Consider the following 47,966-nt stretch of genomic DNA (forward strand, 5'->3'; position numbering starts at 1 on the left):
TCAACCGTGTTGCCATCACAAAGTTATTTTAAAACAGGCTGGCCGCGACAGAAACCGCTCTACTATTTGTGGTCGATTAGTCGACGATAATTTGGTGCTGTTGCAACAGCTGTTGCAGCGCTTGAGTTTGTTGTTCATAGCGCTTCCATCGACCGATTGAACGGCTGTTGATGGGTTGCCGCACTTGTACCGCGCTGGCTGTCGAAACGGGGGATTCATTGAGGTGAAAGTCAATACATTGCGGCTCAAATTCCAACTCACAATGCGCTAATATTCGGCGGATTTCTGTTTCAGGGTTTGCTACCAGCGATTCATAGTGAACGCGTAGCAAACGATCGCCTAGCTGTTGTTGCCAAAAGTTCATCAGGCGGCGGAATTGCAGATAGAAGCGGCCGGTATCGAGTAAGTCGTAGGAGTAATTGTAGTAGCTGAAATTCAACGCAAATAGCTGGCGGAAATTACTGACGCAGGTGTCCATCGGGTTGCGGTCCAACCAAATCAACTTGGCACTCGGTAGCGCGCGAGCAATTAAACCAAGGTAGAAGAAATTCAATGGCATTTTGTCGGTAAAGTGTGGCGTTTGACCGGTTTGAGGCCGGGTACTTTGCAGATAGCGTTCGCCAATCAATGCCGGATCGAGTGAGCTCGCTTGGGCGATAGTTTGAGGATCTAATACTCGGTTCGATGGCGTTGCGCTGGCACGTTTTAACTCAATGCCAAAATTCTGTAATTCGCCTGCTGTCATCACCTTGGAGTGACTGGAAATAATGCGATCAACCAGAGTGGTGCCAGAGCGAGGCATGCCCGTAATGAAAATCGGCTCCGCCGTGTTGTAGCCTTGTGCCACTGCTTCTTGTTGTTGCTCAAAAGCCGCGATGACGGCGTCGAATAAAGCCTGATCATCTTGGCTTTGATAATTCAGCTGTTGTTTTTTCTGCTGGTTGCCCTGAGTGAGGGCGTCAAATGCCGCAGGGTATTGGCCAAGCGCCTCGTATTCTTTTAGTAGGGCGTGCCCCAAATGGACCTGGCCATCAACTGATTGACAGGCCGCCCGTGTTTTTAGCAGCCGTTCAATATGATTTTGCTGTTCGCTAAGGTCGCCAAGATCGCTCAGTGATGAATGGGCCGCATAGTGATGAGGCTGAAGCGCAATGACTTTTTCATAGGCATGACGCGCTTGCTCAAAGTTGCCGTTAAAGCGGGCGGAGGCGGCTAGATTAAACCAGTAACTAGCTTGATTGGGGCGCAGCTGACAGACCTTTTCGAACAGGTCAGCAGCCTGTCGATGTTGACCTAAGCGGCTGTAGACTACACCGATTGTATCTAGGGTTACAGCGTCACTTGCTGACACCAGTTGCTGCGCTTTTTCGGCACTAGCGGTAGCCTCCGACGGGTGATTTAGCAGGGCGAGTATTTTCGCATGCTGAGCTTGATATTCGGCATTATTCGACACCAAGGCCAATGCTTGTTCAACCAATTGCAACGACTTATTCATTTGACCCATTGCTGCGGCAATCATACCGAGCAAAAAATAGCTGTCAGCATGCTGGGGCTGCTGTTGCAAGATCTGCAAGCAATATTGATGGGCGGCTTTGAAGTTTTGTTGGTTCAGCGCTTGTTGCGCAGCTTTGTGGAGTTGTTCTACCGAGGGCATTGAGGTCACGGGGTTACCAGACAACCAGAAAATCTGAAGGAATTGTGGCATAACAGCAGGGGGCTTGATACCCCCTGCTGTTAAGTGGTTAGTTGGCGAAGTTGTATTTCACACGCAAACCAACAGTGCGTGGTGTGTTGACGTATTTACCGTAGCGGCGTAAGTCAAAACCGTTCACGTCACGAATACTGGCGTAATCGGTACGCACTGACGTTGCTGCATATTTGTCGGTAAAGTTATCTGCGTACAGAGTGAAATCCCACTCTTCGTAACTTAATCGAGCGGATAGGTTATGAATGGTATAACCGCCAAGCGCCTCGCCGTTGTTACGCTTGCCAACCTTGGTGTATATATTCCCCATAGATTGCAGGTTGTAGCCAAGTTCTAGTGGCATTCCTCCAATTTCTGCCGAGTAACTGGTACCGAAAGACGCTTGGTGTTCAGGCGAACCTGGTAGTCGGTCACCACTAAATGCATCAGCACCTTCAACCAGCCCTGGCGCATCTTCGGTCAGCTCGGCATTGGTGTAGGCATAGGTACCAAATAGCATCCAGTTTTCGCTTAGCAAGTAGCGGCTCGATAATTCAACACCTTTACTTTCTGCTTTTGGTCCATTGGTAGTAATGGTCACGGAACCGTTTTCGGTAATCGTTGGTACTTGCGGCTTATCCCACTTGATGAAGTACAAGGCTGCGTTTAACTCTAAGGTGTTATCGAGCAAGGTACTATGAGTGCCTAGCTCGAAGTTCAATGTTTCATCTGGCTCGTAAAACAGCTCGTCTGCTGTAGCACAAACATTCTGCTGTAGCTCAAGATCTTCATCGCACGGTGCCACGGCGTTACCACCACCAATACGATACCCTTCGCTTACCGTGAAGTACGTTAGGATGTCTTCAGCGGCTTGATATGACGCATTGAACTTAAACAGCGTGCCGTCATCTTCTGCAGAGCCATCCGACATATTAAACAGAATATCAACGGGCTCGCCATCAAGCAGAGGCAGTGCAAAGCCTTGTTCAACATCATCTTCGTAGTCATAGGCACGCGCGCCCAATGTGATGGTTAAATCGTCAGTCACCTCGTAGCTCAACTCACCGAATACGGCTTTCTCCTTGATGGTTTCTTCAAGAATTGACATGTATTCGAGGTTGTCAGGGCGGTCAATATCCCAGAATTCAGGAATGCCCGGAGTGAACTCTTCAGATGACGAATCAACTTCGAGCTTGTTATAGAAAGCACCAACAATCCACGACAATTTACTGTCGGCTTGAGAAACAAGGCGGACTTCGCCGGTAAAGGTATCTTCGTCAGCAATTTCGCGGGTGAAAGCCGCAAACGACGGGAAACCTTCATAGCCGTATTCAAAGTTCAACAGTAAGTCGGTTTGGTCACGCTGTCCTAACTCTTCGTAATCCGTTTTACCGAGTGCAACCACCAAGCTGGCAAAGTCTAAGTCGGCTTCCACTTCCAGACTTATCACCTTGTTGGTCATTTTATTTGGCTCTTCAAAGCGATAGCCGCTTTCGTATTTGCCGGTACCGAATGATTCGGTATGGACCATGGTGCGGCCTTCCGGCTCATCTTTTTGGTAGAAGTATGTCAGGTTGACATCAACGCTTTCGAGCGGTGCCCAACGCAGACCAAAACGACCAAATAAGGTTTCGTTACCGTTGGCGTCTTCTTTTGATGTTAGGTTAGCTGCGACATCGGCTGGATCGCTAAAGTCTGGCTGTGGATTGGAAACACCAGCTTCTTGTACCAAGTAGTTGTAATCAATAAAGCCGGCGGTTTTGTCGTAACCAACGGATGCCCGCAGAGCAAAGGTGTCTGAAATTGGCACATTAATGATGGTGGTGGCTTCATAGTTTGGATCATCACTTTCTTTCGTTTGTGATAATCCCGCCGACGCCGTAATTTCAAAACCATCGAATGATGGTTTGTTTGGCAAGTATCGAATTGCGCCGGCTAAGGTGCCTGCGCCATATAACGTACCCTGAGGGCCAATCAGCACTTCGACTCGATTCATGTCATACATGTGTAAGTCGACATAGACGGGAACCTCACCTAAGTAAGTGCCCACGGTGCCACCACCGCTGTTTTCACCCGTTGGACCAAGGTCGCCGGTATTTAAACCGCGAACGATGATTGGTGATGGCGCACGGCCACCCTGATCAACCACCGTCATGCCCGGAACCCACTTGGAAATTTCAACCAGATCAGTAATGCGGTTGTCTTCCAATAAGTCGCCGTTTAGGGCAGTAATGTTGACTGGAATATCTTGAACTGTATTGACTCGGCGTGTTGCCGAAACCGTGATGCGCTCTAAGCCTTTAAATACTTCAGCATCGTCTTCGGCCTGAATTGGTGCGCTGAAAGCGCTACTTACGGCGGCAAATAATGCGGTATATTTTAAATTTTTCAGTGACATGCAATACTTCTCTAGTTGTTTGACTGAATCAATCGGTACTTCTTGAGCGGCTTAAAAAGCGCATTAGAAGGTCAATGCTTGTTGTTTTGATGCAGTTGACGGCAAGGTTTTAACGTTGCTGATACATCGGTGTAACAACTTGTTCAGCAAATATTGTTCCAGCCGTGTATTTAGAGCGATTGCTTGGTAATTGAACTGAGTTGCACTACCTTGGCGCTGGCCGCTGCCTCAATTAGGAGCATCTTACTTTTTTGGTGCAAGATGCTGAGGGGATGTTTTTTCAGAGCACAAAAAAACCGGCATAGCGCCGGTTTTTTGGATTACTGGGCCGTTAGGCTGCGGTGTCACCACTCTCAGCTGCACCCATGTAACGATTACGCTTTTTCTTCTTAAGCTTCTCGATATCAACTAACACTAAACCGTCAACACAGTCGGCAAAGTCTGGATCCACGCCAAAGTCTAAGAAGCGCACGCCGTCTGGCTCTGCCACTTCTGTGTATTGCTTATACAAAGTTGGAACCGATACGCCCATATTGGCCAGAAGGTGTTTGAGTTGGGTAAAGTCTTCTTTGTAATTGTCACCAGAAAACGTGCCTTTGAGCGTTTGCATGGTGTCATCCGCAATGCCATACGGTTGTCTTGAGTGAGCAATGGGTTCTTTGCTCGAAAAGTACAATTTATAGAAGAATACCAATAGGTCGCGAGCTGGCTTCGGGAAGCTGTTACTGATGCTAACGGGGCCAAACAAGTATCTATAACCCGGGTACTTCACCAAAAATGCACCGATCCCGTACCACAGATAATCGAGAGATCGCTTGCCCCAATAGCGTGGCTGGACAAATGAGCGGCCCAGTTCAACGCCTTTCGGTAGGTATTTGTCCATTTCTTTATCGAAATTAAACAGCGAATGGGTGTACAGGCCAGTTAAGCCCTTTTCTTCAATCACACGCTGGGTGTCGGCTAGCCGGTAGGCGCCGACAATTTCTAAATCTTGTTGGTCCCACAGCACCAAATGCAAATAATGAGCATCGTAGCAATCCATATCGCGGCGCTCACCCGTGCCTTCTCCAACAGCGCGAAACGATACTTCCCGTAGGCGTCCTATTTCCCGCATGATCGGCGAGCTTTCGGTAAATCGGTACAGGTAAATCTGTTTGCCATCGGCGGTTTCACCTAAGCGCTCACATTGCTCAATGGCATGTTTTAGCTCGGCACGTGATTCAGGGTGAGCAATGGCTGAAAAGGTTTTAAACAAGCCTTTCCGCCCTTTACCAATGCGGTACAAATGACGCTTGAAAAGCTTGATGCGTTCACGATTTGGCATGGTCAAGCTGGTGTAGCTTTCATAAGGGATAGGCTCGCCCACCCGCACCGTCATGTTTTTATTGCGTTGACGGAACATTTCTTTGACCAGCAGCACCGTTGATAACGGCTTATAAATCATTGACGCACTGTAAAATAACGCCGAATTACGGCCATTAACAAACATAGGTACGATTGGCGATTGGGTCTGAGTGGCCATTTTCAAAAAACCAGATCGCCAACGCGAATCTTTTACACCCGTCGGGTGCAAGCGGGATACTTCGCCAGCGGGGAAGATGATTAATGCGCCGTCGTCACGCAGATGCTGTTCGATATTCTGCAGACATTCTTTGGCCGTGTTGCCGGTCATGTTGTTCACGGGCAATAGCATTGGTGTGAGTGGTTTGACATTCATGAGCAGTTCATTGACCACCGCTTTCACATCGCTTCTGATCTCTGCCACCATTTTTAGCAGGGCCAAACCATCGAGCGAGCCAATCGGGTGATTAGCGATAATGACCACCCGGCCGGTGGCAGGAATACGAGCTTTATCGCGGTCGCTAATGGAATAGCTAAAGCTGAAGTAATCCAGCACTTTTTCAACAAAATCCAGACCGTTGAGATGCGGGTAGGTTTCTGCAAAATTATTGATGTCTCGTTCATGTAACAAACGACGGAGCACGCCTTTTAGGGGCTTGGCCAGCCAAGGTTTTTGCTCAATGGCTGGGTAGTTGTCACGAATGACTTGATCAACAGTAAACATAGAAACGAACCTCAGTATCAACTAACCGCAGCCACGATATGAAGTTTGTGTGACGGAAATATCGCGGCAGGATTTCAGATTTATGAAGGTTTGTTCGGGCGGCTATTTTTGTGATCAACTTTGGCTATTGAGCCGGTATAAGGCGTTTTTATTGCGTTGACTTGAACCATTGCACAGTCACCTACCGTTAAAACTTCTATAGTTTTGAAACAAAATTGTTAGAACGGCTGTCTTAATTAATAGAGCAAACGGTTAGGCCTTTATTACAAGGTGAAGATGTGGGGGCGTAGTGATGTTTCGAGATTCAAGCCTCATGGATGATTTAAAATTAAACCTGTTGCGGTTGCCGCTAATGATAGGAGTTCTGGCGCTACTGATATTTTTAAGTGACTTTAACGGTTATGGGCCGGTATTCGGCCAAAATGGCCTTACTGCAGGCGTAGTGGTGGCCATGTTGATATTAACCCGAGTCACTTTTCCTGCTTATACACAACTGGCAAAACGATTGTCATTTCAACGCCGAGAGCATTGCTAGGCTGCTATTAAGCTAAGTAATCGGCCTTAAGCTGACTCGGCTTTAGACCCGTCCAGCGTTTGAATGCTCGGCGGAAATTATTGATGTCGGAAATGTCAAAGTAGTCGGCCATCTGGCCATTACTCCAGCCGAGATCGCGGGCCAACTGTAAGGCTCGATAGCGATTATTGTCATCTTGCATCTTACTGTAGCTCGCGCCTTCTTCCTTCAATTTGCGCTTAAAAGTGCTCGCACTCATGGCAAACCAATTCGCGACCTGCTCCAACGAATCTTGTGGTTGTTGCTGTAAGTACAAATACACAGCATGGACCAAGGTGATGCCCCGAGGCACTTGAACACTCAGCTGACTGCAGTGGCGCCTCATGTTTTGTGCTGGGCGGTGAGTATTCGATTGCAGGGCCCGTTGCACACTCGGCTGTGACAAGCTGATTCGGACATCTTGTCGACCATAGTGAACTGCTAAACCGAGGTGGCGCTGCCACAAGCGATGTTCTGCTCGATAGTGATTCGGCAAATACCAGCTTACCTCGATGCCATGGTGACGGCTCCACAACGCTACGCCTCCGCACACCACTTTCTCGAAAAATTGTTGCACTTCGGCTGATGCAGGAAGCCGTCGCAAATCTAAATGCCGCTGGTTGTTGTCGTTAAGTTGGCAATATTGCAATGGCAAGTGCCAATTAGCGTAATAGCTGTGAATGGCTCGCAATACCTGACTAGGATTGACCGTGCTCATCAATAGCTGTGCCAATGGCTCTTGGCTTTGCATGAGTTGCTGGCCGACCAAAAATGGCAGTTCTGGATCGGGGCAACGCCTAGCATTGTGAATGAGTTGATAGAGTTGCTGGGGCGAAATTAATCGGTTGTCATCGTACAAATCGGCTTCAAACAGTTTGGTGCCCGCTAAATACATGCAGGCATCATCGGTGCGCATTTGCAACAATCGATAGAGCGTTCTGGTAATCGCCGGACGCATAAATTTGTGATGGGTACTTAGTAGCGGAATATGTTGAAGCTTGTGCAATACGGCGTTCGATGGCGCTGCGTGCAGTTGGCCGGTGAACGAGTGAGCCTGATGAGACGTTAACATAAGCCTGAATCTCGACTTGTATAGCCGTTTGGCTGACAAGATTGCACGCGCTGTTGTAGTTCTTGTTCAGTATTGGCAATAAATTCAGCGGCAGGTTGAGCGCCGCTCCAACTTCGCTGCACGCGGCAAATGTTTGCGGGTAGGCGGGCCTGGACAGTTTCAATGATGCGCTGGAACTGAACATTAGCCTGACAACTTGTGACGTTGGTAAGAAGCAGCGCAAAACGTTGCCCGCCGCACCGACACAACACATCTTCGGTGTGAATCATCGCCAGCATTAACTCGGCAAACTGACCGAGCAGCTGTTGCTGACACACTATATCGTGATTTGGCGATGGCGTGTCGCCGCCGAACACCTGTAATTCAAACATGATGAGTTCACAGTGTTCGGGCTGCTTTCGCTGTGCGATTCCCTGCAACTGCTGAACCAAATAGGCTTCGCCATACAACTGGGTTAAAGGATCAAGCAGCTGATAATCGCGATGCACCAATTCACGCTGTTTAAGTTGTCGATTAATTAATTTCTGTTCTTTCAACCACTCCCAAAGGCCGAGCGTCACCAGCAACATGGCGGTTGGAATTGCTAATGATTCAAGATCAGCAAAGAGTCGGAAATTCATCGGGTAGTGGATGAATTCATCCATCAGATCGAGTAAGCAAGCGAACCAATAGAGTAGTGCGCCGCTATACAACAGGTTTGTGATCTTGCCCGGCGGCCGCGCGCACAATAGTAAGAGTAGCCAGCTTAATGCCAGCAATGCAGCAGCGCCTTCGCCAGCGACATCCAGCCAGCGGATCACGGTTTTAAATGATCCCACCTGAATCGTTGCTGCAGCCAATATCAACGCGCCAACCAATGCCGCCATCAATCGTTGACTGTGGTAGCGGGTTAAAAATCGTTGGTATTGAATGAATTGATAAAAAATCATCCGGCCAAACTAATCAACTTGCATGACAGTTTAGTGACTAGAGGCCGTCGTCAGCCAAAGGCGTTGAGCCGATTTGACCCCAGTCAATTGAGCTCAATTCGATAACGTTTGCCATTGTAAGTGGTCACTATCGTTTTTGGGGCTTAAACGTCAGCGTTATAGGCCGATTATTGATGGTTTAAAATCTCATAAGCAGTTTGGGTGCTGTCACTTGCAACATCTTTGTCATCTAACCGCTCTACCTTCTGCAGCCATAACAACACACCGCTTAATACCTAACTTAAAAACACTTTTTGAGACATGTTATGACTGTAAACAAGGTAAACACGACATTGATGCCAGCTTTCGCTAAGCCACTTACGCCGATCGCCTTAGCTTGTATCACCGCGCTGGCAATGCCGGCAGTGGCAGAAGAAACGACTCGCCCAGCTCCGGAAGACGAAAAGGTTGAGCACATCTACGTGATTGGCCAAGTAGCCGCCTCTGCGCGTTCGTTACAAGCACAGCGCGATGCTGATAATTTCATTACCGTTGCCACCGCCGATGCGATAGGTGACTTTCCCGATGCCAACGCGAGTGAGTCTTTGCAACGTATGGTCGGTTTGTCCATTGAACGTGACCAAGGTGAAGGTCGCTTTGTTCGGATCCGTGGTTTGGCGCCGGATTACAATGCGGTGACCATTAACGGTAGCCGTATTCCATCGCCGGAAGCCGGGCGTCGAGCGGTTGCGCTTGATGTCGTGCCATCAGATTTGATTCAAACCTTGGTGGTCACAAAATCACTTACGCCAGATATGGATGCTGATTCCCTGGGTGGTGCGGTTGATATTCAAAGTGCTTCAGCCTTTGACCGCGATGATCAGTTTTTTAAATTGAATATCGAAGGTGGCTATAACGATCAGCAAGAAGAGTACAGCCCTAAAATCACCGGTGCGTACTCCACTAAATTTGCAGATAACACCATGGGCTTAGCGCTGGCAGGCAGCTGGCTGAAGCGTAAATTTGGCTCGGACAACGTCGAAACCGGCAATGGTTGGGACTTCGATGAGTCCCCTGCGTTGTTGGAAGAGCTAGAGCAGCGCGACTATAAAATCACTCGTGAACGTATTGGTTTGGTGGCAAATTTCGACTGGCACCCAACCGACACAGACCGTTGGTTTTTACGTACCCTTTACAGTGAATTTGCCGATGACGAGCAACGTAACGGTATTGTGACTGAGTGGGAAGATGGCCATACCACGGACGGAGAAATGGTTGATGCCGAAGTCGCCCGCGAACTAAAAGATCGTGAAGAAACGCAAACCATTACATCGATCGTTGTTGGCGGCCAGCATGAATTCAACAATTGGATTGTTGATTATCAAGCGGGCTGGAGTGAGTCAGATGAAGACAACCCAGACTACATCACCTCTGCATTTGAACTCGATGATGCTGTACCGCTAACGGTAAACGGGACTCGTAAACCACGCGTTGGCGCGCCTGCTGCCTATTTCGATTATGACGCCTATGAGCTAGATTCTATCGAAGTCTCAGATAGCTACACAGACGATACAGAATACAACGGTAAAGTTGACCTAACCTACCTGACGCAATGGTCCGGCCGAGATGTTGAGCTCAAGTTTGGTGGCAAAATGAGCCGCCGAGACAAAGACAATCGGGAAGATGTTTGGGTATTGGAAGACCTTGATGAAGCGGGTGTTAGTGATGCCGACTTGCTGATGAGTGGCCACCTTGGCGGAGTCGTTGACTATGATCTTGGCAATTTTGGACATGCCATTTCAGCCAACAGCATTCACAACTTAGTCGACGAAGTTGGTCTTGATGGTTATGAAGATGAAGTTGAATCGCGTATCAATAACTTCTCGATGAGCGAAGATGTTGATGCGGCTTACCTGATGGCAACAGTGATCTTTGACGAAATGACCCTCATTGGCGGTGTTCGTTTTGAGTCTACTGACTTTGAAGCCAACGGCTGGCAGTACAACGACATCGATGAGAGCTTCACCGAACGTAATGTGAGCAATGATTACGATCACTGGCTGCCATCACTGCAATTGCGCTGGGATATTGAAGAAAATCTCGTGTTCCGTGCCGCTTGGACAAACTCTATTGTTCGGCCAACGTTCGAGCAACTCGCGCCTGGTTTTGTGTTGGAAGAAGATGACGGCGATTTAGAAGCTGAATTCGGCAACCCGAACCTCGAAGCGTTAGAGTCCATGAACTTCGATGTGGCCATTGAATACTACATGGGCGAAGCGGGCATTGCGTCTGCGGGCGTATTCTATAAAGACATCGAAAACTTTATTTATGGCTCTGACATCGCAGGCAGTGCTGGCTATGAAAGTTTTGCCAAGGCTGAAACCTATACCAATGGTGACTCCGCCGATATTCTAGGTTTGGAGCTGAACTGGGTGAAGCAGTTCAACGAGCTACCTGCACCTTGGAATGGTTTGTTAATGAGCATGAATGCCACCATTACTGATTCCGATGCTGACATCAGCTACTACGACGATGGCGCTAAGCAAACCCGTTCGGTGCCATTCCCTAGTCAATCGGATGAAACTGCGAACTTTGCTGTGGGTTATGAAGATGAGCAAATGAGCCTGCGTCTATCCGCGGCCTATAAGTCTGAGTACTTGTTGGAAGTTGATAGTGTTGATGATGACAACTACGACGTGTATGAAGATAGTCACTTGCAGCTCGACTTTATTGCCAAAGCGTATGTGCAAAAGGACATTCAGGTTTATTTCAACGCCCTTAACCTAACTGACGAGACGTATTACACCTATTCCAATGCCAACCGCTACAACGTTCAATATGAAGAATATGGTCGCAGTTACCAAGTTGGCGTGACCATTACAGGCTTTTAAGGAGCTGCAATCTTGTTTTCCATTTCTCGTATATTTGTAACATCGGCTGAGGCGCTTGCGCCTCAGCAGTGGTCAACGTCTAAGCGGGTGGTTCAACTTACGCGTTGGTTATCGTTCTCTGCCGTTGCTGGCGCTGCGTTGCTAACGGGCTGCGGCGCCGAACAATCGCAGACGCTAGAGCTTAACAAACAATCTGAATCGGCTTGGTTTAACGTGTCATCTCGCTTGGTGGCAACGCGCAACTTGGCTGAAATCAACTGGCAAGTGAGTTTGATCAACGATGGTCGCGCCATGCAAATTGTTAGTCAGTCAGGCGACAGCACGAGTACCACGCGTACCGTGCCATTTAGCGATATGTTGGCAGATGACTTTTGTTTGTATCTTAGCCCGCAAAGCCAAAACCTATATGCCTTTGTGCAAGATGGGCGCGCGCGTAGTGAACAGTGGTTGCTGGCAGAGCAAGGCCGCACGTTAGCCGATCCTGTTAAAGTGCGTCAGCTGCCGGTGGGTTACGATACCAGCCGCTGTGCAGCAAATGATGCTACCGGCGAGCTGTTTATTGCGGAAGAGGGCGTTGGCGTGTGGCGTTATCAGGCCGAACCTGAAGCCATGACCGACCGCCAGCCTGTTGCCATGAACCAGCCTTGGGGGAATTTAACCGATGCGGTTGAAGATCTCGCGGTACTGGCCGATGGTCGACTGGCACTGTTATTGCCAACAGAGCTGCACCTGTTGACACCAACGAAGCAGGGTTTCGGTTTGTCTCAGCACTGGCCGTTAACGACTGACAGTGAGCAAGAATTTGAACTCCTAGGTACCCGTTTGCAAGCCGATCAGCAACACATTGAATTGGCCTTTGGCCATGAAGATGAGTCAGCCAGTTGGCATGTGCAATTACCGTTTGATGCCGAAGCTCACGCTACTCATCTTACCAAAGCAATGCCGTTGATCTCCGAGGTCAAAGCTAGTTATCAAACACCTCCGGCTAAACAAACCGGTGACGCCATGGATGATCCAGCCATTTGGTTGAATCCACTTCGTCCTGCGATGTCGTTGGTATTGGGCACGCACAAAAAACACGGTTTGTATGTTTATGATTTGCAGGGGCGCAAGCTCCAAGTACTTGCCGATGGCATGCTGAACAATGTGGATGTGCGCAGTTTCGCTGAGCCTATTGGTGATTATTATGGTCTCGCTGTTGCGTCTCGTCGCGATGACAACACGGTACTGCTATATGGCATTAATGCTGAGCGTCAAGTGACCCAATTGGCGCGCTTCGACACGCCACTCAATAAGATCTACGGGATCTGCATGGGCCAGCTTGATGATCAGTTGGTTATGTTCCCCAATGATAAAGATGGCCGCGTTCTGCACTACCAGCTCAATGCCAATGATGATGGCCAGCAATGGCAAGCGTCATTGGTGCAAACGCTCACTCTCGATTCGCAGCCAGAAGGTTGTGTAGTTGATGACGTGCGCCAACAACTCTTTGTTGGAGAAGAAGATGTTGGCATTTGGATGGCACAACTCAACGAATCAAATCCACAATGGCAGGCCATTGCCACCATTGATGAGCACCTACATGCGGATGTTGAAGGCATCGCTATTGCCCGCGGCGAGCCCGATATCTTAGTGGCATCGAGCCAAGGCAATGATAGCTACGTGCTATTCCAAGCCGTATTTCCTTACCAGTACTTAGGACGCTTTCGAGTGGGACTAAATGCAGCTAAAGGATTGGATGGTAGTTCCGAAACCGATGGCTTGGATGTATTAACGACACCGCTTAACACCGACTTCCCTGCAGGGCTGTTGGTGGTGCAAGATGGTCGTAACTTAATGCCTGATCAAGCGCAGAACTTTAAGTTAGTCAGTTGGACTGAGGTGTTAACGTCCTTACAGCCGGTGCCGGAGTAACGGACTAGTTTTGCTCTAAGATGTAAAAGCCTGCTTATTGAAGCAGGCTTTTTTTATCGCTAATCGCGGCGTTGCTAGCGCGTTGCGTTGGATGCTAAATCAATTTTCTTGTTGGGCTTGTTTCGGCGCAGACCAAAGTAACTCGTTACCAGGCTCCGGCTTGGCTGGGATGCAATAAGCCAGTATCAGTGATCCAATGGCAAAACCAACACCAATCATAAACACAGCGGCATGTGAGTAAATCCAAACTATTCCCAATAGGGCCGGGATCACCACGGCAGCAATATGATTGATGGTAAAGCTAACACTCGCAGAGGCGGCTATGTCGCGTGGATCGGCAATCTTCTGGAAATAGGTGTTAATAGCAATGGCAAAGGCAAAAAACAGATGATCGATGATGTAGAGCGCAGCCGCCATATTGGCGTTATCAACCAGCGCATAGCCACCAAACACCATAATTAAGCCAACATACTCAATCAGCAGCGCTTTACGCTCACCAATCCGGCCTATAAAGGCTCCAATTTTCTTGGCAAATAAAAAGTTAAATACATAGTTTGCGATGAATAACGTACTGATTTGGCTAACGCTATAACCAAACTGTTCCACCATCATAAAGCCGGCAAACACCACAAAGATCTGTCGCCGAGCACCACTTAAAAAAACTAAGGCGTAATACAGCCAGTAGCGTTGACGTAAAATGAGCTTCTTATGTTGTGTGGCATGCTGATCAAAATGTTTAAAGTAAGTCGCCACGATGAGCGTGGCAAATACGCCTAAACCGCCAACTAACGCATACAGCCAGACATAATCGACCCCGAACTGCCCCATAACAACCCAAATCAGACCATAGGCGAGCAGCGATGCAATTGCTTTAACTGACAACGCTTGGCCCATGAATTCGGGCGCGTCCTTTTTGTCGAGCCATTGCAAGGTCAGTGATTTGTTGATGGTTTCAAAGTAGTGAAAACCTACCGACATGATGACGGTGGTGAAATACAAACCGGTTGCGTTGGGGAAAAAACCAGTTAACAAGATGCCAATGAACATGGTGGCAAGCGCGAGTAAAGCAAACGATTGTTCGCGGATCAGCAACAGTACAAACACGGCGGTAAAGGCCAAAAATCCGGGGATCTCGCGCACACTTTGTAAAATGCCAATCTCAACGCCGGTAAACTGAGCGCGCTCAACCACAAAGTTGTTGAGCAAAACCATCCAAGTGGCGAAACCAAAGGACATCAAAAACATCATGCACAAGAGCAGCTGTTGCGGTGTGCGAGCAATACGAATCATCACGATGAGCTATTAATGAAATTAAAACGACATGTTAGCACGCTGTTTATGGATTACTGGCTGATAATTTTTGCAGCAGCATTGTCAACTCGCTCATAGGCGGCGCATCGGACGCGAACAAGGTCATTGACGCGTCGTAGATCCTCCGATTGATGACTGTTTGATTGTTCTATTTTTTGCAACAGTCGTTCCCAAAGTGACTTATATATCCGTGGCTGATGGCTGGTTAAAGTACTGCTCGTCATTACATAAGAACAAATTGGATGAGGTTACCGTCATGAAATTTAGAAACATTATATATTCGAGCTTGGTGGTTGTGTGTTCTGGGCTCTCGGTGGCCCACGCGGCAACCATTACCCTGAATGATGGCCGAAGTATTGAAGCGGATATCACCGGACGTGATGGAGATAACCTGATCCTTGACGTCAATGGCCTCGAAGTGAGGGTTGATAGCAGCCAGATCGCCTCCGTTGACATGACAACGAATTCTGCAGCGCCAGATGCCACGCCGGTTAATCAAGATGCGGCGGCAAACAGTAGCAATCAACAACAAGTCGCCACGGCACCACCGCCAGCTGCTGAGCCGGCCGTGGTGCCGGAAGGTACGGCGCTTACCGTTCGTATGAACGATTCAATCAACACGCGCTCTGGTGGTGTTGGGCAACGTTTTACGGCGATATTAGAAGCCAACTTAATGGCCGGCGATGTGGTGGTAGCAGAGCGAGGCACAACCGTTTATGGTCGTATTATCGACTTGAAAAAAGCGGGTCGAGTAGCCGGGGGCGCATCGATGTCAATAGAACTCACGGAGCTGCTCATTGAGAACCAAATGGTACCGATTGTGACCCAACCTCTCAGTGCACAAGGTCAGAATACAGCCGCAACCTCAGCAGGTAGAACGGCGAGAAGCGCAGCCATTGGAGGGCTTGCCAATGGTAGCTCAGGGGCTAAAACCGGTGCAAAAGTTGGATTGGGTGCGTCGCTTCTCACTCAAGGCAATGACATTGAGCTGCCCAAAGGAACCCTGGTTGACTTTAACTTACGCGCGCCATTGCAATCGTAATTGACTAGAGGCGCTTACTGCAGCCGTTAATCTATTGAAAAAGCCACCGTTATGGTGGCTTTTTGGTTTGTTGGTTATGTCGATAAATGATTTCGAAAGAACGCGATAACTTAATGATTAAGAGCGTAAAGATATGTAAAAGCGATTTATATGGCGGTGATGTGATTGGTAACATGATTGCTCCATACATTGTGATTGGTTGGTATGAAAAAATATCTTTGGCTTAGCGCAGCCGCAGCTGCTGTGATTATCGGTTATGTGTCATTTTCTGGTTCGGGAAGCGAAGGGGCGGTCGGAAAATCGGCAGGAAGCTACCGTACTGAAGCCATTAGCCGTGGTGATATTCGCAATACCGTGAGTGCGACGGGCACCTTAGCGGCGGTTGACGATGTGGTGGTTGGCGCCCAGTTGTCTGGCCAAATTACTGAAGTGCATGTCGACTTTAATGACTCGGTAGCCGCTGGCCAATTATTGGCATTAATCGATCCTCGTACCTTTGCGGCTCAAGTGGCACAAGCGCAAGCGCTGCTCGACAAAACGTCCGCCGACATTGAGCTCCAGAAAATTGCCATTAAGCAAGCCCAGGTGAACTACGAGCAAGCGGTTCGTAACCTTCGCCGAGTCGAAGGACTCGTGGCTGCCAACCATATTTCTGAAGACGAGCTTGATAGTTATCAAACGGCCGTTGAAGTCCAACAACTTGCTTGGCAGCAAGCCAAAGCGCAATTGAATATTCTGCATGCCACCGAAGCGAGCAACGCCGCAAGCCTAGAGCAGGCGACCATTGAATTAGAGCGAACCGAGATCCGCTCACCAATTGACGGTTTTGTGATTGACCGAACCATTGAAGCGGGCCAAACCGTTGCATCAAGCTACAACACGCCAGAGTTGTTCACCTTAGCCCGAGATTTATCGGAAATGGAAATTGAAGCCTATATCGACGAATCAGATATTGGCCGAGTGATGCTTGAGCAACGCGTTGCGTTTAACGTTGATGCATTCCCTGACCGCGAGTTTCGTGGTGAAGTCAGTCAAATCCAAAAAGCACCGCAGTCCGATTCTGGTGTTGTTAGTTATACCGTGGTGATCAATGCTAAAAATCGCAATGGTATGTTGTTGCCAGGTATGACTGCGAACTTAGAAATTGCCATTGATAGCTTACCTAATGTGCAGCGGGTGCCGAACGCCGCGCTGCGTGCAGCACAGCGATTTGGTGATGCGAATGACAGCGAAAAGCGTCGTGGCCCGATGAGTATGCTCGAGCAGCTAAATCTCAGCAATGAACAACGGGAAATTTTACGAGAGCGTCTGCCTAAACCCGGCTCAGGTTTTGGTCGTGGTGTTGCCCAACAACAGCGTCAGCGAATGGAGCAAGTGTTGGATGAAGTGCTGACCCCGCAACAGCAAGAATTGCGAGCCAAACTTCGCAATGGCCAGCTTCGCGTTGGGCATCTACTGGTCGTTCGTGGCGGTGGTGTTGAAAAGATCGAAGTGAAATTAGGTATTAGTGATGATTCCCATACCGCAGTGCTGGAGCCCGATTTAACCGGTGAGCAGGTGGTCACACAAATTCGGGCTACTAAGTCATGAACGAGTTGAGTTCATCAGCATCAACGCCAACCATTCAGTGCGAGCAGTTGAGTCATAGCTTTCCGATGGCAGGGGAGCGCTTCCAAGTGCTCAAAGGCATTGATTTGACGGTGATGCCCGGAGAGATGGTGGCCATTATTGGCCCGTCGGGCTCTGGTAAATCAACTCTGATGAACCTGATCGGTTGCTTAATGACGCCCGAGCAGGGCGAGCTTAAGATCCTTGGCAAATCAACAAGCGGTTTAACTAAGGCTCAATTGGCCGATGTACGTCGTGACCACATTGGCTTTGTATTTCAGCAATTTAATTTGCTCGCTAGAACCTCGGCATTAGACAACGTCAAAATGCCGCTGATGTACCATGACGAGCCAATTAAAGATGCCGATGAGCGAGCTCGAGCTTGCTTAGAGTCGGTCGGCTTAGGTGATCGCCTGCATAACCACCCCAGCCAATTATCTGGTGGTCAGCAACAGCGGGTTGCCATTGCTCGGGCGCTTATCAATCGGCCCGATATTCTTTTGGCTGATGAGCCAACTGGCGCCTTAGATACCCACACCAGTGGTGAAATTATGGCGCTATTTCGCAAACTCAATAACGCTGGTCACACGGTGGTATTGGTGACCCATGAAATGGAAGTTGCTGAACAAGCAGACCGAATCGTTATGGTGCGTGACGGCTGTTTGTTACAAGATTCGAGTCAGCATTTGGAGGGCGCCAAATGAGTCAATTATTCACTGCGCTAATTTCTTTGCGCCGCAATATGATGCGCTCAATTCTTACGACCTTGGGTATCATCATCGGCATTAGTGCTGTCATCATCATGTTTGCGCTGGGTGAGGGCGCCCAACGCGAAGTTGAAGAAAAAATCAAAAGTCTTGGAACCAACCTGTTAATGGTGCGCGCTGAGGCGATTAACACCGCAGGCGCGCGCGGCGCATCCGGTAACGTCAATCGGTTGAACATTTCAGATGCCGACGCCATCAAGCGAGATCTCTCAGAAGTTGTTGCTGTTGGTGCTTACAACCGCGGTCAGGCGCAGGTGGTTTATGGCAACCAAAACTGGAATACCGGTATTCAAGGCGCCAATGTTGATCTGCTTACGGCAAGTAACTGGCAGGTGACCGATGGTCGTGCCTATAGCGAAAGTGAAGTGCGAAGTGGTGCCAAGGTGGTGCTGATTGGCGAAACGGTTGCCAAAGAACTATTTGATGATCCGGCCTTCGCCGTTGGTGAAACGGTGCGGGTGAATAAAATTCCATTGAAGATTATTGGTTTGCTTGGCGCTAAAGGCGAGGACATGAGGGGCTTTGATCAGGATGATATTTTGATCATGCCGTTAACCACCGCTAACCGCCGAGTGATTGGTAAATCAGGTCGCGATATCAACCGCGTTAGCCGGATGGTGGTTGCTGTAGACGAAGAAAACAACATGACCTACGTCAGCGAAGAGATGGAGCGTTTGCTCAATCAGCGTCATCGCGTTGCCGCAGGGCAAACCGCGTTTTCTGTTCGCAACTTATCGGCCATGTTATCGACCCGAGCCGAAGCGAATAAAGTCTTTTCCTCGCTGTTGGCAGGCGTTGCTGGAGTGTCGCTGTTAGTGGGTGGCATCGGTGTCATGAACATCATGCTGGTGAGTGTCACTGAGCGGACTCGGGAAATTGGGTTACGTATGGCCGTTGGCGCTAAGCCGCGTGCGATCTTGGCGCAGTTCCTGATTGAAAGTGTGGTGCTGTGTTTAGTTGGCGCCATGCTGGGCCTGCTCATCTCCTTGCTTGCCGTTGGTTTGATGCAATTTGGGATGGGCTGGAGCATGGCGTTGTCGCCGGTGATCATGCTGATTAGTGTGGTGGGAACTGCGCTTATTGGGGTTGGTTTTGGCTTTTATCCGGCCTATAAAGCGTCCAATTTAGATCCCATTGAAGCGCTGCGGTTTGAATAAATCACTGGGTTTAACACCCAAGCCTTGCGGTTAAATACCGCAAGGCCTGTTCACAAAGGTACAGGCTAAGCCGCACGACCGGTTATAACGGTGAGCTCTGGCGGTAAATGGTCAATTTGCTTTTGGGTATCACTCCAGTGCAACAACTCAATTTCGCCTGATGTACGTTCAACTGCCGCCGTGCAACTTTCCACCCAATCGCCGTCATTCAAATACAAAATGCCATCTTCATATCGCATATTGGCACAATGAATGTGACCACAGACGATGCCATCAACACTGCGTCGGCTGGCCTCTCTGATCGCAGCATCTTCAAATCGTTTAATCGCGGCTTCTGCTTTTTTGACTCGCTTTTTAAGATAAGCCGCAGCAGACCAATAGGAAAAGCCGAACCATGATCGAGCACGGTTTACCCAACGGTTAATAAACAGCAATAAATCATAACCTTTGTCGCCAACCCACGAGTGTAGTCGCCCAATTTTGACGGCCGCGTCAAACTCGTCGCCATGCAGCATCAGCAGCTTGCCGTAGGCTAGTGACTCGTATTCATACTCGCGGTGACATTCAATGCCTTGAAACACACTGCCGCTATAGTCGCGCATGGTTTCGTCATGGTTGCCGGGTACATAGATTACTTGGCAGCCTTGTTGGGCTTTTTCCAGCAAGGCGTTGAGGACTTGTTGATGCGAGGCTGGCCAAAACACTTGCCGTTTCATGGCCCATAGATCAACTACGTCACCAACCAAAAATAAATGGTCGCAGGTGGTTTTGCTGAGGAAGTCGAGGAGGTATTCGGCTTTACAATCACGGTAGCCGAGGTGGATGTCTGACAGCCAAATTGCGCGATAATGTTGTGTCCCTTGCATGGGCAAACCCTCTCTATGGTTTGCCGCCAAGTTATGGTGTTCGTTTTACGTTCAGGTGACACCCATTTGATTGTTTTGTGACAGGCATATGGATGCAATATGACGGCTGATTAGCCAGGTTTCTGAGTGATTATCAGAATTTCATTCATATCTGGTTATCGCGGGTTGGTAAGAAAGCGAGCCGGGTGACAGAAGTCCGGCTCGCAGATTGATAGTGGATCGCAGGGATAAAACTCGCCGTTAGCGGCTGATTTTTATTTCACCCTTAATGGTTGAGGCGCGCACCATGCCGCTGCCATCACCCAGTGAAAAATCAAGACGCTGAAATCCGGTATAGCGCTCTTCGGTGACTTTATCGTCAGTCAGCTTGTTGACGATATCGCCCTGATGGCCATCAATGCTGAATTTAGCTTGTGGCTCTTCTAAGAAGGTCAGACGAATGTCTCCGCCGACAGATGAGGCGCTAATACGGCCAGCCGGCGCGAGTTTAATGGAAGCTTTTACATCGCCATTGACTGAACTAACGTTCAAGTTGCTAACCGTATTACCTTCGAGCTTGATGTCGCCATTAACGGTATTTGCACTAAACGAATCAATATCGCCATCAATGCGAATATCGCCATTGACCGTCTCCAGCTCAATGCTATCGCCTTGTAGGTTCTGAACCGTAACGTCACCGTTGACGGTATTGAGTTTTAGGTTACCGGTAATGTCCTTTGAGTCGACATCACCATTAATCACTTCTACGCGGACTTTGCCGGTAATGCGCGACAGGCTCATGTCGCCGTTGATGGTATCGACTTCAACATCACCTGTAAGCAAATCTAAATTTAGCTCGCCATTGGTGGAGTCGTAACTGATATTAGAATGTTGGGGCACATGGATGACGAGATTGTCACCGTCATCATCGTCATACCAGCTACCATCATCTTCCTTGACGCTGATCTCGATGGTGCTGCCACGGCGCTCGAATACAAACTCTTTTGCTCGGTCAGACAATTCGCCAACCACTTTGACTTCGTTTTTATCCCAACCCTGTAATCGAATAGTGCCATTGATGTGGGACACTTCGACTCGTTCGCCTGAGTTGGCCGCGAGGGTTTTATCAACGGATTCGCCAGCATGCGCCATTGAAAACGAGAGTAGGCCGAGAGCGATGATTCCGGCGCCTGCAGTAAATTTGTTCATGGTGTTACTCCTGCTTTGATAATGACCTCAACAGGATTGAGGCCGTCTAAATAGGTGAATGCAATAACGCGTTAGATTTGTGCTAACCGCGGTACGTGTACACGTTCAATAAGCTGCAATTGTTGCTGGTAAATACTCTTCAACATTTTCAACAACGTGGGGTTACGTGGATCATGCTGCAGCGCTTCGTGAATGGCCTTGGCGGCATCTTCTAGCTCTTGCAGTTGATCTTGCCAATTGTCAGTAAATGCTGGTTTGCCTTTGAATTGCACGAGCAACATGTCTTTCTGACTCAAGTAGTTGTCGCTGAGCGTTGCAATAAACTGTTCGCTTTCAATACGCATTTGGTAGTGGCTATATTGTTGACCGCCAAACCAAGCCAACATGGCGACCATCACAATTGAAGCTGCGCTGGCGAGCCAAACTTTTGATTGGAGCGGCCGAGACGATTTGGATGTAATATTGCTTGGTAACACGTTAGCGTTCGCCTGCTCACCATCCGACAATTCTGCGCGGTGATCTAAAGCGTGCTCAATGCCTTGCCACAAGTCGCGTTGCGGTTGTTGCTCTTGCGGTAATGCTTGGAGTTGCTGCTCTAGGTTTTGTTCAAAGTTTGGTTTAGTCATGACTCATCCACTCCCTTAACAGTTTCTTGGCGCGATGAAATTGAGCTTTACTGGATCCCACTGCCATAGAGGTCATTTGCGAAATCTCCTCATGGCGATAGCCTTCAACGGCATGCAATACAAACACTAACCGGGCACGCTCTGGCAGCCGCTGTATGTATTGGTCCAGTTCATTGGTGGCGCTTACGTTAGTGGCAACCAAGTCGGCTTCATTGGCGCTCTCCAGACCAAAGGTTCGCTGTAGCCAATTCTTTTGCCGACGCATATACGAAACGGTGACGTTGGCCGTGACACGATGTAGCCAAGTGGAAAACTTGGAATCACCGGAAAAACGGTGCAACGATTGCCACAGTTGGATGAACACTTCCTGCGTCGCATCTTCGGCAAAGCTGTTGTTGCCGGTTAGCCGCAACGCCAAGGCAAAAACTTGACCAAGATAACGCTCGTATAGTTGCCGATAAGCGCCACGGTCACCCTGCTGAGCGGCTATGATCAACGCCTGCTCTTGTTGTTGCTCAACCTGTTGTTGAAGTTCGACAACAGTTCCTTGGTTCATGTGACAAATTTCCTATCGGGTTATTTGATTGGTTGTTATTGAGTTAGTCGCAATAACCCCAAAAAAGGTTTAAATGGGAATAAAAGTTTTTGGTGTGAAAAATATATAGACGATTAAGAGAAGAATTAGTTTTATTTAATATATAGAATAATTGCTTTATAAATAAACGGTTATAATTTAACCGTTATTGCAATTGAGAATAACAATGAAAAAAACTACCGAAATTATCTAATTTAGCGATGAAATGGTTGATTTCGGGTGTATGCTTAAAGGGACGCTAGGACGGCCCAACCATACAGCGCACATCAGTTCATCTTTATTGAGTAAAGGAGAAACTCTATGGATCTGCAGCAAATGAAACAGAATGCGGGCCGCGCTATTCCGCTACTAAAAGCATTATCAAATGAGAACCGTTTATTTATTCTTTGCCATTTACATAGTGGTGAGTTAAGCGTAACTGCATTAACCGAGCGGGTCGGATTAAGTCAGTCTGCGTTGTCTCAGCATTTAGCGATTTTACGTAATCAAGGTTATGTGAAAACGCGTAAAGAAGCTCAAACGGTGTATTACTCGTTTGCGAGTTCGGAAGTCGAGGCAATGATGGGGCTACTGCATGATCTTTATTGTCAGCCAGAGTAGTTGACGAAAAGTTCATGAGGTGAAAATTCAGATATAAAAAAACCGGCAGAAGCCGGTTTTTTTATATCTGAAGCAAAAACTTAAAGCGCTTTAATCTGAGTATTCAGACGCGACTTATGACGCGCGGCTTTGTTTTTGTGGATCAGGCCTTTAGTGGCAAAACGATCCAAGATAGTAACTGCGTTTTGGTATTCAGCAGTTGCTGCTTCTTTGTTGCCTGCGTCAATCGCTGCGTAAACCTTTTTCAGGTATGTACGCATCATGGAGCGACGGCTGGCGTTATGCTTGCGGCGCTTCTCTGATTGGACCGCACGCTTTTTCGCTGACTTGATGTTAGCCAAGGTCGGACTCCCAATTCGTCGGTTGATGGAATTATTAAGGCGGCGCATTCTGCACCGAACCAATCCCAAAGTCAATGAGTTTAGTGGTCTTACTAACGCTTTTTTGCTGACCATTGGCGAAAAGCCGGCGGCCTAGTAAGATGAGCGCGGATTCTAGCAGCACGGATTGTGGATTGCCAGCCGCTTTCAGCACATTTATTTGCATATTTATCACTGCCAGCTCGTTGTTTTTCGTTGACTGGCGCTTAAAGGATTAAAGCTTGAGCAAGCAACTTGTAAAGTCCGGTGCCATCGTCAGTGCCATGACATTGATTTCTCGCGTATTAGGGTTGGTGCGCGATGTCGTAATCGCCAACCTCATGGGGGCAGGAGCGGCCGCCGATGTTTTCTTCTTCGCCAATAAAATTCCCAATTTTTTACGTCGATTATTTGCTGAAGGCGCATTTGCACAAGCGTTTGTTCCGGTGCTTTCTGAAACCAAAGAAAACGGTGATATTGATGACGTCCGAGAGCTAATTGCTCGGGTGTCGGGCACGTTGGGTAGTTTGGTTCTGGTTGCAACCCTGATTGGCGTTATTGGCTCTCCGGTATTGGCGGCGATATTCGGCACCGGCTGGTTTGTTGAGTGGCTAAACGACGGCCCAGAGGGCGATAAATATGTCACCGCCGCCTTTATGCTTAAAATCACCTTCCCATATTTGTTTTTTATCGCGTTAACCGCGTTATCGGGCTCAATTCTTAATACCTATGGTCGGTTTGCCGTCGCGGCATTTACCCCAGTGTTTCTGAATGTCGCCATCATCAGCTGCGCATTGTGGCTGAGCCCTGAGCTAGATGAGCCGGCAGTTGGCCTAGCGTGGGGCGTGTTTATTGGTGGTGTGATCCAGTTTTTGTTCCAGCTACCATTTCTAAAGCGAGCCGGCTTTTTACTGAAACCCAAGTGGGGGTGGCATCATCCGGGTGTGGTCAAGATCCGCACGCTGATGATCCCAGCCTTGTTTGGCGTGTCCGTCAGCCAACTCAATCTATTGTTTGATACCTTCATTGCCAGCTTCCTTAAAACTGGCTCGATTAGCTGGTTATATTACTCCGATCGCTTATTGGAATTTCCATTGGGGTTATTTGGCATTGCCATTGCGACAGTGATTTTGCCCAGCCTTAGTGGCAAAGCAGCGGCGCAAAATGACCAAGCATTTCGCCATACCATGGATTGGGGGGTGCGAGCGGTGAGCTTGCTGGGTATTCCTGCTGCCCTTGGGTTGATGGTGTTGGCGCAGCCCATTCTGATGTTATTGTTTATGCGCGGTGCGTTTACCGCTGAAGATGTGCAAGCAGCAAGTTTAAGTTTATGGGCCTATGCTGCCGGTTTGCTGTTCTTTATGTTTATTAAAGTCCTAGCTCCGGGCTATTTTGCTCGCCAAGATACCAAAACACCGGTCAAATTCGGAATTTATGCGATGGTGGCAAACATGGTGTTCAACCTGATTTTAGCAAGCTGGATGGGCTATATCGGGTTGGCTGCGGCCACTTCGTTATCTGCGTTATTGAATGCAGGGCTGCTTTATTGGGGCTTGCACCGTGGTGATGTCTATCGCCTCTCGGGGCAGACAGTTAGTTTACTCATTCGTATGCTGATTAGTGCGGCGTTGATGGCCAGTGCAACTTATTATTTCAGCCCGAACTTTAGCCAATGGTTGCAGTTTGATTTGTTAACAGCGGCGTTGTGGGTGACCGGTTTAATTGCTGTGGCAGGTGCTGTGTATTTGACGAGCCTGATGGTGCTAGGCGTTCGGCCTAGACATCTGTTGCGCTGATACCCAATTATTGCGCTGATAACTAATGCACCACTACGATTGCTGCGGCCGTTAGCCTTTTTGATCACAAGCGTTGCCGCTTTTGTATTGCCGAACCCAGCGAGCTCGGGCAATAACGAAGCGATAACCAGCCAGCGTCCAGCCTTCATCATTATTGGTAAATTTCATTTGCCTGACCTCATATCGCGTGTTGATGTTCAATGGGGCTATTTTTGGCTAAATAGTAGGCTGTGGCTGTGTGGAGGTTGGCAGTGTTTGTGTGTTGTTGAACTCGCAATGTGTGTCACAGAAAAATAGCCCCAATAGTTGGCGTCTGGCGGGGCCCTTAACAACATCATGCAGTTTCCCACAGCTTTATTACCCGCGCGTGTTCACCTATGTTCCTTTGCTCTGGTATAATCCGCGCTTTTATAAGCCAGACCGGCCCTCATGGAACTCATTCGCGGCATACATAATTTGCGAGATCGGCACCGTCAGTGTGTGCTGACCATCGGCAACTTTGATGGTGTACACCTTGGCCATCAAGCGGTACTGCGGCAATTGGTTGCTAAAGCCAAGGTCTACGGCGTACCGTCGATGGTGATGGTTTTTGAACCTCAACCTCAGGAAGTTTTTGCCGGAGACAAAGCGCCGGCTCGACTGAGCTTACTGCGTGATAAGGTGCGTTTATTGTCGCAGATGGGCATTGACCGCTTGCTATGCGTGCAATTTAACCATCGTTTTGCCGCAATCAGCGCCAGTCGTTTTATTAGTCATTTACTGGTTGAGAAATTAGCCATCCGCTATTTGGTGGTGGGGGATGATTTTTGTTTCGGTAAAGGGCGCCAAGGTCAGTATCAGGATTTAGTTACCGCAGGTAACGACCATGGCTTTGATGTGAATAATACGCACAGCTTTATGCTGCAGCAGGTTCGCGTCAGCAGTACCAAAATTAGAGCCGCCTTGGCTGATAATCACTTGGACATCGCGGAGTCTTTGCTAGGGCACCGCTATGCCTTAACCGGCCGGGTGGTGCATGGTGATGCGCTGGGGCGTACCATTGGCTTCCCAACAGCCAATGTGTTGATGAAACGGCAAGTGATTCCCGTGCAAGGCGTGTATGCGGTTGAAACCGAGCTTGCCGATGGTACACAAGTGCTCGGCATGGCTAATATTGGTCGGCGGCCGACAGTAAAAGGCACTCGACCACAGTTGGAAGTACATCTTTTTGACTTTGATGGCGACTTATATGGTCAGCGCATCAAGGTTGAGCTGGTTGCTAAATTGCGTGAGGAGCAACGATTTGCTTCGGTTGATGCGCTAAAGCAACAGCTTGAATTAGACAAAATAACGGCGCGGCAGCAGCTAGTTAGCGATACTGCTAGCGCGCAACAGACTATTTAATACGACATGATCATCAGGATCTGCCATTCATGAGCCAATACAAAGACACATTAAACCTGCCCGAAACTGAGTTCCCAATGCGTGGAAACCTGGCCCAGCGCGAGCCAGCCATGCTTAAAGATTGGTTGGATGCCGACCTTTATGGAGAGATTCGTAAAGCGCGTCAGGGGCGCCCATCGTTCATTCTGCACGATGGTCCTCCGTATGCGAATGGCAACATTCACCTTGGCCATGCCGTTAACAAGATCCTCAAAGATGTCATCATCAAATCGAAGACGCTCAGTGGTTTTGATGCGCCGTATGTGCCTGGTTGGGACTGTCATGGTTTGCCGATTGAGCTGCAAGTTGAAAAGAAATTTGGCAAGCCCGGCAAAAAGCTGACGGCAGCAGAGTTTCGTGTGAAGTGTCGTGAATACGCGGCCAAACAGGTTGATGGACAGCGCGAAGATTTCAAACGACTTGGCGTACTGGGCGAGTGGGATAAACCTTACCTGACGATGAACTTTGATTTCGAAGCGAATCAAATTCGTGCGCTAGGCAAAATTGTTGAAAATGGTCATTTGCACAAAGGCTTTAAGCCGGTGCACTGGTGTACCGATTGTGGCTCTGCTTTGGCTGAAGCTGAAGTTGAATACCAAGACAAGACATCGCCAGCCATTGACGTAGCCTTTAATGTGGTTGATGCCGAAGCACTATTAGCCAAGTGCGAACATCCTCATGATCACACCGGCGAAGGCCCAGTTGCTGTTGTTATTTGGACAACAACACCGTGGACGCTGCCTGCTAACCGTGCCGTAGCCGTTCACCCAGAACTCGAATACGTTGTGGTGCAATGTTCGACAGAGCAAGGCCCACGTCGCTTAGTGTTAGCCAACGATCTGATGCTCGATGCTGTCGACCGTTATGGCATCACCGATTATCACGTGATTGCAACGTGCCGTGGGGTTGATTTAGAACACGTCGCTTTGCAACACCCGCTTTATGACATGCAAGTGCCAGTGATCCTCGGCATGCACGTAACCACCGAATCGGGTACGGGCTGTGTTCACACCGCCCCTGGTCATGGTCAGGACGACTTTATCGTTGGTCAACACTATGACTTGGAAGTTGCCAACCCAGTGATGGACCATGGTGTGTTTAAAGAAGACACGCCGCTGGTTGGTGGTCAACATGTCAAGAAAGCCAATGGCGTCATCATCGAAGCTATGCAGGAAAATGGCAGCTTGATGTGCCATATCAATTACCAGCACAGCTACCCACATTGCTGGCGCCACAAAACGCCAATTATTTTCCGTGCCACACCACAATGGTTTGTCAGCATGGAGCAAGCAGGGTTGCGCGATGCCGCGCTACAAGAAATTAAGAAAACTGAATGGCTGCCAGAGTGGGGCGAAACACGTATTCAAGGCATGATTGACGGCCGTCCAGATTGGTGTATTTCACGTCAGCGTACTTGGGGCGTTCCGATTGCGCTAATCGTTGATAAAGAAACTGGCGAACCGCATCCAAAAGCCCTTGAATTACTGGAAAAAGTGGCCCAGCGGGTCGAGCAAGAAGGCATTCAAGCTTGGTTCGACTTAGAGCTCAAAGAGCTGCTGAGCGACGAAGAATGTAAGCAATACACTAAGGTTCAAGATACGCTGGATGTCTGGTTTGACTCCGGTGTGACCCATTCATGTGTTGTTGATGCGCGCGCTGAAACATTTGGCGGCAACCCTATTGATTTGTACCTAGAAGGTTCGGATCAACACCGCGGTTGGTTCCAGTCATCGTTACTGACGTCTATAGCAATCAACGGCCATGCTCCATACAAAGCGGCTTTGACCCATGGTTTTACCGTCGATAAAGATGGTCGCAAGATGTCTAAGTCGCTAGGTAATGTGATTGCGCCGCAACAAGTCATTGGCAAGTTAGGCGCCGATATTCTGCGCTTATGGGTTGCTTCAACTGATTACACGCAGGAAATGACGGTTTCCGATGAAGTGTTCAAACGTAGTGCTGACGCCTATCGTCGAATCCGCAATACGTCTCGCTTCTTGCTGGCTAACCTCAATGGTTTTGACCCCGTCAAGGACGCAGTGCCTTTTGATGAAATGGTGGCATTAGATCAGTGGGCCGTTGCTCGTGCGCTGCAAACACAGCAATCGATCATTGAAGCTTATGATCAATACAATCTGCACCAGGTCAATCAGGCGCTGATGATGTTCTGCTCGATTGATATGGGTAGCTTCTACCTCGACATCATTAAAGATCGCCAATACACAGCCAAAGACACAGGCCTTGCCCGTCGTTCTTGTCAAACCGCGCTATATCATATTGCCGAAGCGTTAGTTCGTTGGATGGCACCCGTTATGAGCTTTACTGCACAAGAAATTTGGCAAGCGCTGCCAGGCGAACGTGACCACTACGTATTCACCGCTGAGTGGTATCAGGGCTTAGCTGATTTACCGGTCGATGCGCCTTTGAGCAGCGCCGATTGGCAGCAAGTGCTAGCGGTACGTACCGAAGTGAACAAGCTACTTGAAGCCGCGCGTCGTGAAAAACAAATTGGTGGCACGCTGGAAGCGAACGTTGCTTTATATGCTGATGGTGCAGTGGCTGAAGTATTGGCTAAATTGGGTGACGAGTTACGCTTTGTCATGCTGACATCTGAAGCAAGCGTATTGCCGCTAGCCGATGCAGGCGATGCAATCAGCACTGAAATTGCAGAATTGAAAGTCGTGGTGACCACGGCAGAAGGTGCTAAGTGTGAGCGCTGCTGGCATCACCGGGAAGATGTGGGTAGTCACACCGAGCATGAAACCTTGTGTGGCCGTTGTGTCACGAACGTTTACGGTGACGGCGAGGTTCGTTCATATGCTTAAGGTGTTTAACAGCAACGAAACGTCAGGCGTGAAGTGGATTTGGATAGCCGTACTCACCTTTGTTCTCGACCAAGCCAGTAAATTATGGGTGGTCGGCGCCTTCGAACTTTATGAACGTGTCGCAATCACGCCGTTCTTCAACCTGACCTATGTACGTAACTATGGCGCGGCATTTAGCTTTTTGAGTGACGCGGGTGGTTGGCAACGTTGGTTTTTTACCGTAATTGCTTTTGCCGTGAGTGTGATGTTGCTGTACTGGCTGCGTAAAAATGATGCCGAACAGCGTGCTCAAAACATTGGTTTTTCACTGATTTTAGGTGGCGCTTTAGGCAATGTGATCGACCGTTTATACCATGGGTTTGTGGTTGATTTTCTGGACGTTTACGTAGGTAACTTTCATTGGCCGGCATTTAATATTGCCGATTCGGCCATTTGTGTTGGCGCCGTACTACTTGTGTGGGACGCTATTAGCCAATCCAGAAAGTCCAAAGCACAAGCGAAGGCGGAGTAGCTCAGATGGTCGATGCAATCAGTCAAGGCTCAGCGGTCACCATGCACTTTGCCATTAAATTAACCGACGGCTCAGTGGCTGACAGCACCAAGGTCAACAACAAGCCTGCTCGCTTTGTCATGGGCGATGGCAACCTGACCGAAAGCTTTGAACAATGCTTATTGGGCTTAAAAGCAGGGGATGCCAAAAGTTTTGAGTTGGCACCAGAGCAGGCATTTGGCCAGCCGAATCCAGATAACATCCATCATTTAGACCGAATGAAATTTAATGCCGAAGTTCCTGCGGAAGTAGGAACAGTGGTTGCCTTTGCTCAGCCGGACGGTACCGAAATCCCTGGCATTGTGCGCGAAGTGGCTGGTGATTCCGTCACCGTTGATTTCAATCATCCGTTAGCAGGCCAAACCGTTATCTTTGACGTCGAGATCATCACAGTGGGAGCGGAATAAATATGGATATCCTTTTGGCAAACCCACGTGGCTTTTGTGCTGGTGTCGATCGAGCGATTAGCATCGTCGAACGCGCCCTCGAACTGTTTCAGCCACCGATCTATGTGCGCCATGAAGTGGTGCACAACCGTTATGTGGTTGAAGGTTTACGTGATCGAGGCGCCATTTTTGTTGATGAACTCGATGAAGTGCCCGATGACTGTATTGTTATTTTCTCGGCTCATGGTGTCTCTAAAGCGGTGCGCGACAATGCTAAATCGCGTGGCCTAAAAGTGTTTGACGCGACTTGCCCGTTGGTGACTAAAGTCCATATGGAAGTAACCCGTGCAAGCCGTCGAGGTAATGAGTGTGTGCTGATTGGCCACGCTGGTCACCCAGAAGTTGAAGGCACCATGGGGCAGTATGACTCTGATTCCGGTGGAATTTACTTGGTCGAATCTCCGGCAGATGTCAAAACATTGCCAGTAAAAGATCCCGAAAATCTATGCTACGTTACTCAAACGACCTTGTCGGTTGATGACACCGCAGACGTGATTGATGCACTTCGTGAGACCTTTCCTAAAATTGTTGGGCCGCGTAAAGATGACATCTGTTACGCCACTCAAAACCGACAAGATGCGGTGCGCGAATTAGCCGCTAAAACTGATGTGATGTTGGTCGTCGGTGCTAAAAATAGCTCCAACTCTAATCGCCTGCGCGAGCTGGCTGAAAAGATTGGTACGCGCGCTTACCTGATTGATACTGCCGATGACATTTGTCCGTCATGGTTAGAAGACTGCAATGCTGTGAGCGTAACCGCAGGAGCATCGGCGCCAGAAATCTTGGTGAAACAGGTAGTTGAAAAGTTAACAGAATGCGGTGGCAAGCAAGTTCAGGAGCATCCGGGGCGCGAAGAAAACATTGTCTTCGCGGTACCGGCCGAGTTGCAATAAGCCAAACTCACGCCCCCGTAACAGCAGCCACCGTTAAGGTGGCTGTTTTGTTTGAAAATGACCAAATCATACGATCAAGGACAATGATGTGACTTTGCCGCTAGGAAGCCGCAATCGCAACCAAGGTTTTAGCCTGATTGAGGTTATCATCGCCATGTTTATTTTGGTGGTGGGCTTACTCGGACTGGCTGGTTTGCAGCTGGCCGTGACCCAAGGTAATCACGACAGCTACATTCGCTCGCAAGCCATGGTGCTGACCCAAAGCCTAGCCGACCGTATGCGATTGAACTCGCAGTACCTTAATCGAACCGCAAACACCTCGCCGGTGTTGAATGCCGCCACAGACAACCGCTACAGTGCTTCGTCGAGCTACAATTTTGATGGTTTAGGCTCGTGCTCTGGCCAACCTTGGGATTGTTTTTGTCAGGCAACGCCCTCCGCTATTCCTCGCTGTGGTGATAATAATGGTACCGATGCGAGTGTGTGCAGTGCCGAACAGCTGGCATTGTTTGATGGCTGGCAGGCCAGTTGCGATGGCGCCGCACTGCACCCTGATTTTTGGATTCAAGTGACCTGCCAAGATGCTGATGGCACCGATGGCGATGCTTGCTCCGCTCACTCGACCCACTTAATTACCGCGAGTTGGCCCGCTTCAGAAGCACTCGAAGCGGCGCGCGTGAGTTGCCCAACAGACATTGATTTAGGACTTGCTGCGGCCGGCACCGAAAATGTCGATCGTCACTGTGTGCTGTTGAGTGTCACATTCGGAGGGTCGCGCTGATGAATGAACCAAGTCGCCACAACCACATGATCCGTAGATACAAACGCCAATCGGGGTTGAGCCTGATAGAGCTGATGATTGCCATGCTCGTGGGGATCTTGATGTTGTCTGGTATTTTGGCGGTGCTTAGCAATAACAGTGTCAACTTGCAGCTCAATGAAGGCTTAGGGTCTGTTCAAGAAAACGGCCGCTTCGCGCTGGCCCGCCTCACTCACTCCATTCGGCTGGCGGGTAGCTACAACCCGCAAGATCCCGCGCTCGATTTAACCGGTATCGATCCGACGGTCGAGCAAGCCGATTTAGCGTCCAATGGGGTGGTATTTCCTGGCGAGTATGCCAATGGCGCCACCATCGGAAGCGATGACGGGACTTCCGATGCGAGCGATACTTTGGTCATTGGTTTGCAAGGCGAGCAAGATTGCCGCGCTGATAATCATGGTTATGGCACTGTGGTCGTGGCCGGTAGCACGGTTAACGAACAGTTTCATGTCATCAATGAGTACTATTTAGAAGACGAAACGCTGCGCTGCCGAGGCTATGAAGGGCGTGTGTTACGAGGAGAAAAAACCTCGTCGACCAACACCAATGCGGTCACCTTGGTTGAGAACGTGGAAGATTTCCAAGTTTTGTACGGAGTCGCAGAACCCGACGCGAACAATTCGTACACCGGTCAGCCAAGTTATTACCTCAATGCTGATGATGCCGCATCAGCGGTAGCCAACGGTGGCCGAGTGGTGGCTGTGCAATTCGCCTTGCTCATCTTTAGTGATGAGCCGCTGTCGAGTGCTTCGAGTGCTCGACAGGTCAAGCTGCTCGATGCGGCGGCTTATACCCCATCTAAACAGCGGGTGTATCGATTGTTCCAGCAAACAGTGCAGCTCCGCAATCCGTGGAATTCGATTGTGTTTGAAGGGGGCTCGTAATGATCACTAAAAATAGTTGCTCAAGCCGAGCTTACCGTCAAAACAAACAATCCGGCGCAGCGCTGGTGGTGTCGTTAGTGGTGTTAGTGGTGTTGACGTTAACCGCGGTCATGGCCATGAATCGCACATCAATTCAGCAAAAAATGGCCACGATGTTTGATGCATCAGGGATGGCGTTTGACGCTGCCGAAGTTGCCATCGATGGCGTGGTGTTTGAGCAGGAAGATGTCACGCTGGATGCCGATCAGCGCGTACTCACCATTGCTCAAGCGAATCCGGAATTTGACCCTTCAACCGACGTAATGGCTTGCCATGACGGAAATTGGACCGAGCGCACAGTGACTAACTCGGGGTTAAGCAAAGGTCAGGTTCATAGTGGTACTGCGGCACTGCACTCCGATCCGGAAGTGAAGTCGTGGTCGAAAGTGGCTTACGTGGGTGAAGGTTTACGCGTGCCAAGTGGTTGGGGCTTTTCCCAAGGATTTCATTATTTTCAGGTCCGTGGCTGCGGTCATGTGGCTAATGAACGGATGACCACGGCGAATACACAGCAGATTTATATGCTGGGACCCAAGTCCGAATGATCCGTGTTGGAGGTGTAAGGTCATGAAAAAAATCATGCGAAAATCTGCCGTAAGTGCTCTGGCCGCTGGTTATGGGCTGCTTGCAGGCATTGCCAGTGCTGATGACATTGAAATCTACGCGGGGGCAGGCTCCACCATTACCACCTATTTGCCGAACGTCATGTTTGTTATTGATACGTCCGGCAGTATGGATAACAAAGACGGCACCAGCACGACGCGCCTATACAAGGTGCAAGAAGCATTAAAAGAAGTCTTGTCAGCCTCGACCGATGTCAATGTTGGTTTGATGCGCTTCTCCAATCCTGGCGGACCTGTACTGTACCCCGTTGCGAATATCGATTCGCCGGTGTCGCCCGACGAGCGAGTACTGGTTCGGCTTGATGATAATGACGGCAGTGAAAGTAGTGGCGGCTCTGTTGATTTAGACAACACCGGTATTAGTTTGGGCGACGGTGAGTTGCATGGTTTTCGCTTTGAAGACGTTCGAATTCCCCAAGGTGCAACGATTGAATCGGCCGAGCTCACGTTTGCCGCGTATGAGGGCAGTAGCACAACCGTCACTTTTCAGGTCAATGCCGAGCTTGCCAGCGATTCGGCAGAATTTAGCGAAACCATGGATGACTTCTCTAGCCGAACCAAAACCTCGGCGGAGCTGGAGGTGACCGACTCAAGTGTTTGGGTTGAAGATCAGTTTACTAGCAACATGAACGTCACCGACTTATTGCAAGAGGTTGTGGCGCAAAGTGACTGGTGTGGTGGACAGGCCGTCAGTATGTTTGTCAAAGCCGTTGCTGGTGAAGGCTATGGCGTACGCCGCGTGCATTCCAATGAAAGCAATTCATCGCTCGCGGCAACCTTGCGGATCAGTTATGACTACACCAGTGCCAACGGCTGTATTGCCGGTAGCCATGCCAATCAGATTTTATCGCAAGACGACAACGTAGAAGAAAAAGGTGATGGCGAAAACAGTACCGGTAACGTTATTAATATCGACTCAGATAAAAATGCCGCCATCGGCTTGCGCTTTGATAACGTTGATATTCCGCAGGGTGCCACCATCGAAGAGGCGTACATTACGCTGACGCCCTATTCGAATCGGGATGGTAGCTCAAGCATGAGCATTCATGTCGAGAGTAGCGATGATGCGGCTGACTATTCTAGTGCCGACTACACAGTCACATCGCGCGATTACGCATCATCGAGTGTGACTTGGTCGATTGCCAGTAATAGCTGGCGCACCAACGATGAAATGGACTCAACTGATATTTCATCGCTTGTTGAAGATGTGATTGGTCGTTCTGGTTGGCAAAGTGGTAACGCCATGGCGTTTAAGCTGGTGCCATCAAATAGAGAAGTGAAAGCCTATAGCTATCAAGGTAATGCGACTAAATCAGCACAACTGTATGTGAAATACCGAGGGAGCGCGCAAACCTCAACCTACACCGTGCGCCAGTACATGCAAACGTTGGTTGATGGTTTGACCCATGATGGTTGGACGCCAGTGGCTGAAACCATGTATGAGGCCTATCGCTACTTTAATGGCGGCGATGTGCTTTATGGGTTGAACCGCGGGATCTCTGATAGCACCCAACCGTTAACACGCGTTAGTCACCGTGACTCCTACACCGGCGCTGATTCAGTGCTGCCAAATGGTTGCACCGAGTCTAATTTAAGTGACTCTGATTGCGATGATGAATACATTCCATCAACACCAACACCCATTTATATTTCACCCATTGAGCATGTCTGTCAGCAGAACCACGTTGTTCTCTTAACCGACGGTCGCGCCAACCAAACGCGCAGTACCGTGCGTAACTACATCGACACGCTAACCGGCCGCACCTGCTCAGCTAGCACCAGCGGCAACCTCAACGACACCAATTGTGGAGTGCACTTAGCCGAATACAACGCATCTTCCGACAAATCTAACGGCAGTGATGATGCGCGGGTGTTTACCCATACGATTTCATTTGTTCCCGAGGGCACAGAGTCTGCGGACTGGTTAACTTACCTGGAAGACATGGCAAGTGTGGGCGGTGGTGATTTTTACCCCACATCCGATGCCGCATCGGTGGCCGAAGCGTTCCAGCGAATTATTTCCGATGCCAAAAAGCGCAATACCACCTTTGTTGCCCCATCGGTAGCCATTTCAGACGTCAACAAACTACTGCACGACAGCTTTGTGTACTACGCCGTGTTCAGTCCAAAAGATACTCAAAATTGGCCCGGCAACCTGAAAAAGTATCAAATTGCTGATGGCCTTGTGCTGAGTAAAAACGGCGGCTCGGCAGTCGATGCGGCCACCGGCTATTTTGAATCAGCGGCGCCAGACTTTTGGTCAACGGCAACGACCGGCAATGATGAAGTGACAGTTGGTGGCGCACGTGAAGCCAATGAAACCCTTAGTTCACGCCGTGTGTACAGTGATTTGGATGGCTTTACGCTAATTTCGAATGAAACGGACTTGGTGACAGAAGATGTGCTGGGCATTACGGCTCGGAGTGATGCAAGTGAACGCCGCGACGAATTAATTAATTGGATAAAAGGGTTAGATGACAGTGGTAACACTGATTACCAAATCGGTGATCCGCTTCATTCAGAACCTGTCGTGCAACGCCGTTCTGGCTCTAATGACGAAATTTACTTTGGTACCAACCAAGGCTTTATTCATGCCGTTGATACTGAAACAGGCGATGAAAACTGGTCCTTCATACCGGAAGAATTGCTGAAAAACGCCAACGATTACTACGAAAATTCGGTATTTGTTACTCGAGTTTATGGCATGGATGGCCCAATGACGCTGGTGACGGCTAATAGTAAAAACTTGCTCATTGCAGGCATGCGCCGTGGTGGTGAGAGCTACTATGCGTTGGATGTCACTAATTCTACGCCGGCCAACGGGTGGTCGAATGTCATCACTAATCAATCGACGGGTGCCTTTAGTCGGTTGGGCCAAACTTGGTCAAAAATGATCCCCGCAACGGTCAAACTTGGTAGCACCAGCAAAGATGTATTGTTCTTTGGTGGCGGCTACGATCCGGCTCACGATCTGAAAACAACCCGCGTAGCTGATGGCGTTGGTAACGCAATTTACATGGTGGATGCCGCAACTGGCGAATTGCTATGGTATGCCAGTAACGACAATTTGGATGATGGTTCCACGTACACCGTTATTGACGAGTTGGATTATGCGGTAGCTGCCGATCTCTACGTGCTCGACCGTGATCGCGATGGCTACTCAGATCATATTTATGCGGTTGACTTAGGCGGCCAAGTTATCCGTTTGGACATTCATAACGGTTTGTCCGGCACTGAATTTATCTCCGGTGGTCTGCTCGCCGATATGGGAGGAACGGCTGAAAGTAATAATCGTCGATTCTTCTACCCGCCTGATGTGGCTTACGTCAACGATGGCTTCGGTCAATATTTTGCCGTGACAGTTGGCTCAGGCTATCGCGCTCACCCGCTAAACCTGAACACCGACGATAAGTTTTTTGTTATTCGAGATTACGGCGTGTTTGATGCCAGCAGCACCAGTGTTAGTGGCACCAACAAAATCAGTTACTCAGTAACCCCCGTCGAAATTGATGATCTGCTTGATGCAACGAGCATCACCTCCAACAGTGATGTAATCGCGCTGAGCGAAGCCGATTACGAAAAGTATGAAAGTGGCTTCTATATTGATTTGCCGAGCGAAGGGGAAAAAGTACTGTCATCACCGGTCATTGTTGATTACAAGGTGGCCTTTGCTACTTACATTCCAGGTGATGTGGATGCCGATCCAAACCAGTGTACGCCGCCAGAAGGGAACGGCAGAGCCTATGTCATGTCGCTAGGCTATGGTACGCCAACAGGCGACTTTGATGATGACAATGACGTGACTGAAACCGATCGTTATATGAACCTGACACATGGCGGTATACCAAGTTCGCCGAAAATTATTTATGCGCAACAAGATCTACCGGTGATTTGTGTGAGCAGCGAATGTACTAATGCATCGTCCATGTACGATGATGATGGCAACCTGATCACCGATAGCAATGCCCAAGGCAGTGAGCCAAATATTTTAAATACCTTGCTGCCGCCAACCAACCAAGTGTACCGGGATACCACCTGGCATAGTGAGCGAGAGCAAACGCCTGATGAGTAAGTTAACTACGGCTAAACAAATGGCAGGCTTTAGCTTGATCGAAGCCATGATTGCGGTGGCCATTATAGGTATTTTGACGGCGATAGCTTACCCAAGCTACGTAGACTACGTTGTTCAGGGCCATCGCCAAAAAGCGATGGCGGATTTGATGGCGCTTGCCACCGCAATGGAAGCACACAAAGCGCAGCAATATACCTACGAAGGGGCTGCGTCGAGTGGCGGCGATACAGGGGCGCCAGCCATTTTCAACAGTTGGTCTCCGGCGGATCAACCCGCCGCCAACAAGCAATATGATCTAACGATTCATGCCATTAACGACAACGGCCGAAACTTTGAATTGCGTGCAACGCCCACAACCACTGCAGTGGTTAAATCTGACGGCAAATTGATGTTTAATTCGCTGGGGCAAAAAGCTTGGGATAGCAATAATGACAGCTCATTTGCCAGCTCCGAATATTGCTGGGATTGTTAGCAAAGCACTGTTGAATGAAGGCCGTTAGCTTTCACAATTTAAATCGGTGCCTTCAGGGTATTCATGCACGCCATCTCCATCGTAATCACGCGACAGCTTAATTCGACCTTGTAGGTTAATCACAACACTGCGTGCGTATTTGGCTTCTTTGCTGTCGGCACAAACTGAAAATGTACCAAAATCTGAGGTGTGGCCTTCTGGTTGATAGCTCACCACGCTGCCATTATTAAAGCTACGCGTGATGGTGTCTGGTGCCGCATCAATGACTTTCAGAACCGTTTCGCCAGAATCATAGCTACTGTCGCCATCATTGTCCTCAAATACCATTAACGGCCCATCCCAGGATGTGGTGCAACTCGACAAGTTATTTTGGGTTGGGCATAGCGTCACGACTAAGCCTGAGTCAATCGCACTCAGGCGCGCCATTTGTAATGAACTAGCGATATAGCTAGCTTGTTGAGATGATCGGCTGGATTTAATGAAGTCAATCAGGCTGGGAACGCCGGCAAGTAGGGTGATGGCAACAATAGCGACGGTTACCAATAGCTCGAGTAGGGTAAAACCGAACATCCTTTTCATTACATCTGGCCCCAGTTTACTTCACTGCGTTACAACTTGATGCAGATTAGCACGTTGATAAATCTCCCGCCTAGTGACAGATTCACAGTCTGGCTGTTCTATCCGCATAAAAATTCACCAGCTCGTCATCTGCTGTAAATCTTATTGATCATCCACCGTACCTTTTAGGCGTCGGTTATTTTATTATGGCTCGCAAATGAAGCAGCCGCTGTCACTGCAGTAAAACAATGAGGTAAGCGTGTTAAACATCGCAATGGGACAAATCCACTGTTGGGTGGGGGATATTGAAGGAAATGGCCAGAAAGTACTGGCGGCCATGAAAGAAGCGGCAGATGCCGGAGCCGATCTGATCTTGTTTCCTGAACTGACCCTAACCGGATACCCGCCAGAAGACTTGTTGTTGCGGTCTGATTTACATGCACGTGTGATGGCGGTTTTAGCAACCATTAAAGCAAACATGCCTGCCATGGATGCGCTTGTCGGTTTGCCTATGCAAGAAGGCAACGAATGCTTCAACAGCATGATCTGGTTAAGTGCTAGTGAAGCGGGGGCCGGCGAAGAGAAAGCCCGATACCACAAACAGCAATTGCCAAACTATGGCGTGTTTGATGAAAAGCGTTACTTCACCCCGGGCGATGCGGTGTGCATTATCGAACCAAAAGGTCACAAAGTGGGCCTCTTGATCTGTGAAGATATTTGGCATCAACAGCCTGCTGAAGCCACTGTTGCTGCGGGCGCAGAGATCTTACTCATCGCCAATGCCTCGCCTTACCACACGAAAAAAACACCCATGCGCCATCGGGTGTTAGAGCAGCAAGCTAAAAAGCTCAACACACCCATCGTTTATGTCAATCACAGCTGTGGTCAAGACGAATTGATCTTTGACGGCCAGTCCGTCGCCATTAGTGCTGATGGCAGCGAAGTGTATCGCGCGCCAGCGTTTGAAAACAATTTGGCGCAAGTCAGCTTTGATGGTCGGCAACTGCACGCAAAACAAGCTAGCGCCGACGAATTGACGCTGTTGGCTGAAGTTTACAAAGGCCTGACGATGTCGGTTCGTGACTACGTCTTACGCAATGGCTTCGAAGGTGCAGTCTTGGGGCTTTCTGGCGGTATTGATTCTGCACTAACACTGGCAATTGCCGCTGATGCGCTGGGCGCAGAAAACGTTCAGGCGGTGATGATGCCGTTCCGTTACACTTCGGACATGAGCATTGCTGATGCGGCTGAACAGGCCAAGTTAATGAACGTTGAGTATGACGCTGTGTCGATTGAGCCGATGTTTGATGCTTTTATGCAGCAACTCGATCCTATGTTTGAAGGCACTGCCGTAGATACCACTGAAGAAAACTTGCAAGCACGTAGCCGTGGCGTTGTGCTCATGGCCATTTCCAACAAACGTCGCCGGATGGTATTAACGACCGGCAACAAGAGTGAAATGGCAGTGGGCTATGCCACCTTGTACGGTGATATGTGTGGTGGCTTTGCGGTGCTGAAAGATATTCCTAAAATGATGGTTTTTGAGTTGTCGCGTTATCGCAACACCCAAGGCTACGTGATCCCGGAGCGGGTCATCACGCGGCCACCATCAGCAGAGCTTGCGCCAGATCAAGTAGACTCCGATAGTTTGCCGGATTACGCAGAATTAGACGATATGATCGAACGTTATGTTGAACAAGACGCGTCTTTAGCCGATATTGTGGCAGCAGGTTATGATGAACAAGTTGTTCGTCGTGTGATTCGCCTCATTGACATCAATGAATACAAAAGGCGACAGTCTGCGGTAGGCCCTCGTATTACGCCGCGTGGATTTGCAAAAGATCGCCGTAACCCAATCTGCTCTGGATTTGGCCGAGCAAACTGGTAAAGGAATAAAAAATGAAAAAAGTTGTAGCCATTATTAAACCATTCAAATTGGACGATGTTCGTGAGGCGCTGTCAGAAGTTGGCATCAGCGGCCTGACGGTAACCGAAGTGAAGGGTTTTGGCCGTCAGAAAGGTCACACGGAAATGTACCGCGGTGCTGAGTACATGGTCGACTTTCTGCCAAAAGTGAAGTTAGAGATTGTGATTGCGGATGAAGACGTTGAGCGCTGCTTAGAAACTATTATCAATGCAGCCCACACCGGCAAAATTGGTGATGGCAAAATTTTTGTTCAGAACGTTGAACGCGCGATTCGTATTCGTACTGGTGAAGAAAACGACGACGCAATTTAATTGCTTAGTGTTCAATCAATAAAAAACGGAGCCATTGGCTCCGTTTTTTATTGATGGCGGTTGGCGATTAACTGCCCACAGTAAGAACCATCTCGTTATCTGGATAGTTCAGTTTCAACACGCGCAAGGTATCTTGCTGGGCCTTTTCCATACCCAATTCTTCGTAGCACAGAGCCATCAGCTCAAGTGCTCGCTCCACTTCGGGAGTATCTGGCATGTACTCAAGTACATATTTGCCGCGGCCAAGCGATGCAACAAAGGCATCACGAGCGTAATAATATTCGGCCACTTGCACTTCATAACGAGCTAAGCGATTCTTCAATGCGGTCATGCGTAAAGCCGCATCTGGCGCATATTTGCTGCCGGGGTATTCGCGCAGTAAACGTTCGTAATCGCCAAATGCTTCACGAATGTTGTGTGGATCTCGGTCTGAGCGATCGATGCGGAACAGTTCTTGGAAGTAATTGCGGTCCTCATCCTCATTAACCAGCCCGCGCATGTAGAGTGCGTAATCAATATCTTTGTGGGTTGGGTTCAATCGAATAAAGCGATCAATGGAAGCCAGAGCTGCCGGATTGTCGGCACTGGCGTAATAAGCGCTGATCAAATCCAGCTGCGCCTGATCGGCGTGAGGGCCAAACGGGTAGCGAGATAGCAGTGCTTCTAGGTGAGCAATGGCGCTTCGGTAGTTACCATCTTCCATCCGAATCTGAGATTCTTTATACAACTCAGCCGCTGGTTGTTCGGCAACTTTTTCTTTTTCAGGCGTAGAAGAACAGGCGCCAAGTAATAACGCCAATCCGAGTACGCTAACTCCGGTCAAACGGGATAACAGCATGAACACGTCCCAGTATACGATTTATGAGGGTAAAGCTGATCTACAGCTTCAGTCCAGTTACAATGCACGGCATTCTAAACTAATCCGCAGCGTATTGTGAATGCGTTGTTAGACAGATTGAGACTATGGCGCAGGAATTTACCTTAACCGCACAAATATCATCCGACCAATTTGGCCAACGGCTCGATCAAGCGTTGGCAGAATTGTTTCCCGATTATTCCCGTACTCGCATTAAGACGTGGCTTGATGAAGGCCGGGTTGAAATTAATGGCAAAGTAGCCAAAAAAGCGCGAGAGAAAGTCGTCGGTGGCGAGAATGTGGTGCTTAACGCCATGTTAGAAGATGAAGTTCAGCATCAAGCTGAGGACATCGATCTCAATATCGTCTTTGAAGATGACGACATTCTAGTGGTCAATAAGCCCGCTGGATTGGTGGTTCACCCAGGCGCAGGCAACCAGCAAGGCACCCTGCTGAACGCGTTATTGCACCACTGCCCTGATTTAATCGAAATACCGCGTGCCGGCATTGTCCATCGGCTGGATAAAGACACCACGGGGTTGATGGTGGTAGCTAAAACGATTCCTGCCCAAACGCACTTAGTGGCGCGATTGCAAGCTCGTGACATTACTCGAGAATATGAAGCCGTTGCCATTGGGGTGATGACGGCAGGTGGCACCATTGAGGAGCCGATTGATCGCCACCCTCATCGGCGCACCGCAATGGCCGTTCACCCACATGGCAAAGAAGCCATCACGCATTATCGCGTGGCAGAAAAATTTCCCAATCACACGCGATTGCGGTTGCGATTGGAAACAGGCCGAACTCACCAGATCCGCGTGCACATGTCTCACCTGCATCATCCGCTGGTGGGCGATGTATTGTATGGCGGGCGTAACCGGCTTCCCAAAGGCGCTAGTGAAATCATGATTGAAACCTTGCGTGGTTTTCGCCGCCAAGCGCTCCATGCCGCTCGCTTAATTTTGGCGCACCCGATTACGGGCGAGGAGATGGAATGGCAAGCGCCTGTGCCTGCCGACATGAAGCAGCTCATTGATGTGCTAAGACAAGATGCCAAGATTAACCCGGCCGACCACTAGCTGCCCCATTGAACAGTGGCAGTTGCCCGATACGGTCGGTGCGATTCAAACTGAACGCACCGGTGGCGTTAGCAAAGGCGCTTATCAATCGCTCAATCTCGGCTTGCACGTGCAAGACGAGGTTGCGGCTGTCACCGAAAATCGCCAGCGATTACTTCAACAAATGCCTGGCTGTAAACACCTTCATTGGCTCAATCAAGTTCATGGCACGGCATTGTTTCACGGCCATCGAGCGCCAAGATGCGTACCCGATGCCGATGCCAGTGTTAGTCAAATGGCCGGTCACGGCTGCGTGATCATGACAGCAGACTGCCTACCTGTGCTGTTTTGTGCCAACGATGGATCTGAAGTGGCTGCTGCTCATGCTGGTTGGCGAGGCCTCGCTCTTGGCGTGTTAGAGCAAACAATTGCAAGTATGAAAACCCCGGCTTCAGCGCTTCGCGTCTGGCTTGGTCCGTGTATTGGGCCGCTGGCATTCGAAGTGGGGGATGAGGTACGTACAACCTTTACTGAACACGATCCTAACGCAGCGGATGCCTTTGCCCATTCGAGTGATGGCAAATGGTTGGCTGACATACAGCTGCTCGCCGTTATGCGCCTGGCTGGTGTTGGGGTTCATCAAATTAGCGCTGATTTGCGCTGTACTTACCAGAATGCGGCACACTTTTTTTCCTATCGGCGGGCTTGCCAACCCAATTCTTTGAGTCAGGGTGTGACCGGACGCATGGCTTCAGCGATTTGGATTAAAGCCAACGCTTGAAACTGAAAACAGTCAGCCCCATCTAATTGTTAGACCAATTTTTGAACGATGAGACGGGAGGCAGTGATGCGTCTAGATCGATTGACTAGTAAATTCCAAGTGGCTCTGTCTGATGCGCAATCCATGGCATTGGGGCGTGATCATCAATTTATTGAAGCCACCCATTTAATGTTGGCCTTGCTCAATCAACAGCAAGGCTCGGTACGTCCGCTGCTGCAATTGGCGGGGGTAAATATCACCGCATTGCGTTCTCAGCTCGCAGAGCAACTCGATCGCGTTGCCCGTGTTGAAGGCACTGGCGGTGACGTGCAACTCAGTCATTCCACCATCAACTTATTGAATATGACCGATAAGTTGGCTCAGAAACGTAACGACAAATACATTTCAAGCGAAGTGTTTGTGTTGGCCGCCGCACAAGATAAAGGTCCGTTCGGCGACATGCTTCGTGAACTTGGGGCAACACCTGAGTCGGTCGAAAAAGCGATTGAAAAAGTTCGCGGAGGCCAGAAAGTCGATGATCCAAATGCTGAAGATCAGCGGCAGGCGTTAGAAAAGTACACCATCGATCTGACTGAGCGCGCGGAAGCGGGTCGCCTCGATCCGGTGATTGGTCGCGATGATGAAATTCGCCGTACGATCCAAGTGCTGCAGCGCCGAACTAAAAATAATCCGGTACTGATTGGTGAGCCTGGTGTGGGTAAAACCGCCATTGTTGAAGGCCTCGCTCAGCGCATTATTAACGGCGAAGTACCCGAAGGTTTAAAAAATAAACGCGTACTCTCTTTAGACATGGGGTCGTTGCTGGCTGGCGCTAAATATCGTGGAGAATTTGAAGAACGTTTGAAAGCGGTGTTGAGTGAACTGGCTAAAGAAGAAGGTCAGGTCATCTTGTTTATCGACGAACTTCATACCATGGTTGGCGCCGGGAAAGCGGAAGGTGCTATGGATGCGGGTAACATGCTTAAGCCGGCATTGGCTCGAGGCGAATTACATTGCGTGGGTGCAACGACGTTAGATGAATATCGTCAGTACGTTGAAAAAGACGCCGCGCTTGAGCGCCGTTTCCAAAAAGTGCTAGTGGAAGAGCCTTCGGTGGAAGATACCATCGCCATTTTGCGGGGGCTGAAAGAGCGCTATGAATTACACCATGCGGTGGACATTACCGATCCGGCGATTGTTGCCGCGGCGAGTTTGTCCTATCGCTATATCTCTGATCGAAAATTGCCCGATAAGGCTATCGATTTAATCGATGAAGCGGCATCGTCCATTCGCCTGCAAATTGATTCTAAACCTGAAGATATGGATAAGCTCGAGCGACGCATTATCCAGCTTAAAATTGAGCAGCAAGCGGTCGCCAAAGAAAGTGATGATGCGAGTCGAAAACGGCTTGGTCTGCTTGAAGACGAACTGAAAAAACTTGATGGCAAGTATCAGGAGCTAGAAGAAGTCTGGCAATCAGAGAAAGCTGCACTGTCTGGCACACAGCATATTAAGGCCGAGCTGGAACAAGCGCGGCAAGATCTCGAGTTTGCAACTCGTGCTAGCGATTTGAATCGAATGTCAGAATTGCAGTATGGGCGTATCCCAGATCTTGAGCGGCAACTCGATCTAGCCGCACAAGCTGAAATGCATGAAATGACATTGTTGCGTAATAAAGTCGGCGAAGAAGAAATTGCCGAAGTGCTCTCTAGAGCAACCGGGATCCCTGTCGCACGAATGCTCGAAGGTGAGCGCGATAAATTATTACGCATGGAAGAACAACTTCATCAACGAGTCATTGGTCAGAGCGAAGCGGTTGATGCGGTGGCAAATGCCATTCGTCGTTCCCGATCGGGCCTTGCCGATCCGGATCAACCTATCGGTTCATTCCTATTCTTAGGTCCCACAGGTGTGGGTAAAACTGAGCTGTGTAAAGCACTGGCATCGTTTATGTTCGATACCGAAGATGCCATGGTGCGCATCGACATGTCTGAGTTTATGGAAAAGCATTCGGTCGCTCGCTTGGTTGGCGCACCGCCGGGTTATGTCGGTTATGAAGAGGGCGGTTACTTAACGGAAGCTGTTCGTCGCCGGCCTTATTCGGTGGTTTTACTCGACGAAGTGGAAAAAGCGCATCCTGATGTATTTAACATCCTGTTGCAGGTGCTGGATGACGGCCGCTTAACCGATGGCCAAGGCCGCACCGTCGATTTTCGCAATACCGTGGTGATCATGACGTCGAATTTAGGCTCAGACCGAATTCAGGAAAGTGCAGGTCAGGCGAGTTATGACGAAATGAAAGCGCAGGTGATGGATGTTGTCACACACCATTTCCGCCCAGAATTCGTTAACCGCGTTGATGAGTTGGTGGTGTTCCATCCGCTTGAACAAGCACAATTACGCCAGATCACGGGTATTCAGATTGAACGTTTACGCAAGCGATTACTGGAGCGAGAGCTTAATTTACAGGTATCCGATGCGGCTTTGGATAAACTCGCTGAAGCGGGCTTTGATCCTGTGTATGGTGCACGACCTCTTAAACGGGCGATTCAGCAACAGCTTGAGAACCCATTATCGCAAGCGATTTTGCGGGGTAGTTATGCTCCTGGCGCAGATATTCAAGTCGCAGTGCAAGACGGTGAGCTAACACTCAATTAATTGCACTATTGAATAAAAAGGCCGTTGGATCACAAACCCAGCGGCCTTGGCTAATTTCCCCAAGCTTACCCTTGTGCTACTCTGTTCGGCACAATTTACCCTCGTAATTGGGATTGCTGGCTTCAATGACAGAACAACATGAACACGATGCTCATAAACCCAAGGGCATTTATTTACTTCCGAATCTGTTAACTACTGGCGGTTTGTTCGCCGGCTTTTATGCCGTAGTAGCTTCCATGAACGGTGATTTTAAATTGGCATCCATTGCCATCTTTATTGCCATGATTTTTGACGGCCTCGATGGTCGCGTGGCTCGTTTAACTAATACCCAAAGCGCTTTTGGTGCGGAATACGACAGCATGGCTGATATGTTGTCATTCGGCGTTGCTCCAGCATTAATTGCGTATAACTGGGGGCTAAATGAAATAGGTAAAGTTGGTTGGCTAGCCGCCTTCATTTTTGTTGCAGGTGCCGCCCTTCGGTTGGCCCGCTTTAATACCATGGTTGGCAAAGCCGATAAGCGATACTTCCAAGGCCTAGCAAGCCCTGCTGCGGCCGGCATTATTGCTGGTGGCGTTTGGCTGGGTGCTGAGCATGACATTAATGGCCACTCTATTGGTTATATTGTTGCGCTTATTACCATGGCTGCAGGCGCGTTGATGGTGAGTAACTTCCGCTATCACTCATTCAAAGATGTCGACTGGAAAGGTCGCGTGTCGTTTTTGGCAATTCTTGCTGTGGTATTGGTGTACGTTATCGTCGCCACCAATCCTGCACTGGTGTTGTTTGGTATCTTCACTGCCTATGCTGTATCGGGCCCATTCATTACCGTGCGCGGCGTACAGAAATTAAAAATGGAACACGTGGTGGGTGACAGCAAAGATGCCGACTTCTGTGAAAAGCAAAAATCTGCTGAAACCGATGATGGCGTTGAGCAGGCAGATGACGCAACACCACTTGATACTGAGAAAGAAAAGCCGAGTAATTAATCGTTGTGCCAGCTGGTAGTAATTAGCTGGCATTCATTCGATGGAATACCGAGCCACGACACTCAATACATAACTCAAAGGAAGCGTAAGCTTCCTTTGGTATTTCTGGGAGCTAATTTTTTCTCTCTTTTATTCGCAACGATAGCTATTTCTGGTTGATTGTTGCGCAACACAAACTGATTTGTATGTGTTTTGACCATTTGAAATAAAACTTTAAAAAAGCCCTTGACCGAATTCAAAGACTCCCTATAATGCGCCCCCACAGCAACGGGGAACGGCAACGAACTAAAGTTCTAAACTTTAGATTGGAAGTCACCCGAAGCACCCAGAACAAAAACTTTGAAAAAAGTGATTGACTCTGAGGGAAGGAAGCGTAATATACGCCTCCCGCAGCCAAGCGCTG

General features: G+C 49.2%; 38 protein-coding genes. 25 read left to right on the forward strand and 13 right to left on the reverse strand.

Features of this window, described 5'->3' with window-relative positions; all coding sequences use genetic code 11:
• Window positions 1–76: 76 nt before the first annotated feature.
• The 3 genes from K0504_RS12495 to K0504_RS12505 all read right to left on the reverse strand — a co-directional run bounded on the left by K0504_RS12495 (window position 77) and on the right by K0504_RS12505 (window position 6,147).
• Window positions 77–1,705, reverse strand: coding sequence for a tetratricopeptide repeat-containing sulfotransferase family protein (locus K0504_RS12495; RefSeq protein WP_220104530.1), 1,629 nt, complete (start codon window positions 1,703–1,705; stop codon window positions 77–79).
• Window positions 1,706–1,742: 37 nt separating this feature from the next.
• Window positions 1,743–4,082 carry a TonB-dependent receptor gene (locus K0504_RS12500; protein ID WP_220104531.1) on the reverse strand — a complete coding sequence of 780 codons (2,340 nt, stop codon included), beginning with the start codon at window positions 4,080–4,082 and terminating at the stop codon, window positions 1,743–1,745.
• A 331-nt stretch (window positions 4,083–4,413) separates the two neighbouring features.
• A complete protein-coding gene (locus K0504_RS12505; RefSeq protein ID WP_220104532.1) occupies window positions 4,414–6,147 on the reverse strand; it encodes a GNAT family N-acyltransferase in 1,734 nt (577 codons plus the stop codon).
• 292 nt (window positions 6,148–6,439) lie between these two features.
• Between K0504_RS12505 and K0504_RS12510 the strand changes: the two genes are divergently transcribed.
• On the forward strand, window positions 6,440–6,682 hold the full coding sequence (locus K0504_RS12510) for a hypothetical protein (RefSeq protein ID WP_220104533.1): 243 nt from the start codon (window positions 6,440–6,442) through the stop codon (window positions 6,680–6,682).
• A 7-nt stretch (window positions 6,683–6,689) separates the two neighbouring features.
• Here the strand turns inward: K0504_RS12510 and K0504_RS12515 are convergent, their stop codons facing one another.
• Complete coding sequence (locus K0504_RS12515) at window positions 6,690–7,772, reverse strand: AraC family transcriptional regulator (RefSeq protein ID WP_220104534.1); 1,083 nt, start codon at window positions 7,770–7,772, stop codon at window positions 6,690–6,692.
• Complete coding sequence (locus K0504_RS12520) at window positions 7,766–8,701, reverse strand: GGDEF domain-containing protein (protein WP_220104535.1); 936 nt, start codon at window positions 8,699–8,701, stop codon at window positions 7,766–7,768. The genes K0504_RS12515 and K0504_RS12520 overlap by 7 nt, the downstream gene beginning before the upstream one ends.
• A 305-nt stretch (window positions 8,702–9,006) precedes the next feature.
• Between K0504_RS12520 and K0504_RS12525 the strand changes: the two genes are divergently transcribed.
• Together K0504_RS12525 and K0504_RS12530 are read left to right on the forward strand one after the other, a co-directional pair.
• Window positions 9,007–11,571 (forward strand): TonB-dependent receptor, encoded by a 2,565-nt coding sequence (locus K0504_RS12525; RefSeq protein ID WP_220104536.1) that lies wholly within the window; start codon window positions 9,007–9,009, stop codon window positions 11,569–11,571.
• Between the two features lie 12 nt (window positions 11,572–11,583).
• On the forward strand, window positions 11,584–13,485 hold the full coding sequence (locus tag K0504_RS12530; RefSeq protein WP_220104537.1) for a phytase: 1,902 nt from the start codon (window positions 11,584–11,586) through the stop codon (window positions 13,483–13,485).
• A 99-nt stretch (window positions 13,486–13,584) separates the two neighbouring features.
• Here K0504_RS12530 and K0504_RS12535 read toward each other — a convergent pair whose 3' ends face one another.
• Window positions 13,585–14,775: an MFS transporter gene (locus K0504_RS12535; protein ID WP_220104565.1), complete on the reverse strand. Its 1,191-nt coding sequence runs from the start codon at window positions 14,773–14,775 to the stop codon at window positions 13,585–13,587.
• 277 nt (window positions 14,776–15,052) lie between these two features.
• On the opposite strand from K0504_RS12535, the gene K0504_RS12540 reads away from it, so the two are divergent.
• From K0504_RS12540 to K0504_RS12555, 4 genes are all read left to right on the forward strand, one after another.
• A complete protein-coding gene (locus K0504_RS12540) occupies window positions 15,053–15,838 on the forward strand; it encodes a hypothetical protein (protein ID WP_220104538.1) in 786 nt (261 codons plus the stop codon).
• Window positions 15,839–16,042: 204 nt separating this feature from the next.
• Window positions 16,043–17,428, forward strand: a complete 1,386-nt coding sequence (locus tag K0504_RS12545; protein WP_220104539.1) for an efflux RND transporter periplasmic adaptor subunit — start codon at window positions 16,043–16,045, stop codon at window positions 17,426–17,428.
• Window positions 17,425–18,150 (forward strand): ABC transporter ATP-binding protein, encoded by a 726-nt coding sequence (locus K0504_RS12550; protein WP_220104540.1) that lies wholly within the window; start codon window positions 17,425–17,427, stop codon window positions 18,148–18,150. Before K0504_RS12545 ends, K0504_RS12550 begins: the two co-directional genes overlap by 4 nt.
• Window positions 18,147–19,370: an ABC transporter permease gene (locus K0504_RS12555; RefSeq protein WP_220104541.1), complete on the forward strand. Its 1,224-nt coding sequence runs from the start codon at window positions 18,147–18,149 to the stop codon at window positions 19,368–19,370. The genes K0504_RS12550 and K0504_RS12555 overlap by 4 nt, the downstream gene beginning before the upstream one ends.
• A 65-nt stretch (window positions 19,371–19,435) precedes the next feature.
• Here the strand turns inward: K0504_RS12555 and K0504_RS12560 are convergent, their stop codons facing one another.
• From K0504_RS12560 to K0504_RS12575, 4 genes are all read right to left on the reverse strand, one after another.
• Window positions 19,436–20,236 carry a UDP-2,3-diacylglucosamine diphosphatase gene (locus K0504_RS12560; protein WP_220104542.1) on the reverse strand — a complete coding sequence of 267 codons (801 nt, stop codon included), beginning with the start codon at window positions 20,234–20,236 and terminating at the stop codon, window positions 19,436–19,438.
• A 240-nt stretch (window positions 20,237–20,476) separates the two neighbouring features.
• On the reverse strand, window positions 20,477–21,424 hold the full coding sequence (locus tag K0504_RS12565) for a DUF4097 family beta strand repeat-containing protein (protein WP_220104543.1): 948 nt from the start codon (window positions 21,422–21,424) through the stop codon (window positions 20,477–20,479).
• Window positions 21,425–21,495: 71 nt separating this feature from the next.
• Window positions 21,496–22,050: a hypothetical protein gene (locus tag K0504_RS12570; protein WP_220104544.1), complete on the reverse strand. Its 555-nt coding sequence runs from the start codon at window positions 22,048–22,050 to the stop codon at window positions 21,496–21,498.
• The gene (locus tag K0504_RS12575; RefSeq protein ID WP_220104545.1) at window positions 22,043–22,606 is read right to left on the reverse strand and encodes an RNA polymerase sigma factor; all 564 of its coding nucleotides are present in this window, start codon (window positions 22,604–22,606) and stop codon (window positions 22,043–22,045) included. Before K0504_RS12575 ends, K0504_RS12570 begins: the two co-directional genes overlap by 8 nt.
• 339 nt (window positions 22,607–22,945) lie before the next feature.
• Here K0504_RS12575 and K0504_RS12580 point away from each other — a divergent pair, with 339 nt between their 5' ends.
• Window positions 22,946–23,245 carry an ArsR/SmtB family transcription factor gene (locus K0504_RS12580; protein ID WP_220104546.1) on the forward strand — a complete coding sequence of 100 codons (300 nt, stop codon included), beginning with the start codon at window positions 22,946–22,948 and terminating at the stop codon, window positions 23,243–23,245.
• An 80-nt stretch (window positions 23,246–23,325) separates the two neighbouring features.
• Here K0504_RS12580 and rpsT read toward each other — a convergent pair whose 3' ends face one another.
• Window positions 23,326–23,586, reverse strand: coding sequence for a 30S ribosomal protein S20 (gene rpsT / locus K0504_RS12585; protein ID WP_220104547.1), 261 nt, complete (start codon window positions 23,584–23,586; stop codon window positions 23,326–23,328).
• 260 nt (window positions 23,587–23,846) lie between these two features.
• Between rpsT and murJ the strand changes: the two genes are divergently transcribed.
• From murJ to K0504_RS12640, 11 genes are all read left to right on the forward strand, one after another.
• The gene (gene murJ, locus K0504_RS12590) at window positions 23,847–25,400 is read left to right on the forward strand and encodes a murein biosynthesis integral membrane protein MurJ (RefSeq protein WP_220104548.1); all 1,554 of its coding nucleotides are present in this window, start codon (window positions 23,847–23,849) and stop codon (window positions 25,398–25,400) included.
• 429 nt (window positions 25,401–25,829) lie between these two features.
• Window positions 25,830–26,783: a bifunctional riboflavin kinase/FAD synthetase gene (gene ribF, locus K0504_RS12595; RefSeq protein ID WP_220104549.1), complete on the forward strand. Its 954-nt coding sequence runs from the start codon at window positions 25,830–25,832 to the stop codon at window positions 26,781–26,783.
• Window positions 26,784–26,812: 29 nt separating this feature from the next.
• Window positions 26,813–29,647 carry an isoleucine--tRNA ligase gene (gene ileS / locus K0504_RS12600; RefSeq protein WP_220104550.1) on the forward strand — a complete coding sequence of 945 codons (2,835 nt, stop codon included), beginning with the start codon at window positions 26,813–26,815 and terminating at the stop codon, window positions 29,645–29,647.
• A complete protein-coding gene (gene lspA / locus K0504_RS12605) occupies window positions 29,640–30,158 on the forward strand; it encodes a signal peptidase II (protein WP_225918125.1) in 519 nt (172 codons plus the stop codon). Before ileS ends, lspA begins: the two co-directional genes overlap by 8 nt.
• 5 nt (window positions 30,159–30,163) lie before the next feature.
• Window positions 30,164–30,604, forward strand: coding sequence for an FKBP-type peptidyl-prolyl cis-trans isomerase (gene fkpB / locus K0504_RS12610; protein WP_220104551.1), 441 nt, complete (start codon window positions 30,164–30,166; stop codon window positions 30,602–30,604).
• 2 nt (window positions 30,605–30,606) lie between these two features.
• Window positions 30,607–31,536, forward strand: coding sequence for a 4-hydroxy-3-methylbut-2-enyl diphosphate reductase (gene ispH, locus K0504_RS12615; protein ID WP_220104552.1), 930 nt, complete (start codon window positions 30,607–30,609; stop codon window positions 31,534–31,536).
• 88 nt (window positions 31,537–31,624) lie between these two features.
• A complete protein-coding gene (pilV, locus tag K0504_RS12620; protein WP_220104553.1) occupies window positions 31,625–32,317 on the forward strand; it encodes a type IV pilus modification protein PilV in 693 nt (230 codons plus the stop codon).
• Window positions 32,317–33,240, forward strand: a complete 924-nt coding sequence (locus tag K0504_RS12625; RefSeq protein ID WP_220104554.1) for a PilW family protein — start codon at window positions 32,317–32,319, stop codon at window positions 33,238–33,240. The genes pilV and K0504_RS12625 overlap by 1 nt, the downstream gene beginning before the upstream one ends.
• Entirely contained in the window at window positions 33,240–33,824 is a 585-nt protein-coding gene (locus K0504_RS12630) for a PilX N-terminal domain-containing pilus assembly protein (protein WP_220104555.1), read from the forward strand. The genes K0504_RS12625 and K0504_RS12630 overlap by 1 nt, the downstream gene beginning before the upstream one ends.
• Before the next feature lie 22 nt (window positions 33,825–33,846).
• Window positions 33,847–37,974, forward strand: coding sequence for a VWA domain-containing protein (locus tag K0504_RS12635; protein ID WP_220104556.1), 4,128 nt, complete (start codon window positions 33,847–33,849; stop codon window positions 37,972–37,974).
• Entirely contained in the window at window positions 37,967–38,446 is a 480-nt protein-coding gene (locus K0504_RS12640; protein WP_225918126.1) for a type IV pilin protein, read from the forward strand. The genes K0504_RS12635 and K0504_RS12640 overlap by 8 nt, the downstream gene beginning before the upstream one ends.
• A gap of 24 nt (window positions 38,447–38,470) precedes the next feature.
• On the opposite strand, the gene K0504_RS12645 is transcribed toward K0504_RS12640, so the two are convergent.
• Complete coding sequence (locus tag K0504_RS12645) at window positions 38,471–39,025, reverse strand: GspH/FimT family pseudopilin (protein ID WP_220104568.1); 555 nt, start codon at window positions 39,023–39,025, stop codon at window positions 38,471–38,473.
• A 238-nt stretch (window positions 39,026–39,263) separates the two neighbouring features.
• Between K0504_RS12645 and K0504_RS12650 the strand changes: the two genes are divergently transcribed.
• Both K0504_RS12650 and K0504_RS12655 read left to right on the forward strand, forming a co-directional pair.
• Entirely contained in the window at window positions 39,264–40,892 is a 1,629-nt protein-coding gene (locus K0504_RS12650) for an NAD+ synthase (protein WP_318837971.1), read from the forward strand.
• Window positions 40,893–40,903: 11 nt separating this feature from the next.
• On the forward strand, window positions 40,904–41,242 hold the full coding sequence (locus tag K0504_RS12655; protein WP_220104557.1) for a P-II family nitrogen regulator: 339 nt from the start codon (window positions 40,904–40,906) through the stop codon (window positions 41,240–41,242).
• A gap of 67 nt (window positions 41,243–41,309) precedes the next feature.
• On the opposite strand, the gene K0504_RS12660 is transcribed toward K0504_RS12655, so the two are convergent.
• Window positions 41,310–42,080: an outer membrane protein assembly factor BamD gene (locus tag K0504_RS12660; protein WP_220104558.1), complete on the reverse strand. Its 771-nt coding sequence runs from the start codon at window positions 42,078–42,080 to the stop codon at window positions 41,310–41,312.
• 125 nt (window positions 42,081–42,205) lie between these two features.
• Between K0504_RS12660 and rluD the strand changes: the two genes are divergently transcribed.
• The 4 genes from rluD to pssA all read left to right on the forward strand — a co-directional run bounded on the left by rluD (window position 42,206) and on the right by pssA (window position 47,563).
• Complete coding sequence (gene rluD, locus K0504_RS12665) at window positions 42,206–43,177, forward strand: 23S rRNA pseudouridine(1911/1915/1917) synthase RluD (protein ID WP_220104559.1); 972 nt, start codon at window positions 42,206–42,208, stop codon at window positions 43,175–43,177.
• Window positions 43,149–43,937 (forward strand): peptidoglycan editing factor PgeF, encoded by a 789-nt coding sequence (gene pgeF / locus K0504_RS12670; protein WP_220104560.1) that lies wholly within the window; start codon window positions 43,149–43,151, stop codon window positions 43,935–43,937. Before rluD ends, pgeF begins: the two co-directional genes overlap by 29 nt.
• Window positions 43,938–44,003: 66 nt before the next feature.
• Window positions 44,004–46,574, forward strand: a complete 2,571-nt coding sequence (clpB, locus tag K0504_RS12675; protein ID WP_220104561.1) for an ATP-dependent chaperone ClpB — start codon at window positions 44,004–44,006, stop codon at window positions 46,572–46,574.
• A gap of 125 nt (window positions 46,575–46,699) precedes the next feature.
• Complete coding sequence (gene pssA / locus K0504_RS12680) at window positions 46,700–47,563, forward strand: CDP-diacylglycerol--serine O-phosphatidyltransferase (protein ID WP_220104562.1); 864 nt, start codon at window positions 46,700–46,702, stop codon at window positions 47,561–47,563.
• The last annotated feature ends 403 nt before the right edge of the window (window positions 47,564–47,966 follow it).

Origin of the sequence: Neiella holothuriorum (assembly GCF_019457915.1) — a bacterium.
GTDB lineage: Bacteria > Pseudomonadota > Gammaproteobacteria > Enterobacterales > Neiellaceae > Neiella > Neiella holothuriorum.

What these genes read in the sequence shown, in the direction of transcription:
- K0504_RS12635 (WP_220104556.1), top strand. Translation starts at nt 33,847, where the DNA reads ATGAAAAAAATCATGCGAAAATCTGCCGTAAGTGCTCTGGCCGCTGGT.
- K0504_RS12525 (WP_220104536.1), top strand. Translation starts at nt 9,007, where the DNA reads ATGACTGTAAACAAGGTAAACACGACATTGATGCCAGCTTTCGCTAAG.
- K0504_RS12545 (WP_220104539.1), top strand. Translation starts at nt 16,043, where the DNA reads ATGAAAAAATATCTTTGGCTTAGCGCAGCCGCAGCTGCTGTGATTATC.
- clpB (WP_220104561.1), top strand. Translation starts at nt 44,004, where the DNA reads ATGCGTCTAGATCGATTGACTAGTAAATTCCAAGTGGCTCTGTCTGAT.
- pgeF (WP_220104560.1), top strand. Translation starts at nt 43,149, where the DNA reads ATGCCAAGATTAACCCGGCCGACCACTAGCTGCCCCATTGAACAGTGG.
- K0504_RS12580 (WP_220104546.1), top strand. Translation starts at nt 22,946, where the DNA reads ATGGATCTGCAGCAAATGAAACAGAATGCGGGCCGCGCTATTCCGCTA.
- K0504_RS12630 (WP_220104555.1), top strand. Translation starts at nt 33,240, where the DNA reads ATGATCACTAAAAATAGTTGCTCAAGCCGAGCTTACCGTCAAAACAAA.
- fkpB (WP_220104551.1), top strand. Translation starts at nt 30,164, where the DNA reads ATGGTCGATGCAATCAGTCAAGGCTCAGCGGTCACCATGCACTTTGCC.
- K0504_RS12565 (WP_220104543.1), bottom strand. Translation starts at nt 21,424, where the DNA reads ATGAACAAATTTACTGCAGGCGCCGGAATCATCGCTCTCGGCCTACTC.
- K0504_RS12555 (WP_220104541.1), top strand. Translation starts at nt 18,147, where the DNA reads ATGAGTCAATTATTCACTGCGCTAATTTCTTTGCGCCGCAATATGATG.
- K0504_RS12510 (WP_220104533.1), top strand. Translation starts at nt 6,440, where the DNA reads ATGTTTCGAGATTCAAGCCTCATGGATGATTTAAAATTAAACCTGTTG.
- K0504_RS12575 (WP_220104545.1), bottom strand. Translation starts at nt 22,606, where the DNA reads ATGAACCAAGGAACTGTTGTCGAACTTCAACAACAGGTTGAGCAACAA.
- K0504_RS12505 (WP_220104532.1), bottom strand. Translation starts at nt 6,147, where the DNA reads ATGTTTACTGTTGATCAAGTCATTCGTGACAACTACCCAGCCATTGAG.
- lspA (WP_225918125.1), top strand. Translation starts at nt 29,640, where the DNA reads ATGCTTAAGGTGTTTAACAGCAACGAAACGTCAGGCGTGAAGTGGATT.
- K0504_RS12550 (WP_220104540.1), top strand. Translation starts at nt 17,425, where the DNA reads ATGAACGAGTTGAGTTCATCAGCATCAACGCCAACCATTCAGTGCGAG.
- K0504_RS12560 (WP_220104542.1), bottom strand. Translation starts at nt 20,236, where the DNA reads ATGCAAGGGACACAACATTATCGCGCAATTTGGCTGTCAGACATCCAC.
- ispH (WP_220104552.1), top strand. Translation starts at nt 30,607, where the DNA reads ATGGATATCCTTTTGGCAAACCCACGTGGCTTTTGTGCTGGTGTCGAT.
- K0504_RS12645 (WP_220104568.1), bottom strand. Translation starts at nt 39,025, where the DNA reads ATGAAAAGGATGTTCGGTTTTACCCTACTCGAGCTATTGGTAACCGTC.
- K0504_RS12495 (WP_220104530.1), bottom strand. Translation starts at nt 1,705, where the DNA reads ATGCCACAATTCCTTCAGATTTTCTGGTTGTCTGGTAACCCCGTGACC.
- K0504_RS12520 (WP_220104535.1), bottom strand. Translation starts at nt 8,701, where the DNA reads ATGATTTTTTATCAATTCATTCAATACCAACGATTTTTAACCCGCTAC.
- ileS (WP_220104550.1), top strand. Translation starts at nt 26,813, where the DNA reads ATGAGCCAATACAAAGACACATTAAACCTGCCCGAAACTGAGTTCCCA.
- K0504_RS12640 (WP_225918126.1), top strand. Translation starts at nt 37,967, where the DNA reads ATGAGTAAGTTAACTACGGCTAAACAAATGGCAGGCTTTAGCTTGATC.
- K0504_RS12660 (WP_220104558.1), bottom strand. Translation starts at nt 42,080, where the DNA reads ATGCTGTTATCCCGTTTGACCGGAGTTAGCGTACTCGGATTGGCGTTA.
- K0504_RS12535 (WP_220104565.1), bottom strand. Translation starts at nt 14,775, where the DNA reads ATGATTCGTATTGCTCGCACACCGCAACAGCTGCTCTTGTGCATGATG.
- ribF (WP_220104549.1), top strand. Translation starts at nt 25,830, where the DNA reads ATGGAACTCATTCGCGGCATACATAATTTGCGAGATCGGCACCGTCAG.
- K0504_RS12625 (WP_220104554.1), top strand. Translation starts at nt 32,317, where the DNA reads ATGAATGAACCAAGTCGCCACAACCACATGATCCGTAGATACAAACGC.
- K0504_RS12500 (WP_220104531.1), bottom strand. Translation starts at nt 4,082, where the DNA reads ATGTCACTGAAAAATTTAAAATATACCGCATTATTTGCCGCCGTAAGT.
- pssA (WP_220104562.1), top strand. Translation starts at nt 46,700, where the DNA reads ATGACAGAACAACATGAACACGATGCTCATAAACCCAAGGGCATTTAT.
- K0504_RS12655 (WP_220104557.1), top strand. Translation starts at nt 40,904, where the DNA reads ATGAAAAAAGTTGTAGCCATTATTAAACCATTCAAATTGGACGATGTT.
- K0504_RS12515 (WP_220104534.1), bottom strand. Translation starts at nt 7,772, where the DNA reads ATGTTAACGTCTCATCAGGCTCACTCGTTCACCGGCCAACTGCACGCA.
- K0504_RS12570 (WP_220104544.1), bottom strand. Translation starts at nt 22,050, where the DNA reads ATGACTAAACCAAACTTTGAACAAAACCTAGAGCAGCAACTCCAAGCA.
- rluD (WP_220104559.1), top strand. Translation starts at nt 42,206, where the DNA reads ATGGCGCAGGAATTTACCTTAACCGCACAAATATCATCCGACCAATTT.
- K0504_RS12540 (WP_220104538.1), top strand. Translation starts at nt 15,053, where the DNA reads ATGAAATTTAGAAACATTATATATTCGAGCTTGGTGGTTGTGTGTTCT.